The sequence below is a fragment of the Akkermansia muciniphila genome (genome assembly GCF_900184965.1).
GTDB lineage: Bacteria > Verrucomicrobiota > Verrucomicrobiia > Verrucomicrobiales > Akkermansiaceae > Akkermansia > Akkermansia muciniphila_A.
Genome location: NZ_FXYA01000215.1, coordinates 230686 through 288356, shown reverse-complemented (window position 1 = coordinate 288356; position 57671 = coordinate 230686). Strand labels below are relative to the sequence as shown.

General features: G+C 55.9%; 46 protein-coding genes and 2 tRNA genes (2 of these 48 only partly in view). 26 read left to right on the top strand and 22 right to left on the bottom strand.

Going from position 1 to position 57671, the window contains the following annotated elements:
• The 4 genes from CI070_RS12145 to CI070_RS12130 form a co-directional block, all read left to right on the top strand.
• A protein-coding gene (locus CI070_RS12145) for a M16 family metallopeptidase (protein ID WP_179218463.1) crosses the window boundary here: on the top strand, positions 1 to 3449 show its 3' portion. It extends 982 nt beyond the left edge of the window; 3449 of the gene's 4431 nt are visible here — the last part of the coding sequence; the start codon falls outside the window, past its left edge; it ends in the stop codon at positions 3447 to 3449.
• Between the two features lie 126 nt (positions 3450 to 3575).
• Positions 3576 to 4109, top strand: coding sequence for a hypothetical protein (locus tag CI070_RS12140; protein ID WP_094136854.1), 534 nt, complete (start codon positions 3576 to 3578; stop codon positions 4107 to 4109).
• 33 nt (positions 4110 to 4142) lie between these two features.
• A complete protein-coding gene (locus CI070_RS12135) occupies positions 4143 to 5645 on the top strand; it encodes a flotillin family protein (protein WP_065529744.1) in 1503 nt (500 codons plus the stop codon).
• Positions 5646 to 6177: 532 nt separating this feature from the next.
• Positions 6178 to 6324, top strand: coding sequence for a hypothetical protein (locus CI070_RS12130; protein ID WP_012419631.1), 147 nt, complete (start codon positions 6178 to 6180; stop codon positions 6322 to 6324).
• A gap of 270 nt (positions 6325 to 6594) precedes the next feature.
• On the opposite strand, the gene CI070_RS12125 is transcribed toward CI070_RS12130, so the two are convergent.
• Positions 6595 to 6738: a hypothetical protein gene (locus CI070_RS12125; protein ID WP_012419632.1), complete on the bottom strand. Its 144-nt coding sequence runs from the start codon at positions 6736 to 6738 to the stop codon at positions 6595 to 6597.
• A gap of 204 nt (positions 6739 to 6942) precedes the next feature.
• Here CI070_RS12125 and CI070_RS12120 point away from each other — a divergent pair, with 204 nt between their 5' ends.
• Positions 6943 to 7824, top strand: a complete 882-nt coding sequence (locus tag CI070_RS12120) for a diaminopimelate dehydrogenase (RefSeq protein WP_094136853.1) — start codon at positions 6943 to 6945, stop codon at positions 7822 to 7824.
• 93 nt (positions 7825 to 7917) lie between these two features.
• On the opposite strand, the gene CI070_RS12115 is transcribed toward CI070_RS12120, so the two are convergent.
• Positions 7918 to 8652, bottom strand: a complete 735-nt coding sequence (locus CI070_RS12115) for a L,D-transpeptidase family protein (RefSeq protein WP_256943579.1) — start codon at positions 8650 to 8652, stop codon at positions 7918 to 7920.
• Positions 8653 to 8920: 268 nt separating this feature from the next.
• On the opposite strand from CI070_RS12115, the gene CI070_RS12110 reads away from it, so the two are divergent.
• Positions 8921 to 9490 carry a YdeI/OmpD-associated family protein gene (locus CI070_RS12110; RefSeq protein WP_094136985.1) on the top strand — a complete coding sequence of 190 codons (570 nt, stop codon included), beginning with the start codon at positions 8921 to 8923 and terminating at the stop codon, positions 9488 to 9490.
• Positions 9491 to 9585: 95 nt separating this feature from the next.
• Here CI070_RS12110 and CI070_RS12105 read toward each other — a convergent pair whose 3' ends face one another.
• Positions 9586 to 16482 (bottom strand): autotransporter-associated beta strand repeat-containing protein, encoded by a 6897-nt coding sequence (locus CI070_RS12105; RefSeq protein ID WP_094136852.1) that lies wholly within the window; start codon positions 16480 to 16482, stop codon positions 9586 to 9588.
• A 375-nt stretch (positions 16483 to 16857) separates the two neighbouring features.
• On the opposite strand from CI070_RS12105, the gene CI070_RS12095 reads away from it, so the two are divergent.
• The 3 genes from CI070_RS12095 (at position 16858) to CI070_RS12085 (ending at position 19271) form a co-directional block, all read left to right on the top strand.
• Positions 16858 to 16935 (top strand) — tRNA-Asp (locus CI070_RS12095).
• Positions 16936 to 17076: 141 nt separating this feature from the next.
• Positions 17077 to 18636: a pyridoxal-phosphate dependent enzyme gene (locus CI070_RS12090; RefSeq protein ID WP_256943577.1), complete on the top strand. Its 1560-nt coding sequence runs from the start codon at positions 17077 to 17079 to the stop codon at positions 18634 to 18636.
• A gap of 65 nt (positions 18637 to 18701) precedes the next feature.
• Positions 18702 to 19271, top strand: a complete 570-nt coding sequence (locus CI070_RS12085) for a Maf family protein (RefSeq protein ID WP_094136851.1) — start codon at positions 18702 to 18704, stop codon at positions 19269 to 19271.
• Positions 19272 to 19305: 34 nt separating this feature from the next.
• Here the strand turns inward: CI070_RS12085 and hflX are convergent, their stop codons facing one another.
• The 4 genes from hflX to CI070_RS12070 form a co-directional block, all read right to left on the bottom strand.
• On the bottom strand, positions 19306 to 20619 hold the full coding sequence (hflX, locus tag CI070_RS12080) for a GTPase HflX (protein ID WP_094136850.1): 1314 nt from the start codon (positions 20617 to 20619) through the stop codon (positions 19306 to 19308).
• 9 nt (positions 20620 to 20628) lie between these two features.
• Positions 20629 to 20760 (bottom strand): hypothetical protein, encoded by a 132-nt coding sequence (locus tag CI070_RS14170; RefSeq protein ID WP_256943576.1) that lies wholly within the window; start codon positions 20758 to 20760, stop codon positions 20629 to 20631.
• Between the two features lie 208 nt (positions 20761 to 20968).
• The gene (locus tag CI070_RS12075) at positions 20969 to 23497 is read right to left on the bottom strand and encodes a serine/threonine-protein kinase (protein WP_179218462.1); all 2529 of its coding nucleotides are present in this window, start codon (positions 23495 to 23497) and stop codon (positions 20969 to 20971) included.
• 191 nt (positions 23498 to 23688) lie between these two features.
• Positions 23689 to 25071 (bottom strand): ROK family protein, encoded by a 1383-nt coding sequence (locus tag CI070_RS12070; protein ID WP_094136848.1) that lies wholly within the window; start codon positions 25069 to 25071, stop codon positions 23689 to 23691.
• Positions 25072 to 25271: 200 nt separating this feature from the next.
• Between CI070_RS12070 and CI070_RS12065 the strand changes: the two genes are divergently transcribed.
• Complete coding sequence (locus tag CI070_RS12065; RefSeq protein ID WP_179218461.1) at positions 25272 to 26135, top strand: CPBP family intramembrane glutamic endopeptidase; 864 nt, start codon at positions 25272 to 25274, stop codon at positions 26133 to 26135.
• Entirely contained in the window at positions 26125 to 27021 is an 897-nt protein-coding gene (thiL, locus tag CI070_RS12060) for a thiamine-phosphate kinase (protein WP_094136846.1), read from the top strand. The genes CI070_RS12065 and thiL overlap by 11 nt, the downstream gene beginning before the upstream one ends.
• A gap of 45 nt (positions 27022 to 27066) precedes the next feature.
• On the opposite strand, the gene CI070_RS12055 is transcribed toward thiL, so the two are convergent.
• Positions 27067 to 28908, bottom strand: coding sequence for a lysophospholipid acyltransferase family protein (locus tag CI070_RS12055; protein WP_094136845.1), 1842 nt, complete (start codon positions 28906 to 28908; stop codon positions 27067 to 27069).
• 138 nt (positions 28909 to 29046) lie between these two features.
• Here CI070_RS12055 and cmk point away from each other — a divergent pair, with 138 nt between their 5' ends.
• Genes cmk through recF form a run of 3 tightly spaced genes read left to right on the top strand, consistent with a single transcriptional unit; the run spans position 29047 to position 31368 of the window.
• Entirely contained in the window at positions 29047 to 29688 is a 642-nt protein-coding gene (gene cmk / locus CI070_RS12050; protein WP_094136844.1) for a (d)CMP kinase, read from the top strand.
• Positions 29685 to 30296 (top strand): lysophospholipid acyltransferase family protein, encoded by a 612-nt coding sequence (locus tag CI070_RS12045; RefSeq protein ID WP_094136843.1) that lies wholly within the window; start codon positions 29685 to 29687, stop codon positions 30294 to 30296. Before cmk ends, CI070_RS12045 begins: the two co-directional genes overlap by 4 nt.
• 16 nt (positions 30297 to 30312) lie before the next feature.
• Positions 30313 to 31368 carry a DNA replication/repair protein RecF gene (recF, locus tag CI070_RS12040; protein ID WP_094136842.1) on the top strand — a complete coding sequence of 352 codons (1056 nt, stop codon included), beginning with the start codon at positions 30313 to 30315 and terminating at the stop codon, positions 31366 to 31368.
• A 55-nt stretch (positions 31369 to 31423) separates the two neighbouring features.
• Here the strand turns inward: recF and CI070_RS12035 are convergent, their stop codons facing one another.
• A complete protein-coding gene (locus tag CI070_RS12035) occupies positions 31424 to 31927 on the bottom strand; it encodes a flavin reductase (RefSeq protein ID WP_179218500.1) in 504 nt (167 codons plus the stop codon).
• 162 nt (positions 31928 to 32089) lie between these two features.
• On the opposite strand from CI070_RS12035, the gene rnc reads away from it, so the two are divergent.
• Together rnc and CI070_RS12025 are read left to right on the top strand one after the other, a co-directional pair.
• Complete coding sequence (rnc, locus tag CI070_RS12030; RefSeq protein WP_143245678.1) at positions 32090 to 32785, top strand: ribonuclease III; 696 nt, start codon at positions 32090 to 32092, stop codon at positions 32783 to 32785.
• 143 nt (positions 32786 to 32928) lie between these two features.
• Positions 32929 to 34260, top strand: coding sequence for a porin (locus CI070_RS12025; protein ID WP_094136839.1), 1332 nt, complete (start codon positions 32929 to 32931; stop codon positions 34258 to 34260).
• Positions 34261 to 34352: 92 nt separating this feature from the next.
• Here the strand turns inward: CI070_RS12025 and CI070_RS12020 are convergent, their stop codons facing one another.
• On the bottom strand, positions 34353 to 34655 hold the full coding sequence (locus CI070_RS12020) for a hypothetical protein (protein WP_094136838.1): 303 nt from the start codon (positions 34653 to 34655) through the stop codon (positions 34353 to 34355).
• A gap of 353 nt (positions 34656 to 35008) precedes the next feature.
• On the opposite strand from CI070_RS12020, the gene CI070_RS12015 reads away from it, so the two are divergent.
• Positions 35009 to 35677, top strand: coding sequence for an endonuclease/exonuclease/phosphatase family protein (locus tag CI070_RS12015; protein ID WP_256943574.1), 669 nt, complete (start codon positions 35009 to 35011; stop codon positions 35675 to 35677).
• Between the two features lie 18 nt (positions 35678 to 35695).
• Here CI070_RS12015 and rsmI read toward each other — a convergent pair whose 3' ends face one another.
• The 4 genes from rsmI to hisI all read right to left on the bottom strand — a co-directional run bounded on the left by rsmI (position 35696) and on the right by hisI (position 38466).
• Complete coding sequence (rsmI, locus tag CI070_RS12010) at positions 35696 to 36397, bottom strand: 16S rRNA (cytidine(1402)-2'-O)-methyltransferase (protein ID WP_094136837.1); 702 nt, start codon at positions 36395 to 36397, stop codon at positions 35696 to 35698.
• A gap of 29 nt (positions 36398 to 36426) precedes the next feature.
• Positions 36427 to 36942, bottom strand: a complete 516-nt coding sequence (lptE, locus tag CI070_RS12005; protein WP_094136836.1) for an LPS assembly lipoprotein LptE — start codon at positions 36940 to 36942, stop codon at positions 36427 to 36429.
• Positions 36943 to 36960: 18 nt separating this feature from the next.
• On the bottom strand, positions 36961 to 37911 hold the full coding sequence (locus CI070_RS12000) for an outer membrane protein assembly factor BamD (protein ID WP_094136835.1): 951 nt from the start codon (positions 37909 to 37911) through the stop codon (positions 36961 to 36963).
• 63 nt (positions 37912 to 37974) lie between these two features.
• Positions 37975 to 38466 carry a phosphoribosyl-AMP cyclohydrolase gene (gene hisI / locus CI070_RS11995; protein ID WP_094136834.1) on the bottom strand — a complete coding sequence of 164 codons (492 nt, stop codon included), beginning with the start codon at positions 38464 to 38466 and terminating at the stop codon, positions 37975 to 37977.
• An 86-nt stretch (positions 38467 to 38552) separates the two neighbouring features.
• Here hisI and CI070_RS11990 point away from each other — a divergent pair, with 86 nt between their 5' ends.
• Positions 38553 to 39521, top strand: coding sequence for a DNA polymerase III subunit delta' (locus CI070_RS11990; RefSeq protein WP_094136833.1), 969 nt, complete (start codon positions 38553 to 38555; stop codon positions 39519 to 39521).
• A gap of 59 nt (positions 39522 to 39580) precedes the next feature.
• Here the strand turns inward: CI070_RS11990 and CI070_RS11985 are convergent, their stop codons facing one another.
• Both CI070_RS11985 and CI070_RS11980 read right to left on the bottom strand, forming a co-directional pair.
• Entirely contained in the window at positions 39581 to 40099 is a 519-nt protein-coding gene (locus CI070_RS11985; RefSeq protein ID WP_094136832.1) for a DNA-deoxyinosine glycosylase, read from the bottom strand.
• 12 nt (positions 40100 to 40111) lie between these two features.
• On the bottom strand, positions 40112 to 40957 hold the full coding sequence (locus CI070_RS11980; protein WP_218824901.1) for a hypothetical protein: 846 nt from the start codon (positions 40955 to 40957) through the stop codon (positions 40112 to 40114).
• 215 nt (positions 40958 to 41172) lie between these two features.
• On the opposite strand from CI070_RS11980, the gene carB reads away from it, so the two are divergent.
• Positions 41173 to 44367, top strand: coding sequence for a carbamoyl-phosphate synthase large subunit (gene carB, locus CI070_RS11975; RefSeq protein WP_094136830.1), 3195 nt, complete (start codon positions 41173 to 41175; stop codon positions 44365 to 44367).
• 129 nt (positions 44368 to 44496) lie between these two features.
• Here carB and CI070_RS11970 read toward each other — a convergent pair whose 3' ends face one another.
• Together CI070_RS11970 and CI070_RS11965 are read right to left on the bottom strand one after the other, a co-directional pair.
• Positions 44497 to 45276 carry a PP2C family protein-serine/threonine phosphatase gene (locus CI070_RS11970; RefSeq protein ID WP_094136829.1) on the bottom strand — a complete coding sequence of 260 codons (780 nt, stop codon included), beginning with the start codon at positions 45274 to 45276 and terminating at the stop codon, positions 44497 to 44499.
• 114 nt (positions 45277 to 45390) lie between these two features.
• The gene (locus CI070_RS11965; protein WP_094136828.1) at positions 45391 to 45909 is read right to left on the bottom strand and encodes a methyltransferase domain-containing protein; all 519 of its coding nucleotides are present in this window, start codon (positions 45907 to 45909) and stop codon (positions 45391 to 45393) included.
• 230 nt (positions 45910 to 46139) lie between these two features.
• Between CI070_RS11965 and CI070_RS11960 the strand changes: the two genes are divergently transcribed.
• Positions 46140 to 48074: an NAD(+) synthase gene (locus CI070_RS11960; protein ID WP_094136827.1), complete on the top strand. Its 1935-nt coding sequence runs from the start codon at positions 46140 to 46142 to the stop codon at positions 48072 to 48074.
• 66 nt (positions 48075 to 48140) lie between these two features.
• On the opposite strand, the gene CI070_RS11955 is transcribed toward CI070_RS11960, so the two are convergent.
• A complete protein-coding gene (locus CI070_RS11955; RefSeq protein WP_094136982.1) occupies positions 48141 to 48476 on the bottom strand; it encodes a DMT family transporter in 336 nt (111 codons plus the stop codon).
• A 418-nt stretch (positions 48477 to 48894) separates the two neighbouring features.
• Here CI070_RS11955 and CI070_RS11950 point away from each other — a divergent pair, with 418 nt between their 5' ends.
• Positions 48895 to 49122 carry a hypothetical protein gene (locus tag CI070_RS11950; RefSeq protein WP_143246917.1) on the top strand — a complete coding sequence of 76 codons (228 nt, stop codon included), beginning with the start codon at positions 48895 to 48897 and terminating at the stop codon, positions 49120 to 49122.
• A 105-nt stretch (positions 49123 to 49227) separates the two neighbouring features.
• On the opposite strand, the gene CI070_RS11945 is transcribed toward CI070_RS11950, so the two are convergent.
• Entirely contained in the window at positions 49228 to 50412 is a 1185-nt protein-coding gene (locus CI070_RS11945; RefSeq protein WP_218824900.1) for a sialidase family protein, read from the bottom strand.
• A 7-nt stretch (positions 50413 to 50419) separates the two neighbouring features.
• Here CI070_RS11945 and CI070_RS13700 point away from each other — a divergent pair, with 7 nt between their 5' ends.
• From CI070_RS13700 to CI070_RS11925, 4 genes are all read left to right on the top strand, one after another.
• A complete protein-coding gene (locus CI070_RS13700) occupies positions 50420 to 50788 on the top strand; it encodes a hypothetical protein (protein WP_179219380.1) in 369 nt (122 codons plus the stop codon).
• Between the two features lie 63 nt (positions 50789 to 50851).
• Positions 50852 to 52372, top strand: a complete 1521-nt coding sequence (locus tag CI070_RS11935) for a M60 family metallopeptidase (RefSeq protein WP_094136823.1) — start codon at positions 50852 to 50854, stop codon at positions 52370 to 52372.
• A gap of 211 nt (positions 52373 to 52583) precedes the next feature.
• A complete protein-coding gene (locus CI070_RS11930; protein ID WP_094136822.1) occupies positions 52584 to 52853 on the top strand; it encodes an autotransporter domain-containing protein in 270 nt (89 codons plus the stop codon).
• A gap of 1047 nt (positions 52854 to 53900) precedes the next feature.
• Entirely contained in the window at positions 53901 to 54971 is a 1071-nt protein-coding gene (locus CI070_RS11925; protein ID WP_094136981.1) for a DNA methyltransferase, read from the top strand.
• Here the strand turns inward: CI070_RS11925 and CI070_RS11920 are convergent.
• Positions 54963 to 55856, bottom strand: coding sequence for a hypothetical protein (locus CI070_RS11920; RefSeq protein ID WP_094136980.1), 894 nt, complete (start codon positions 55854 to 55856; stop codon positions 54963 to 54965). The two genes, CI070_RS11925 and CI070_RS11920, sit on opposite strands and share 9 nt — an antisense overlap.
• A 125-nt stretch (positions 55857 to 55981) precedes the next feature.
• A tRNA-Ser gene (locus CI070_RS11915) sits at positions 55982 to 56072 on the bottom strand.
• Between the two features lie 706 nt (positions 56073 to 56778).
• Here CI070_RS11915 and ruvB point away from each other — a divergent pair.
• A protein-coding gene (gene ruvB / locus CI070_RS11905) for a Holliday junction branch migration DNA helicase RuvB (RefSeq protein WP_094136979.1) crosses the window boundary here: on the top strand, positions 56779 to 57671 show its 5' portion. The gene runs 127 nt beyond the window's last position; 893 of the gene's 1020 nt are visible here — the first part of the coding sequence; it begins with the start codon at positions 56779 to 56781; its stop codon lies off the right edge, out of view.

Sequence of the window (57671 nt, the reverse complement as noted above, 5' to 3'; positions counted from 1 at the left end):
TGAACCGCCGTCTGGAAAAGATGGCGAAGAATGCGGACTGCCCCTTTATCTCCGCGGCAGGAGGCCGCACGGACATAGTGGAAGCGGCGGAAGTGGATTCCATTCAGACCCAGGCGGACTACAAGAATTGGAAAGCGGCTCTGGCCGCCATTGAACAGGAATTGCGCCGGGCCATCGAATTCGGCTTCAACAAGGAAGAACTGGCGGAAGCCCGCAGCAACATTACCGCCGCCGCGGAAAACGCCATCAAGTCCTGGTCCACCGCCAAGTCGGAAGACCTGGCTTCCGCCATCGCCCAGAGCGCCGCGCAGGACAAGGTCTTCACCACGCCGCAGGAAGACTGGGCCATTTCCAGGGAAGTCGTGGAAAACCTGACTCCCGAACAATGCCAGGCCGCCCTGAAGGAAGCCTGGACCGGAGCCTTTCCCCGCGTCATCGTCACTTCCAATAAGGAAAACGCCCAGGGAAGCGCCGAAATCATGAAGACGTACCGGGAATCCCAAACCGCCAAAGTACAGCCCTACCAGACGGACAGCCGGAAGGATTTCTCCTATAAATTCGGGGAACCCGGCAAGGTGACGGCCCGCGCGGAAGCTGCGGACCTGGGTGTCACCCAGCTCACCCTTTCCAACGGAGTTCGCGTCAACCTGAAACCCACGGAATTTGACAAGGATTCCATCAACATCACCTTTGCCGTGGACGGCGGAGGACTGAGCAGACCGGAAAAAGCCTCCGGGCTGGAACTCTTTGCGGGCGCCGTGATGAACGGCGGAGGCTTGAAGGACCATTCCAATGATGAACTGGCCGCTATCATGGCGGGCAAGAAGGTCGGTGTGGGCTTTTCCATGACGGACCGCTTCTTCCTGCTTTCCGGAAACACCAACAGGGAAAACCTGGAAACGCAACTCCAGCTCCAGACGGCCTACCTGATGCACCCCGGCTACCGCCAGGACGGCGTTACCCTGCTCCGTCGGACCATTCCCATGATTTATAACAAAATGGATCATGAAGTTCAGGGAGCCATGAAAAAGCAGGTACCGGCCATCCTTTACAAAAACAATCCCCGGTTCACCTTCCCCACTCAGGAACAGCTGAACTCCTACCAGATCAAGGACGTGCGGGACTGGGTGGACGCCCCGCTGAAAAACAATTACATGGAAGTGACCGTTACGGGAGACTTCAGGACGGAAGATATCATCCCCCTGTTGGAACGCACCGTAGGCGCGGTTCCCAAACGTGCGGAAGCTCCGGCCGCGCTGGATGAAAAACTTCGCCATCCGGCCATGGCGGACTTTAATTTCTCCAAGGATCTGACTTATGACTCCTCCATTGATAAAACGTTGGTCTGCCTCTTCTGGAAAACGCCCGGAGGAGAAGATAAAAAGCTGGCCCGCAGGCTGAATATGCTCAAGGCCGTCTTTTATGACCGCGTATTCAAGGGTCTGCGCGAAGACATGGGAGAAACCTACTCTCCTTCCACCGGCCTCAATATCAGTGAAACCTATCCGGACGGCGGCTATATCATCACGATGAGTTCCGGCGTCATGCGCAATAAGGAGGCTGTGCGCAACGCTATCGCCAAAATTGCGGACGATCTCGGCAAGGGAAATATCACCCAGGAGGAACTGGACCGTGCACGCAATCCCATTCTCAATTCCATGGACCGCGCCCAGCGCGACAACGGCTACTGGGCATCCCTGCTGAGAGACTCCCAGGCCAAGCCGGAACGGCTGAACCAGCAGAGGGAAGGCATTCCGGACGTAAAAGCCATCACCGTGGAAGAGGTCAACAAACTTGCCAGAGACATCTTCGGCAAGGGAGAGCACCTCAACCTGAACATTCTGCCGGATCATCCGGCTGTGGAAACTCCGCCTGCTGAAAAGCAGGCGGACAAAGCCGCTTCTCCCCAGGCCGCCGTCTCCCCGGCGGCTTTTTGCGTTCGCGTCACCGTCGTAAAGACTGTCAACAAAGACTCCGGCAAGAACGGATATGCCATCGTTATTTCCGAAAAAACAGCCGCTATGCCGGACTGGAAGGCCGTAGCGGACAAACTGGCCGAAAAACACGGAGGCACCATCGTCACCGTAAAGGATTCTGTATTCTCCAAGCTGGACACGCTTAAAAAAATGGCTCCCCGCTTCATGGCCGTCGTCGCGCGCCCGGAGGAAATAGACCGGGTGCTGGTGAATGACCTGCACCGCCTGAGCCGCCGGCTGGACGACGACCCTTACGGAGACTGTATCTGGGGCATTGTCACAGGATACACCCCCCAGGCAGCCATGAGAATAGCCTCTGCAACGAAGCCTCTCGTCATCAGCCGCGCCATGGGAACAACCAATGTGGATTCCTCCCGGTTCAAAGACAGCATGAGCATCACGGACTGGCAGCCCTTCCAATACCTGGAACAGCATGGTTCCAAGGGCAAGGTGACGCCGGCTTTCTACACGAAAGGCCTGAAAGAACAGGACAAGGGGGATGAAACCACGCTGGGCGTAACGCCCAAGCTTATGGAATACTGGAAACGTTACTCCCCGCAGCTCTTCGTAACGGCCTCCCACGCAACCCAGTTTAATCTGGAAATGCCTTTCGGCAAGGGACTCATCGTTTCCGGCAATAACCGGTTCTATGCGCTGGACAAAAAACAGTTCAGGGAATTCACCACTTTTTTGCGCGGCGTGCTCTTCAACGGGAAGGAAGACGACCTGCTCTCCTTCCTAAAGAGAATTAAAGCGCCGGTGATTGAAACCAGGCCGGTTCCGGCTGTCTGGGTCGCAGCGGGGAACTGCCTGATCGGAGACGCCAAGAAAACGAAAAACTCCATGGCCATCACCGCCCTGAGCCGCTACGGCTTCAACCAGCTGGTAGGCTACACCGTCCCTTCCTGGTATGGCAAGGGAGGCTGGGGAACGCTGGGCCTTCTGTTCAGCAATCATGACGCCTCCAGCCTGGCGGAAGCCTGGTATTTGAACAACCAGTTTATTCTGGACGAGACCATGACCCGCTTTCCCAAGCTCATGAACGTCCATTTTAACTCCCCGGATATCAATGGAATCAGGAACGATCCGGACTTTGCCAGGGGCATGAGTTCCGCCGGATACGGCATGGGCAAGGATCAGTTGGGCCTTATCCATGACCGGGACACCGTGGCCTTTTACGGAGACCCTGCCTGGACGGCGCGTCTTGACGAATCCCGCGCTCCGTCTCCGTGGCATATCGACTGGAATGACCCCGCAGACGCCTCCAAAGGCTTCACCGTTACAGCCAACAAAGACGCCAAAGGCCGCCTGGGGGTCTGGTTCCCCAACCGAATCAGCGCCGGCAAAGCCACCGTCACCATCGGCGGAACCGCTACACCCATTGAAAAGGCAGGCCTGCTGACCAACGACTTCCTTCTGCTCCGGGAACTGGAACTCAAAAAGGGAGAAAAAGCCGTCGTGGAAATGAAATAAGCGTGGGAGAAAAACAAGTCGCACGAAATTTTTCCCCTCCGTCGGCGGCCGGATATCCGGCCGCCGCTCTTTTTCCATAGACAAGCAACCTTCAAACATGGATACTGTCGGTAATCAATCCACCCTATGACTGATTACTCCATTTTCTTTATCATCGCCGTAGTAGCAACGGGCGTGGGAGCGCTCCTGTTTCTCCTGTCCCTGTTCGGGCTGGGGGAACATGATCTGGACTTTGATGCGGATTCCGGCGGAGCGGACGTAGGGTTGCTGTCCATTAAATCCGGCATCGGCTTTTTTCTGGGCTTCGGCTGGGGCGGCGTGCTCGCCCAGGGTCTGGACTGGGGGATGGCCGCCTCCCTGGCGGCGGCTTTCTTCACTGGCGTGCTGATGTTCCTGATTATCGGCATCTCCATGCGTTTCATTATGAGCCTTAAATCAGACGGCACCCTGAATTATGAAACCCTCAAGGGAATGACCGGCTCCGTTTACATCAGCATTCCCGGAAACCTCCAACGCGGCGGACAAGTTACAATCGCCCATCCCAGCCAGCTGCTGTACCTCCCTGCCGTCCAGGAAGGGGAACATCCCCTGCCCTCCGGAACCCCGGTGGAAGTGGTAGCCGTCACTGCGGGAGTCGTCACCGTCAAACCTCTTCATTAACAAACACCCCAATCATCATACCCCTAGCCGACTATGGACAAAATCATCCCCATCGCCATTCTGGTTCTCTTCATCATTCTGACCGCTTCCTGGCTGTTCAGCCGCTACCGCATGTGCCCTCCGGACAAAATCCTCATCGTCTTCGGGAAAGTAGGCACAGGCCAACCAGCCAAATGTTACCACGGCGGCTCCACCTTCGTGCTTCCGGTTCTCCAGTCCTATAGCTATCTGGATCTAAACCCTATCAATATTGACGTGCCCCTCCAGGGCGCCCTTTCCTCCCAAAACATACGCGTGGATGTGCCCTCCTCCTTCATCGTGGGCATCTCCACCCTGCCTGAAATCATGCAGAACGCCGCTGCGCGCCTGCTGGGCCGCTCCCGGGAGGAAATCCGCAATCTGGCTGCGGAAATCATCATGGGGCAGATGCGCGTGGTGATTGCCTCCATGACCATTGAGGAAATCAACTCCGACCGCGAAAAACTCATCAAGGGCATCACGGAAGGCGTGGACGTGGAACTGCACAAAGTGGGCCTCCATCTCATCAACGCCAATATCACGGACATCCAGGACGCTTCCGGCTACATCAACGCCCTGGGCAAAGAAGCCGCTGCGCGCGCCATCAATGACGCCACCATCAAGGTGGCGGAAGAAACGCGCCGCGGGGAAATTGGCAAAGCGGAAGCGGAAAAGGACCAGACCATCCAGGTGGCGAACGCCCGCGCCATCGCCATTGAGGGCCAGAACGAAGCCCAGATTAAAATTGCGGAATCCGCCGCCAAGTTGCAAGTGAAGCAGGCGGAGGCCAAAAAGCTGGCGGAAGTGGCCCAGAAGGTGCAGGAGGCTAAAACCCTGGAAGAAGCCTACCAGGCGGAAAAAGAAGCGGAATTGAAGCGCGCGGAACGCGAACGCGCCACGCAGGAAGCCAACATCCTGGTAACAGCCCGCATTGAAAAGAGCCAGCGCGAAGTGCAGGCCCAGGCCACGGCGGAAGTACTCAAACTGGAACAGGAAGGCAAGGCGCAGGCTCTGCTCATCCAGCGCAGAGCGGAAGCGGAAGCCATCCGCCAACTGGCGGAAGGCGAAGCCCAGGCTACCCTCCTGAAGAAAAAAGCGGAAGGGGAAGGCATGGAAATGGTGGGACGCGGTGAAGCGGCCGCGATTGAAGCCGTGCTGGAAGGCAAGGCCCGCGGTTTTCAGCAGATCGTCCAGGCGGCAGGTTCTTCCGAGGCCGCTTCCAACCTGCTGGTGACGGAACAGCTTACCAAGATTGTGGAGCTCCAGTCCGGCGCCATTAAGGGTTTGAAATTTGACAAAGTAGTCGTCATGGGCAACGGAGGGAACTCCTCTGTAGGAGGATTCGTCCAGAATCTGGTAAAGGATACGCTGCCCCTTCATGAACTCGGCAAAAGCGTAGGGCTGGAATTGCCCGCTTTTCTGGGCAAACCCATGGAAGGGAAAACCGCAGCTTCCTCCCCTGCTCCCGCAGCCGATGCCCCAGCGGCAGATACCGCAACTACCGTCAACCCGAGTTGACCCCTCCATCCCTGCGTTCCTGACGGCAACCGCCTCTCCCCCGAACAGACAAGGGTAGATATGGACAGCATTGTCCATATTGACGCAGGCGCACGCTGCAATGGCAAAATCCGTTCCCCGTCAACAGGGAAACGGGTCTTGAAATATAAAGGGAAAAGCAGAATGCCTGCCTTCAAGGCTAATAGGCAAAGGTCAGCAAGTACTGTGTCCCGCCACCTGCCCGGATGAACAGAAAAGCGTCGGCGCTTTCTGCTTTATTCCCGATAATATCGAAAGCGACAAAGCAGGCATGCCCTCTCCTGGAAAACGGTAAACGCCATGTTGATTTATTGTCCTGCAACTGATGTTTTCATGGTATTTTTCAATCTGTAACAAAATGCAGGATTCTTATGGGAAATAGCGTTATTATTCGATAATACAATTATTTTATAGCATAATATAACAAAAAACTACAACAAATTACTACTCGCCAGGTTCATTGACAAGAAACCGGAAGCAGGTTAGGATACGGCCTTCAACCTCTCTTCGACTAATGAATATCAAATCCGCCCTTTTGACGCTCGCCGCAGCCCTCGCTCTCTCCTCCTGCAATACGATCAGCGGAATAGGAAAAGACGTGGAAGCCATGGGAAGCAAGATTGACAGCGCCTCCCAGGCTACCAGCAAGTCCATGCAATAAGTCCCGGAACGTAGCCGGACGCCGTTTTGAGTCCTCTTTTAAGGGAAAAGAGGCGGTATTTTGTCGTCTCCCATTCTGTTTGAATGGCAGTCGGCCCCCATGGGATTCCCAACGAATTGACAAGGTTCGGCTACATCCTGCATGAAACAATCCAAACCTTTGCGGCAATCCGGAAACCAGGACAAGCGGGCGGCAGCAAATTTTTTACCTGAAAGCCGCTTCATCCAAATGGATGAAGCGGCTTTCGTTCAAGGTCTCCACACAACCTTCTTACATGGCCCGGCTGGTGGAACGGGCTGCGGAATTAATGTCGCTGCCGACGGCTTCCACATCCTTGCCAACCCCGCCGATCGTATTGCAGGAAACGCACCCAAGAAGGGTGGCGATACTCAGAATAATTAATTTGCTTTTCATCGTTTTATTGGAAGTGTTCCGAATAATCAGACTCCATTCCTTCATTCCCCGTTCAAAGAACCGGCAATCATGCCACAAAGCCTCCTGTCATTCTCCGTTCTTGCCATGCGTGCCTGAAACACTTAAAAAACATGCGCCAACGGAAAAAATGCCGGGCGGATATTCCGCTCCCATTACCCGGAACCATTACTATTTACTACCAAAATGATTAAAGTAGCCATCGTAGGATACGGCAACATCGGGAAATACGCTGTGGACGCCTTGCGCGCCGCTCCCGATATGGAACTGGCAGGCATCGTGCGCCGCCCCGGCAGCGAACCTGTGCACGGCATCAGAACCGCAAGCAATGTGGAGGAACTGGGCCATGTGGACGCGGCCCTGCTCTGCACCCCCACCCGCAGCGTGGAAGAAACGGCCCTGCCCCTGCTCGCCCGCGGCATCAACACGGTAGACAGCTTCGATATTCACGGGGATATCGTGGCCCTGCGCCGTTCCCTGGGAGCCCAGGCAATCAAGCACGACGCCGTCTCCATTATCTCCGCCGGCTGGGATCCCGGCACGGACTCCGTCATCCGCACCCTGATGCTGGCCATGGCTCCCAAGGGCATTACGTACACCAACTTCGGTCCCGGCATGAGCATGGGCCACAGCGTCGTGGCACGTTCCAAGGAAGGAGTGGCGGATGCGCTCTCCCTCACCATTCCTACGGGTTCCGGCGTACACCGCCGCATGGTTTATGTGGTGCTGAAGGAAGGCGCCAAATTCTCCGACGTGGAATTCGCCATTAAATCCGATTCCTACTTCAGCCATGACGACACCCGTGTGCTGCAGGTGCCCGACATCGACGTGCTGAAAGACATGGGCCACGGTGTGCTGATGGAACGCAAGGGCGTTTCCGGCTCCACGCAGAACCAGATGTTCACGTTTGAAATGCGCATCAATAATCCGGCTTTGACCGCCCAGGTCATGGTGGCTTCCGCCCGCGCCAGCATGAAACTGGCTGCAGGCTGCTACACGCTGCCGGAAATAGCCCCGATGGATTTTCTGCCGGGCGACCGCGAAGAACTGATTGCCCAGCTGGTCTAATCCGGAGCATTCCGGACACACGCATCCGGGGCGGTTCTGCCGCCCCTGTTCCGCAAGTCTCCCTTTATCCTCCGGCCCACAGCCGGAGGATTTTTATTGCTCCACCACAACAAGCCTTCCATTGACGGCATTCACCCGGGCCGGAGTACGGGTCCGTTCCGTCCAGTCCCATGCGCGGGCCATGTCCGCCCAAAAGGCGGCGTAAGGAGAATCCTTTTCCTCTGACAAACGCGCCGGAGTAGGCACGAAGGGATAAATCTGCACGGGAACGTTTTTTTGCCCATGAACCAGGGCCTGTTCCACCATAGTATAAATCTCCTCAATTCCGGAATCGGTCATCGCCAGACAACCGATGGAAACATCCCGGCCATGCACCATGATGAAGCTCCCCGTCCGGTTCAGGGAGCGGTCATAGGCATTCGGATACCCGATGTTGAAAGACAGATGGTAATTGCTCCGGGGATTGAGTCCGGACGGTTCCACTTCATAAAAACCTTCCGGCGTTTGCCTGTCCCCCTCCCTCTCCTTGGGGCCCAGCTTCCCGGACCATGCGGCGATCGGATAACGCTTGGCAAGCACGTAACATTCCGCCTTGTCCGGTTTCACCCACAGTTCCAGGACGGAGTCTTCCTTGACGGCCCGTAAAAACACAGGATTCCCCACTCTGGCGCCGCACGGCTCCAGAAAGGAATTCAGCACGGGCGTTACCCGTTTCCGCGCGATATCCGCACGGTTGGAGGATTTTTCTGCACATGCCATATTGAAAGCCGCTACGGAGGAAACCAGCAGAACCAGCCCCAGCAAGGACAGGGCTACACTCTTCTTCATAAATCATCTATAATGGCGGCTTTTGTTTTGACAAGCAGAAAACCAGCCGATTCTCTCCGAAGAAGGAAAAGGAAGACGGAAAGGAGGGCGGTTCCAGAGAAAAGTTCCCTGTCCGAAGCTGTTCCCCCGGATAGAAAACATGTCTGTGCTGGAAATGCAGGCTCCGGAGAAGTATCATCAGCCCTTAGAACATCAGCGGAAGACCCGCTATCAACGGACTCATCCTCTTTGCACCGCCGCAGGAAAAAGCGGCATTCACGAAAACGCCATGGAAATAAACAACCTTCTTCCCATCACTACACGGAAGGAATTAAGAATATGGCTGGAAAACAACCACCTCTCTTCCTCCTGCTGCTGGGTTCTCACAACGAGGAAACCTTCCCCACATGCCCTCCTTTACCTGGATGCCGTGGAGGAAGCCCTGTGCTTCGGCTGGATTGACAGCACCCGCAAGAAGACGCCCTCCGGTTTCCTGGCCCAGCGTCTCACTCCGCGATCCAGAAAGAGTAAATGGTCCGAACTGAACAAGGAACGTTGCCGCCGCCTGGCCAGGCTGGGACTAATGACGCCCCACGGCGAACAATGTCTGCCGGAAATGAACCCGGAAGCATTCCGTATTGACCCGTATATTTTACAGCTCCTTCAACAGGATCCGCTTATTTACGCCAATTTCCTGGCATTTCCCCGTCTATACCGTCACGTGCGCCTGGATACCATTCAAATTAAAAAAAACCAGCCGGAACTGTTTCGCAAACGTCTGGAAAAATTTCTGAAGAATACCCGTGAAAACAGGATGTACGGAGAATGGCACGACGGAGGCCGGCTGCTGGAAGAATAGACGCCCCCATTTTCCTGCCGGACGTACCCGGACGCTACCAGGCCGTTCCGGAGCTATTCCGGAACGGCCTGGTCATCATATTATGTTACTTTCTGTTAGAAGTCGTAACGGTAGCCGACGCTTCCGTTCACCGAGCTGGACCCGTCACGGATGTCCGCGTTGCCGTTGACGAAGATGGTTCCTTTCGTCCCCACCGGCACGCTCAGCCCCGCTCCGAGCTGCAACGCCGTCGTTCCCGCTTTCGCCCCTCTCACGCTTTGCGCGAAGCCGGGGTTGCCCAGCAGGGAGACGTTTGTTTCTCCCCTCCGGTCTCCCAGGTCCTGCGCCGCGTTGACCCGGATTTCCCCCAGCGCTTCTCGTCCGAAGATGTTGCTGCCTATCAGCCCCATCCAACGGCCGCCCAGCGCCACTGTTCCCGTCGTCCAGTCCTGCCGGCCGACGTTCAGGCCCGCGTTGCCCGCTCCCGTTTCTTCATAGCCGTCCATCCGCGTCGTCACCACCGAGGCGTTGAACAGCGGCTGCAGCACGCTGCTGCGGTTTTCGTCAAGGTAGATGTCGTAGGTGAGTTCGTACATGGCTCCAAGGCCCCACCCGCTGGTGCTGCCCTGCGTGCTGTAGCTTCCTTCCCCGTAGTTGACCGTACGGTTGAGTTTCGCGTCGTTCCATCCTCCCGTCAGGATGAGCGTGTGCGCCCAGCGTTTGTTCTGGTAGCGCCCGAAGAGGCTGGCGTAGTAGCTGTCCAGATGCCCGTCGGCGCTGTCCGCCGCGCTGGCCGTCAGGTCGCCGTAGCTGGCCGTGAAGGCCGCTCCCACGGTGACGCGGTCGCTGAGGTCCGCGTCCATGCCCACAGTACCTCCCCAGGTGGTGAGCCGGTAGCCGCTTTCATCCCCCCGGGTGTCGAGCTGGGCGTAGGAGCCCGTGCCTTCCATCCACATGTGGAAGCGGGGGAGGTCGTCGTTGACGTAGGCGGGGTTGACGCCCATGAGGGTGGTCCGGTTGCGGATCCAGCCCATCTGGTCGCGCAGGGCATCCCGCTGCGCCGTACCCAGCGCGTTGACTGTGCTTCCTGCCATTGCTGCCAGGGAATGTCTGGCTGCGGAAGGATTATTGAGCATGTCCTTATTGAGGGCTCCCAGGAAATCCGTGACAGTCTGGTCTACGGAACCATTCCTGGCAGCATCCCAAAGCAGATTGGCTCCCGCCATGGAGTTGGCCGTGTCCGCTACGCCGGCATAGATATTGTCCGTCTGTTCTTCCGCCTTCAGAACCACCTTATCTCCTTCCTGCACCAGATGGGCATTCTTGTAATAGGTGAGGAAAAGGCCTCCGACCGTCAGCGTATTTTCTCCCAGGTCAATCGTTCCGTTGCCGGTGAGCTCCATCAGCGTGAGTTCCATCGGATTGCCCGATTTCCAGGTGATATTGACGTCCGGGATGGAGGTGACATGGAAAGAGGCGCCATCTTCAATGACAACGTCTCCGGAAGCCTCTATGAAGCTGGCGGTCATATCGGCATCAGTATTTAAGGTGAAAGTAGTAGTGGACCCGCTGCTGAAAGAAGCGTTCTCCACGCTCAGAGTGGTATTGACCGCCGTCAGGGAATTGTCGCTGGCCTGAATGGTCAGGTTGCCGTTGTTAACCAGATTGCCGTAACTGAGACGGCTTCCATCCACATCCGCGTTGCCCTGGAGAACCAGATTCCCTCCGCTGACCGTAAGACCGGTATCCGCGCCGGAGCTGCGCAGAACCTGCGTTCCCGCTCCGGAAACATCCAGCGTTCCTTCTCCCAGCGTTCCATCATATGTGTGAGTTTGGCCGGAAGCCGCCTGAATTTGCAAAGTCTGTCCATTCAGTTCCAGAGAGCCGGAGCCGTTCAGTCCGCCGGCAGAACCGTCTGCCTCCAGGCTCAGGGAACCGCCCAGGTCCAGTACCACGCCGGAAAGCGTACTGTCCGCAGCCAGCCCCAAAGAAGCGCCTTCCGCAATAGCCAGCGTACCGGGACCGGAAATTTCCGTATGGGAAAGGCCGTCGGTAGCGCCTGTCAGCGTCAATGTTCCGGAAGGAGCGATATCCAGCTTTCCGCCGTTATCGCCGCCTGCCAGCGTCCGGGCCGTCGCGCGGCCTCCTATTCCAATCACCGCAGGGGAGCCCGCATCCGCGGAATTCAGATGCAGAGCTTCCACGTCAGCCGTGCCGTTGAGCTGAAGCGTTCCTTCTTCCGCAATGATATCCCCGGCCAGCGACACATTCCCGGAGAGGGTGAGTTTGTTCGCTCCCGTTTTGACGAGGTCCGTGTTGGCCGCAGCCCCGTTCAGGCCGCTGATGTCCCCGGCAAAAGAAGTATCCACTCCCGCGCCGTCATGGAAGAGGTTGTTTTGCAGTTCAATGCTTCCCTTGTCCTCCGCCGTATTGGTGACAATCAGGCTGCCCGTGCCCGTCTGGCCCGGCTCAGTTCCCGGTGCGGTCAGGTTTTTGATTACCATGGAGCCGTCCGACTGGACATAAAGGTCCCGGTCCACAATGACGGCCTGGTAGAAGTTGAGGGACTGGTCCGTGACCGGATTGTCCGCGCTGCCCGCGCCATCCACGGAAGACACGTAAACCAGGTCCGTATCACCGGAGAGAACAATGCCGCCTCCGTTGACGCCCACGATGCCGAAGCCCAAAGCGGCGAAAAGCGGGTTAGCCGTTATGTGGCTCTTAAGCGTTTCAAGGTCCTGCGCAAAACTGCCGTTGGTCAGAAGTATCTCCAGATTTCCGGCCGCCGTTTTCATGGCATTCATGACGCTGGTGAGGTCCAGCGTCAGCGTGGAACCGTCTTCAAAGGAGATGCTGCCCAGATTGTCCCCCGTGCCCTCAAACTGAACCAGAAAATCCTCTCCCGAGAAGGGATCTCCGGAAATATTGCCCGCTCCCACCGCAAGGTTGCTGTCTGAGCCGTTCACCGTCCAGGTGGAACCCTGCTTGAGTCCGGTGAGCTGCGTTCCGGCAGCAGTGGTGACAACTGACCCCAGTCCGGCGGCATCCAGACCTCCCAGGGCAATATTGCCGGAATCGGCAATCGCATGGACATGAACCTTGTTTGCGTCCGTTCCTGCGTAACTTCCGGCGTTCGCCAGCGCTCCGGATTGAATAAGGATATTAGTGGTGGTGGCCGCACCGGAAAGGTCCAGCGTGCCCTTGGCCAGCGTCAGCGTCCCCGTCAGGCCGTTGGCGCGGTCCCCCACGGCAAAAGCGCCGGAGGTGCTGACCGTAAGACTGCCCGCTCCGGCAATGGTTCCGGCCCAGGCGGCGTTGTCCCCGGTTCCGTCGCCCAGCTGGACAGAAGAATTCTGGGAAATATTCAACTCTCCCGTGGTCGTATTCGCCCCGGTAAGAATCAGCTTGTCGCTTCCCTGAATGCTCAGGGAGGCCGTATCAATCACATTCCCGGCATAAAGCAGGTTCCCTGCCGTACCCGTGTAGTTGACGCGGTAGGTTCCGGTTCCTCCCAGGGAAACGGCCTTGATGAATTCGCCCGTATCCAGCGTGGACGCCGCACCGCCGTTGCCAAAGGAAAAGATGGCATTCCCACGGCCGGAATGCACCGTTCCCATAAAACCGGTGAGATCTCCCGTAAAAATGGCCGTCAGAGTCGGGTCTCCGGCCGCCGTTATTCCGAGGTTGGCCCCCGCTTCGCTCGTCAGGCTTCCCGCCAGAACCAGCGTCTGGTTGGAATTGCCGTTCAGCCAGCCCCCAGCAGCCATCACATGGATATCGGCATTAATGGGATCGGCAGCGGAATTGACAAAAAAGCCGCGCCCATCCAGTTCCAGCGTGGCACCCCCGATTGCCGCGGCATTGGCGAAGCCGACTTCATTCCACGCAGCGTTGACGCCGTTGCCAGCCAGCCTCATGGTACCGGTAAAGCCGCTGTTGTCTCCGGTGACGGAATAGCGGCCGCCTCCGGGGAAGGCGCCTCCTTCCTTCTTACCGAGGACCAGTGTTCCGGCTCCGGTAATGCGGCCTGACAGAGTATCCGTATTTACGGAGTTATGGGCACGGTTGTCCTGTATCTGGAGAGTCGCGTTTTCAGCGATGGAAACATTGCCGCTCCAGGTTCGCGTAACGCTATTATCCCCAATGCTATAAAACAGGGTTCCTTCGTTTACGGTGATGGCGCCGGCAAAGGTTCCCCCTTGCACCATATTGATGGTCAGCAGACCATTCCCGAGCTTGACGATATCCTTGTTTCCCAGCTCTTGGGTGTACGTAGCCCAGGATATATTATTCCCGTTCGTATTCACCCGGATGGCCGCCGTACTGGCGGCAGCGTCGATGAGGCCGGAAATATCCTGCGCAGCTCCCGTGCCATACGTGAAAGTGCCTCCACCAAAAATAATATTGTTGGTCGCTACCAGCCCCGTCGTGCCTTCCGTATTCAGCACCAGTTCCCCTCCGTTCAACGTTACCGTGCCGGTGCCCAGGCCCTGAACAACGTTGAGATTAAGGGTACCGGCCATAATGGTCGTGCCGCCGGAGAACGTATTTGCGCCGGTATTTTCAATGGTCAACACCCCTTCTCCACGTTTAATGAGGGACATCGGTCCCGTCCCGTCCACAAGGGTCCCTGTTCCCGTGAACGTGTAGGCCGTTTCTCCATTGCTGACCGTAAGACGCGCGGAAGAAACATTCCCGTCTATAGTGACGGCGGAGGCGGATATGCCAGCCAGATCTTCAAAATTGGCGGATTTGGAAGCGTCATAGACGATTGCCGTTCCGTCCTTGTCCAGCCAGACGGCTGAACCTCCTGTCGCCGTCCAGGTGCCCGCACTTCCCCCGTTCCAGTTGAGGGCTTCGCCCAACGCCTTGACACGCAGGTAAAGAGTGTTTCCGGACAGTTCCAGGGCATAGGTATAATCTTCGGAAAGACTGCTGGAATCAAAAGAAAAATTGCTGGCCGTCAACGTACCGAAACTGTCTGCCGCAATCAGTCTGTAGTCATTTTCCATCGTCTGGTCCACTCCGCTGATCGTCAGGGTCAGCGTTCCTTCCGTACTAAAGGAGAGCGTGCCGCCCGACTGGATGACAGCGGCGCTGGAGGAATTCAGGCCCGTCAAATCCAGTGTCAGAACGGAAGCCGGGGAAAGAGTCATGTTGCCCGCAGAGGTAAGGCGGGCTCCGGCGCCCATCGTGATGGAGTTGCCGAAGGCCACTCCGCCGGCAAGCCCGAAACTGAGCTCCCCTGCGGAAACCGTCAGCGCATTGGCAAATCCGGCAGAGGAACCGAGCGTAAGTTTGCCCGCTCCGCTCTTGGTAAAAGCGCTGCGGCCATCCAGCACCGTCGCGTTGGCAATAAGGGCGTCCGTCCCTTCCCCCGCGGAAATCTCGTCAAATCCGGAAATCACGGCATTCTCAAACATGTCTTCGCGAGTCACGCCGTTCAGGTTCAACACGCTCCTGGTGACCGTATCTCCCCGGCCCTGACCGGATATGGTTGTCGTTCCGGAGAAAACGGCATCATTGCCCGTCAGGGTCACGCTGGCCAAGGCCGTAGTCAGGGAAGTTCCGTTGACCTTTTGGCCACCCGCATAAATGGAGGCATTATTGAACGTCCCGCCGCTGATGGAAAGATTGGCTTCTCCAATAGTCAATGCGGAATTGGCATTGTTGCGTTCCACGTAAGTGCCCAGGGATATTTGAGCTCCATCGAACGTGCCGCCCGTAATCGTTATATTGGTGGAACCGATATTTCCGGTAAGGGCGGCGGTAGCGGTTCCATTAATGTAGGAGCCGCCCCAGATTTGTCCCGTATACGTCCCGGACTTGAAGGTCAAATTGGTGGAACCTGTAATATTTAATGTGCTCTCTCCCGTTTCCACCCAGCTTCCCCCCGCAATCATGGCCGCTACCGTGTTGCCGCCCAAATCCAGCGTCATATTGGTATCCGCCAGGTTCCAGGCAGATGTGCTTAAACGGGCGCCTGCAAAAATTTTCCTGGTCCCGTCTCCGGAAAAAGCAGCGCCTGTGATCGTTGTCGCCACACCCTGCGAAAACAAACTCTGAGCAAAAGTCCCCCCCGTGATTTCTATGGAAGCGGACGAATGCTCTGCAATATTTGCGGCAGAACCTGAAGATGTCGCATCAGACAGGCCATACACATTCGCGTTGTACTGGCCTCCCGTAATGCGCAACCTGGCCGTATAGGCGTTCGTCCCGTCTCCCAACTGAACCTGGCCTCTCCCCAGAAGGGCAACGGAACCATTAAAAGTTCCTCCGTCCAGATTCAGAGAGACATTGCCGATAATGGTCGATTTCTGCCCTGCCCCGCGTGTCGTTCCAGCCGTTACCAGCTGGGCGAAAGTCCCGCCGTCTATGGTGAACGTCACGTCCCCCGTATGGCGGAAGGATTCCTGCCCCAGCCCTATGCACCAGCTGCTACTGGGATTGGAAACCGAAATTCCGGCCCATTCCCCGCCATGAATGTTGACGGTATATGTCCCCGTCGTCTGGTAGGCATCATTTTTATTTCCATCCCCCACCAGGGAAAAACCATTAATCGTGCCGGCATTCCGGTCCACATTGAGAGTAATGTCGGCGGACACAATCCGGTCCTGGTTGCTCCATCCCATCAACTGGGCATTGGTATTCAGCAGGGATGTTCCTTCCCCGATATTGATTACAAAGGAATTGTTCCCTCCGATGGTGACGCCTCCGGCAGTGCCTGCAACATTCCATAATTGCAGTCCTGTATAGGTTCCCCCCTCCAGATTGAGAACCCTGTTATAGCCGTCTTGATAGGTTCCGCTTGCCGTAATATCCGTTAAATAAATACCTCCGGGGGAATCCGCCTGGGTCAAGGGCTCCCCTTGCGGCGGCGTAATCGTATATTGGTCGTCAACAAAAGAAATTGTCGTTTCTCCATTGCCCGTCAACGTATAGTCAGACCATGCCGGAGAAATGAAACAGGACAGAAGAGCGGATAAAAGAACCAGAGGCAAGTGCGGGCGCATAATGCTGTAACGTATTGATAATGAATAAAACTATTTGCAAGACTATATTCGTAGTAATAATTAACGGATTTGAAATCCGGAGTCAATGACAATTTTTGGAGCCAAGCCCCTTAGAAACATTGAACGACCTGAGAGGAAAAGAGGGAAAAACGGGGCCGTCCGTTTCAAAAACCTGCATCATTAATATTTTAATCATTATTTGGGCTTATTTACATCATCTGCGGATTTCAAATCCGGCCACTTATTTAACCTTTTTCCCCCAGCCTACGAAATATGCATGCAGGAAAAAATGATTTCTTTTCTTGCATTCCTGAAGAAGTGCCTGTATAAGCCTCCACGTCCCCGCCGCCAGGCAGGGACGGCATCCAAGGTTATGGAGCGGTAGCTCAGTTCGGTTAGAGCGCCAGCCTGTCACGCTGGAGGTCGCGGGTTCGAGCCCCGTCCGCTTCGCCACCTTGTTCAGAAGAAACAGCCGCCTCCGGGCGGCTTTTTTGCGTTCCAAAAACCTGAATCCCGGAAAACAGCCCGTCTTTCGGGAATGTTTTACTGGAAAAAGGGGCCGGACCCGTTAAAATGAGGGCCAGCATTACCATCATGAGCATACTTTCGGACCGTCTTTCCGAGGAAATACTGCAAGCCCGCCAGCGCGTCTATACCGTTGGCGAACCGACTCCTCTCCAGCGATTGAATCTGCCGGGCATCGAAGCCCCGGTATATGCCAAGAGGGAGGATCTGGGCCCCATCCGGGCTTATAAGTGGCGCGGAGCGTTCAATTGCATGGCCGCATTGAGCCAGGAGGCCCGAGACAAAGGCATTGTGGCGGCCTCCGCCGGCAATCATGCCCAGGGCGTCGCGCTGGCGGCCAGAGTCCTGAACTGCCATGCCACCATTTTCATGCCGCGCTCCACGCCGGAAGTGAAACAGACGGAAGTACGCCGCCACGGCGGCAGACATGTGAAGATTATGCTCCACGGGGACTGCTATGACGAGACGGCCGCTGCCGCCCATGAATATGCGGAAACCCACGGCAGCACGTTTGTGCACCCCTATGACGACCTGGTGACCATGGCCGGACAGGGAACGCTGGCGGACGAAGTGGTGATGAGCGGAGAAGGCCCTTTTGACCGCGCGTATGTCGCTATCGGCGGCGGCGGCCTGGCCGCATCCGTAGCGTGCTGGCTGAAAAAGTTCTGGCCCCGCATCAAGGTCATCGGCGTGGAAGGCGTTGACCAGGCTTCCATGAAAACCTCCATTGAACAGGGACGCCGGGTGAACTTGGATTACGTGGACGTTTTCTGCGACGGCACGGCCGTCCACATTCCCGGAGAATTAACCTATCCCCTTTGCCGGGAACTGGTTGACGAGTTCGTGACCGTTACCAATAATGAGGTCTGCCAGGCCATCCGGGCTATGTGGGAATCCTCCCGCGTCGTGCCCGAACCCTCCGGAGCCATGAGCCTGGCAGGATTCCTGAAACAGTGGAACCGGGGCGAAGTACAGCCGGAGGAAAAGAGCTTCGTGGTCATTTCCGGAGCCAATATGGATTTCACCCACCTCACCCAGATTGCCCGGCAGGCGGGCATCGGCAACCACGAAACGCGCTATCTGCGCATTTCCATGGATTCCAAGCGCGGCCAGGTGCTTAAGTACTTGCGCCACATGCCTCAGGATACGACGCTGGTGGATGTGCAGTACGGCAAAACGGAAGGAGACACCCAATACCCCGTGTTCGGCATTGCCGCTTCTGATGAAGACCTGGACACCATCCGCACAACACTGAAGAAGAAGGGAATCGAATTCGAAGATATCAGCGAGGACGACGACGTGCGCTTCCGCATGATCCACTACCAGCCGGAGCTGTGTCAGCACCCCCTGTTCGTCCACATTGAATTTCCGGAACGCGCAGGAGCTTTCCTTGACTTCATGGAACGTATCGCGGATCTGGCTTCCCTCTGTTATTTCAACTACACCTATACCGGAGAACGTGTAGGCCGCGCCCTGGTGGGCATGGAATTTGATACAGCGCAAGACCGGGAAACCATTCGGGAACGCATGAGCGCCTTTTCCAAAAACATCATCAGGTCCATTCGGGAAATTTCCCCCGAGGCCTTCCAGCGGATCATGGGGGGCAGACAGTTGACAGGCAATCATTGACAGTCCACCCATCCAGGGAGCTTGAGAAAGATCGGCTCCCTTGCTCATCACGGCCTTTTTCTCCCATGCTTCCCCCCGTTATCCTGGCCTCCCAATCACCCCGGCGGCGTGAATTGCTGGAAAAGGCCGGCATTCCTTTTTCCGTTATTGTCCGGGACACGGAAGAACTGAAAGAGGCTTCCATGCCCCCGCAGGAGCTCTGTCTGCACAATGCCGCCGCCAAGGCGGAAGCCGTGTTCCGGGAACATCCGGATTCCACCGTCATCGGCGCGGATACGCTCGTTTTTCTGGAAGGCTTGCCTCTTGGCAAACCGGGAAATGAAGAAGAAGCCCGGACTACGCTCCGGAAGCTCTCCGGACACACGCACCATGTATGCACGGCAGTCGCCATCCGTTCCCCGCTGGGCATGAAAGACCTGGCCGTGCTGACGGAAGTGACGTTCCGGAAGCTGACGGAAAGAGACATCCGCCGTTACATGGAACTGGTAAACGTGATGGACAAGGCCGGCTCTTACGCGTTCCAGGAATACGGGGAGATGATTATCTCTTCCGTGCGCGGGGATACGGACAACGTCATCGGACTGCCTGTCAGGGATGTGGTGACATGCCTGAACGGCCTGGGATACCGGTTTTGACCCGGCCACGCACCCGGGATTCAGGAACAGGGGGTTACCTGTCTGCCAGGAATGATCCCAGTTTATTATAAAAGGCCACAGGAAGCACGGCTTCCAGCAAGGTCCCTTCCTCCACATATTCCGTAGAGAAAACCTTGCCTTCACTATGCATGGCGGCCACCAGGTCGCTGCGGGTATAAGGAATCAGGAATCGGGCGCGCCGGACACGGCTTTCCAGCATTTCCACGCAGGCATTCAACAGGTCTCCCGCACCGTTCCCTTCTTTCACGGACATGGCAACCACCCTGCCGCTGAAATGGGGAGCCAGCAGCGTTTCCAGAGCTCCGCGCCGTTCTTCCGGGACCAGGTCCACCTTGTTTAAAACCACGACCATGGGCTTGTCACCCGCACCCAGTTCATCAAGAACCTCCAGAGTCGTTTCATAATGGCGCACGGCTTCCGGGTCGGAAGCGTCCACCACCTGAATCAGGAAATCCGCCAGAACGGCTTCCTCCAGCGTGGACTTGAAAGCCTCCACCAGGCGGTGCGGAAGGTTGCGGATGAAGCCTACGGTATCCGTCAGCAGCAGCGGCTGCCCGTGGGGAAGCTCTATTTTCCGCGTTGTGGTGTCCAGCGTAGCAAAAAGCATGTCCCGGGCCATGACTTCAGACCCGGACACCAGGGACAGGAGGGAGGATTTCCCGGCATTGGTATAACCTACAATAGCAGCCGTGGCGACGGCCTGGCGCTCCCGTTCCTTGCGCTGCGTAGCACGCTGCCGGGTCACCAGAACCAGTTCCCTTTGGATAGCCTCAATTCTGGCGCGCGCCAGGCGACGGTCCACTTCAATCTGCTTTTCACCTTCCCCCCTGGCTGCTCCGCCGCCGCCCTTACCACCGCCGGAGCCTCCGCCCTGGCGGTCCAGATGGTTCCACATACGGGCCATGCGCGGCAGAGAATACTGCATGCGGGCCAGTTCCACCTGCAGGGTAGCTTCCCGCGTCCGGGCGCGCCGGGCAAAGATGTCCAGAATGACCTCTTCACGGTCAATGACGCATTCGTCAACAAGCCGCTCCCATTCCCTCTGCTGGGAAGGGGAAAGCATATTGTCAAAAACCACACAGTCCGCCCGGCAATCCAGCGCCAGCTGCTTCACCTCCTGCGCCTTTCCGGTACCGCACAGGAATTTGGCGTGCATGTCCCTGGATTTGATGAGGTGCTTTCCTGCAATGCCGATGCCGAGGTTGGAGACAAGGTCTTCCAGCTCATCCAGCATGGCCTGTTTTTCCCCGGCCTCGGAGGGATCGAAGTAAATGGAAACGAGCATGGCCCGTTCCACCATTTCCGGTTTTTCGCGGATTTCAAACATATAGGGAATTTAACGGAATTGCTTGCTGGAGGTAGGCTGGTAATCCTTCAGCGCGAAGTCCGCGGGCTTATGACAGTCACAACCGCATGAAGAGAGGAAGCCGGCCATGCATGCCAGCGTCAAAAAGCTGATCAGTCTCATGCGGCTATGAGACCCGTACGACGTACCCTAGGCAAGCAAATTTTACTTCATCGCCATTACTTTTCTCCAAATCCGGGACACAGGCATTTGACCGAGCCTTTTCCCCTCTCTTCCGGCCGGGGCCAGCCGGAAAAGCACGCGGCAGGGACAAAAACCTCCCGGCGGCAGCCATCCGCCGCCTTTCAAGGGACCTTATCCCCTGCCGGAATCAACTTGATTTTGCATCGCCTTCCGGCAACCCTTCCCCCTCCTCCAGACTGCTCATCCATAAATTCCATTTTTCAATGAAAGCGCGGTCCATCTGAAGCAATGCTTTTTCCTGCTGTGCGGCGGAAATGGTTCCCGTCAGTCTGCCAAAAATAAGCAAAGGCTTGGCATACGTATCCGCCAGGGGAGAGAATTCCGCAGGCTGCTTCTGGCGGCATTCCCGCGCCAGAGCATGCAGGGAGTTGAACGGAAGCGCGTTCCAACTGACCTGGTACGCGCCGCTTCCTTCCCTGCTGTCCTGAGGTTCCACGGTCAGCAGATGCCCCTTCATCCCTTTCAGGCGCACCCTGGAGCCATCTTTGAGCGCCAGGGGTTTCCCCAGCCTCTTTTCCAGCAGTGCGGGCAAAAGTTTCTCCATGCGGGAGAACAGCGGCAGCATCCGGTCCGTCATTTCCCGCCGCATGGCCAGACGGGCCTTCACCTCAGGAGAGGAAATGATTTTTTCCGCCTCTCCATAAACAGCGGAAACTTTCTCATAATCACCGCTTTTCTTCATCACATCCTCCGCTTCCCGGCAGATGTCCTCATAGCTTCTGGATTGGGCGGCCAGCAGGATTTCCCTTCTCTTTTCCTCCTCCAGTTCTTTTTGCCTTTCCTCCTCCTTTTGCCTTTCAGCCGCCTTCACGGCTTCCGCAGCCTCCCAGTCCCGGGCAGCCTGGTACCGCATCCTCAAATGATCCAGTATTCCTTCCAGCGCGGCATAAGCCGGAGACATGGAAGGGACGTCTCCAATCATCATCTGTTCCCGCAAAAAGTCCGCCGCGGACCGCTTGGCCTTCACTTCCGCCACTGTTTTTTCCGGCATGTCCTGAAGACGTTTCAAGCGCGCGTACTGATCCGTATACATTTCAAGATTGCTGAGCCACGCAGAAGCCAGCTCACGCACGTTCCTGTCCCGGTCGTCCGCCGCATCAGCAGCCACCCGGTCCAGAAATTCGCCGTATTCCGGCCATCTCCCGGCAAAGTACCAGGATTTCAACGCCATGCCCACATAGTAATGCACGGCCAGATCGGAATTGGAGCGCAGTCCCGGCATCCGGGAAGACCAGTCCGCGGAACTCAGGTACATGATCAGGTTGCCGATGTCCCCAGAGCGTTCCAGTTCTTCAGGGTCCTCGCAGGCTTCCATCTTTCCGCCCAGTTCCTCCAGACGCTCCACCCCTTCCGGGAACTGGCCGCGCACCCACATGCACAGCACCTGGTTTAACCCGGCCCACAAAGATGTGGAAAGGGGGCAGTCCGGCTGGGCCGCCAAATCGCCGAACATGGCGGCGGCTTTCACCAGATCCCCACGGTTCAGGGATTCCTGGGCTTCGTTAAACAGTTTGCCAAAGCGTATGCTGCGCTCCAGCCGCGATTCCTCCCCCCTGCCTTCCGGGACCGTTCCAGCCGCAGGAGAAATGGATGGAGACGGAGTATCGGGAGAAGAGGCTACGCCCTCCCTCCACTCCGCCCATCCCCAAACGCCCCATGCCAAAGCCGCTACGGAAGCAATGGAAGAGGCTACGACCATGCGGCATTTCCTGCGCCGTGCGCGCCGCGCCTCCACCGAACGCCGTTCCGCCCAGGTGAGACCGGATTCCTGCATGACCCGGGCATATTCCTCCAGGGCCTGCTCCACGGCATCCATCAATTCGGGATAGGAAGAAAACCTGTCTTCCCTGTCAAAAGCCATCAGCCTGTCCACAATGAAACAGGTCATGGGAGAAACGTCGTTCACCACCTGCTCCAGGCGAGGGAGATTTTTTTTGTTCTCCAGAAGAATATCGGAAGACTGGGAGGCGTCCACACGGGGAGGCAAGCCTACGAGCAAATGGTACATGGTAGCTCCCAGAGCGTACATGTCCGTACGGAAGTCCTCCTCTCCGCGCAACAGCGTTTCCGGCGCGGCGTAATAAGGGGTGACCCATATTTCCCGCTCCATATCGGATTCACTGTGAAGCAGGGACAGGCCGAAGTCCACAATCTTGGCGTCCCCGTCGGGGGACAAAAGAACGTTGGCGGGCTTGATATCCCTGTGCATGAGACCCGCATTCCACGCGGCGTCCAGCCCGCGCACGATATCCTGCGTCAGGCGCAGCACCCTGTCTTCCGGCACACGTTCCTCCGCAGCGATCAAGGCGTCCAGTCCATTGCCTTCCACCAGTTCCATGGCAATGTAAAAAAGGCCCTGGTCACGTCCCACGGCATAAATTTTCACCAGGTTTTCATGGGAAACCCGCGCCATGATCCGGGCTTCCCGTTCAAAACGTTCACAGCGCAGGGCATCTCCGGCATAGGTATCGTTCAACACTTTCAGGGCCACTTCCCGCCCCAGAACGGCATCCTCCGCACGGAACACCACGCTCATGCCGCCTTTTCCCAGCTTTCCGGTAATATGGTAGGGCCCCATGTGCGTTTTTACGCGCGTCAGCGCCTGGCAGCCCGGGCAAATGGCGTTGGCGTACAGCGGTAGCAGGGAAATATCCATGGGCTGTCCGCACGCCGGGCAATTGACGATGTTTTCTTGCTGGGGAACCATGAACGCAGGGCGGCGGAACGGGAATCAAAAAAGGAAGGGGGAAAAGCGGCGCAGATTATCCGAATCATCCGGCTCCCTTCCGAATATGAGCAGGGAGGGACCCCGGACAAGGCCCCTCCCGCAAATTTGATTTACTTCCGTCAGGCGAGAGCCGGAAGAGAAGCGGCGGCTACGGCCTGGCCGTGGCGCTTGGTCTTTTCATCCGGCACGCGGAGCTGGATCTTCAACTCGGGGAATTCGGTGCTCAGCACTTCTTCCGCCTTGTCAATGATGATCTGGCCGCCGTCTCCGGAAGCCACACGCCCCAGGAAGAGCAGATTGCGGATGTCATAGAATCTGGCGTAGTGGGCAATGGCATAGCCGAAGTGCACGCCGATGGTTTCATAAATCTTGCGTGCGCGTTCGTCGCCTTCCGCCATCGCGGCCTGAACCTTTTTAAGCTGTTCCGGGAAGGGCATTCCTTCAAACTGGAAGCCGGCGCGGGGGGCCAGGCGGGCCACAGCCTGCTGGGAGAAATAAAGGGCGCCTACGCCCATATCCTTGGACCATTCGTCCACGCCGCCTTCTTCCGAGTAGTCCACGGGGGCGAAAGCCAGTTCATTCAGCCAGGGCTTGATGTGGCCTTCCGGGTCCACATAGCCGGCAGCCTCGGAGGTGCCCATGGCTACGCCGAGCACGGCGTTGTCGTTCATGCCCATGGCGCCGGCGAGAGCGGTAACTTCACCGTCATTCACCACTTCAAAGGGAATGTTGTTCCATTTTTCTTTCTGGAGGGTGCGGAATACCTTGCCGAGGGTCTTTTCAATGTCTTCCTGGCTGACGCCGCGGAACAGGGAGGAAGTGCGCACTTCACTGTTGATGATTACGCCTGCGGAGGATCCGCCGATGGCGTCCACCCGGGGGAGATGAGCGGCGGCGCGTTCCAAGGAGTCCTGAATTCCGTCAATATGATACTGGGGATCCTTCTGGAAGTAAGGGTCCCAGACCACTTCCTCGGAATAAACCACTTCCCCATTCACCACGGCGGCGCATTTGCGGTCGGAACCGCCCAGGTCAAAACCGATGCGGCATCCGTCCAGGTTGCGGCCCAGCGTCATGGAGCCGGAGTATTCCTCGGGAAGCTCTTCCAGGGAAACCTTTTTCACTTCAATCGGGGAGCCGTAAATCTTCTTGCCGATGAAATCCCAGTCGAATTCGCGGATACCGCCCTTGCAGTAGCGGGAGGCCAGCATGTCCGCAATAGCGTCATCCCCGGCAACGAGGATGATATTGCCGCCCTTCTGCCACAGCAGGAATTTCACAATGCGCTCCACATAAGTCTCATTCAGGGCAATGTTTTCTCCGGTATGGGGAAGAAGCTTGCCGGACCAGCGGAAGCAGGTCCCGTCATTGCGGGTCAGAGCGATATCCACTTGATGAGAAGCGGGATCGGCGGCGGCTTTGGCTTCAAAAGCTTGATTCCAAAGAACGGCCGGCACGAAGCCGGGATCCAGCACAGGCGTGATTTTGGGTTGAATATTCATGGCGATAATCCGTTGGAAACGTAGCATACCCGCTTTTCCTTGAAAAGTATTCATTCCCTTTCCTCATGATTTTTTTTGCGGGACGCGGGGCGATAGCTCACTTTCTGCTGGAAAATCACCGTGTTTCCACTAAAGAAACAGGAGCTTTTCTTCCGGCCCGGCCCTCTGGAAGGGGAACCTATTCCACACATGCCTATTCCATGAATGAATTAACGGACCAGCTTATTACCCTGTTTTCCTCCATCCTGATTACCGTCATGTCCCTCGCCGTGGCGGTAAATATCTTCCGCCGGAGCCACTCCCCCAATACCCGGCATCCTCTGCAATGGAGCATTCCCGTAGGCCACCTGGACATGCTGGACATCGCCATGTGCGGCATCATCGTGCTTTACTTCAGTCTGGGGGCTCTGCTGGCGGCCGCCACGCCTCCGGGGGCTTCCGCTCCGCCCAGCACGACCAACATGGAGCTGGACGGCTACAAGGTCTTCAACGGAACCTGCCTGAATCTCATTCTGGCCTTCGTCCTGCTGGTTCGCATGTTCCACACGGGCAGGATGGAGGCGCTTGGATTGAAAAAACATTCCCTGAAGGCCCTTCTCTACGCTCCGGCTGCAGGCTATCTGCTGGTGCTGGTCATCCATTTCCTGCTGGACAAGGCGGGCCTGTTCCAGTGGATTGAACAGGTCACCAACGCACCGGCCGAACAATCCATTGTTTCCGTGCTGAGGCACTCCAGCGACATCCCCCTGATCACGGTCATCTGCTTCAGCGCCGCCATCGCCGCTCCTCTGGTGGAGGAACTTATTTTCCGCGGCTATCTGTACCCGATCATGAAGAAGTACACGGGCGTCTGGTTCGCCCTGATCACCACCTCCTTCCTCTTCGGCATCATCCACGTCAGCCTGGTGCCGTTCATCCCTCTGGCAATCTTCGGAGCCGTACTGGTGCTGCTGTACGAATACACGGGCAGCATCTGGACGCCCATCATCGCCCATTGCATTTTCAACACCGCCACTCTCATCAACATCCTGTACCCCGGCATCCTTCTTCCGTATGGAACCTGAGCCCAGCATCCGGCAGACGGGGGAAGACGCGCTGGTAGCCCGTCTCCTGCCCCTGATGCCTTCCAATTCCGCCCTGGTGACGGGGCCTGGAGATGACTGCGCCATAGTCCGGGGAGCAGGGAACCGCCAGCTGCTCCTGAAAACGGACTGCGTGGTGGAAGGCATGCATTTCCTGCCCGGAACGGATCCGGAACTGATCGGGAGGAAAGCGCTGGCACGGGCCGTCTCAGACATAGGAGCCATGGGCGGAACGCCCCTGCACGCTCTGATAACCCTGTTCGTGCACGCAGACCGCCCCACCTCCCAGGTGGAAGGAATTTACCGGGGCATGGGGCGGCTGGCACGGCAGTTCGGCATCAGCATCGCCGGGGGGGAAAGCTCCGGCCTGCCTAGGGACGGGCTTATCATCAACGTGGCCCTGACCGGGGAAGTGGAGGAAGGCAAAGCCGTACTGCGCAGTACGGCGCGGGCGGGGGATCTGATTGCCGTTACGGGAGCGCTTGGCGGCAGCTTCCCCACCGGGCACCATCTTTCCTTCATGCCGCGTGTCAGGGAAGGAGGCATCCTGGCCTCTTTCGGCGTAGCCACCTCCATGATGGACCTTTCCGACGGGCTGGGGACCGACCTTCCCCGGCTGGCGTCCGCCTCCGGGCTGGGGTTCCGTATTTATGAAGAACTCCTTCCCGTACGCCCGGGGTTCACGACGGCACAGGCTGTGGGGGATGGGGAGGATTACGAATTACTGGTAACCTTCCGTCCCGGCGACCGCGAACGGGTGGCACGGCTGGCCGCGGAGCATTTTCCGGAAACGCCTCTCACCGTCATTGGGGAAATGACTGCGGAGAAGGCCTCCGTCCTTCCCGCGGGTTACAGGCACTTCAACTAGCCCGGAGAAAAACCGGAGAAGGAACCAAGCAAAATGCCCGCGAAATTATTCCGCCGTTTTTTCTTCCTCCTTCTCCTGCTGCATGTAAGGCAGAAGCTGCTCATAAGCAGCCCTGCCCAGATAGCGCTTGATGGAACGCTCCGGCGTTTTGAAAATGTCCACCAGAATCAGGCAGTCCAGCACGTCGCCAAAATGCTTATCCACGCTGAAGGAAAGAATTTTGCCGTTCAATTTCAAATATTGGCGGAGCAATACGGGAATGCCCCTGCCGTCTTCCTCTATATCAGCCACCAACTGGGACAGGCCCTGGGCATCTGCCAGACCCAGAGGGAGGATGCATGATTCCGACCTCTTCAGGTCCGCTTTGCGGGGCGGATTGTAGGCTTTTACCTCATGCACCAGCACGGGCTCCATTTCATGCGCCTTCAGATAGGAGACGATAAGGGCCCGGGAAAGGTTGGTGTAATCACGGGAAATGCTGACCGTGCCGAACAGGTAGCGGTAATGGTGGTTGCGGGCCATGAACTGGCCGATTCCCTCCCAAATAAAACCAAGAGCCAGAGGCCTTTTCTGGTATTCCGGGACAATGAAGGCGCGCCCCATCTCCAGAGAACGGCCCAAGACCCGCAAGGCTGCGGGGGAAAAGGAAAAGTATTCCCCGTTGTACAACCCTTTCACACCGTAGCGGGCGAGGATTTTGTCCGTTTCCCCCATACGGTAGGCGCCTACGATTTTCCGGTGCGTTCTGTCCCACAGGAACAGGTGCTTGTAATGGTTGTCGTACGTATCCAGGTCGCACGCCTTGCCGGAACCTTCCCCTACCTGGCGGAAGGTATATTCCCGCAAACGCCCTATTTCAATAAGGATATTGGGGATTTGCAGGGCATCCGCCACGTACACGTCCCAATCTCCATTTTCCTGACGGGCATGCAGGCACTCCGGGGGCAGCGCGTCAATTTCCGCCTGCATGTCCTGCACGGAAACGGGGGAGATCAGCGCGGCCATCTTTGCCTTCCGGTCTTTTTTGTGCACATGGGGGCGGCGGCTCTTTTCATAACTCTTGCCCAGCAGGTAAGTGCGCAGGCGGAGATGGGAGACCATAGCTTCATCGGAATCATACTGCCCAAGCTGGCTGAATGGAATGGGCTTGCCCACCACGATGCGGTGCGTCCGGCGGCCGTCGCGTCCCACTTCCCGGGGAAGGAACGCCACGCGCGCCTTGCGGTTAATCAGGGAAATTCCCTGGAACAAAAGACTGTTGCGGCCCGGAAAATATACGGGCACCACCGTCGCCTTCGTCATCCGGATAATGGCGCCGATATTCGCGTTCCAAGGATCGTCCGTCACCCTCTTGTGGGTCAGGGAAAAACTGGAAGCCGTGCCGGCGGGGAAAATGCCCAGAACGCCGCCCTTACGCAGCCAGGAAATCATCTTGCGCATGCCGGAAAGGTTCTTGCGCTTGGCGTTCTCATCCTCATACACATCCACTTTGATGAGCCAGGGATCCAGTTCCCGGCACAGGGAAAGCTGCTCATTGGCCAAAATACGGACGTCTTCCCTCACGCGGGTCAGCAGCTCCCCGAACATGATGCCGTCCGACAAGCCGTGCGGATGATTGGCGACGACGACGACAGGCCCTTTCTTAGGGATATTTTCCAGATCCCCCGGACGCAGCTGCAACTTCAGATTCAAGTACCTGGAAGCAAGCTGAAAGAAATTTTCCTGAGAACCGGATTCCTTGTCGCGCACGATCTTGTCGTACGCCTTGTTCAGGCGTTCCAGGCCCAGCAGCTTTTCGGCGGACGCGGCCACCAGGGCAGGCAGACGCGTATTCTCGTCCAAAATGTCTCTGATATCCACCATTTTCGGGTGTTTGAGCTGGGCCATGCCCCGCTGTATAACGGATTTACAGGAAAAAGTGAAACTCTTTTTGCAACGCCCTCCGGAACGCAGTCTTGATTTCCAAGGGACGCAAAGCTATAATCCAAGCGGCTTTAGCCCCCATTTCCAACTCAGAAGACACTCATGCATCCAGCCATCGCCATTGACGGTCCCGCCGCCTCCGGAAAATCTACCGTCGCTAAGCTCATCGCGGACCGCCTCGGTTATACGTTCATCAACACCGGGGCCATGTACCGGGCCGTCACCTGGTACATGCTGGAACAGGGCATCAACCCCGCGGATACGGCGGCCGTGCAGGAATCCCTGCCGTCCGTGCCCCTCTCTTTCGGCAAGGACGGCAGCCGGTCCGTAGTTCTGTGCGGGCAGCGCGTGCTGGGAGAAGAACTCACAAAACAGCAGGTCAACGACCACGTTTCCACCATCGCGGCCATTCCGGAAGTGCGCGCCCTGCTGGTGGAACGGCAGCGGGAATACAACCGCCGGGAACCTGTCGTGATGGAAGGCAGGGACATAGGCACCGTGGTTTTTCCGGATACGCCGTTCAAGTACTTCGTCACCGCCTCCGAGGAAGTGAGGGCCGCGCGCCGCGCCGCAGAAGGCCTGACGGACTCCATCGCGGAACGGGACCGCAAGGACTCCTCCCGCGCTACCGCCCCGCTGGCGCAGGCGCCGGACGCTCTGCTGGTGGATACGTCAGACATGACGATTGACCAGGTCGTCCGTTTCATCACCGACAACATCCAACAAAAACTCTCCTCCAGATGAACTCTTTCTACTGGGTTTTCTACACGCTCTTCAAAAGCATTTCCAAAGCTTTCTTCTCCTGGAAAGTCGTCAACCGGGAAAAACTTATCGAAGACGGCCCCGTGCTCATCGTCAGCAATCACCAGAGCTTTCTGGACCCGCCCATGCTGGGCATTTCTTATGAGGACGGCATCTATTTTTTCGCACGCAAGACGCTGTTCCAGGGTATTTTCAAATGGGCCCTCCCCCTCTGCCAGGCTATCCCCATTGACCAGGAAAACCCGGATGCCGCCAGCCTCAAGCACGTGATACGCCTGCTGAAATCCGGCAAGCGCGTACTTGTGTTTCCGGAAGGCTCCCGCACGCCGGATGGTGAAATCCATGACGGCATGGGGGGAATCGGCCTCATCCTGAGCAAAACGAAAGTTCCCGTGCAGCCCCTGCGCATCAGCGGCGCGTATGAAGCATTTCCCATCGGCGCCCGGTTTCCCAAACTCCGTCCCGTCACGGTCACGGTGGGAGACCCCATCCCTTTCACGCCGGCGGAACTCAACGCCAGAGGAAAAGATGCGTACCAGCACCTGACGGACAGAATCATGGACGCCATCCGCTCCCTTCCTGCGGAATAACCCCTTTCCCAGCCCCATGATCTCCAGGCTGAAATTAATGGACTTCCGTTGCTACGGAAGCTTCTCCTGGCAGATCCCGCAGCAGGGGGCTATCATCCTGGGAGACAACGCCCGGGGAAAAACCAGCCTGCTGGAAGCCGTTTGCTTCCTGCTGCGCCTGCAATCCCCGCGCACGGCCCGGACCGGGCCGCTGGCCTCCCACGGAAAACAATCCTTCGGCATCCGCGGAGAGCTTCCGGGACAAATCCGGCGCATCCTGTGGGCGCCGAACGCCCCGGACCTCCGCGTCAACGGAGAGCCCCGCAAAGACCAGCGCAGCTACCTGGCGGACAGCTATCCCGTGGTATGGATGGGGAATGACGACCTTTCCCTGGTGCAGGCCGGCGCGGATGCCCGCCGGAAATACATGGACTTTCTGGGCAGCCAGTGGCACCCAGGCTACAGACTGGCCCTGTTCAGCTACCGCCGGGCGCTGAAAACGCGCAATTACCTGCTCAAGCACAGGCACCGGGACAAACTCCAGCTGGACGCCTACACGCGCCAGCTGGCCTTGCACGGCACGGAACTGAGAAACCTGCGCGCCCATCTGCTGGCGCTCCTGGCGCCCCATATCGCCCTGGCCTACCGCAATATCGGTGGAAGGCAGGAACAGGTCTCCATCGCTTACCGCGCCTCGGAGGAAGGAGACCTGTATGAACGGCTGTGCGCCTCCATGGACCGGGACATCCGGTACGGGCAAACCCAGAACGGCCCCCACCGGGATGACCTGGACATCACGCTGAACGGAAGAAACGCCGCTCAATTCGCCTCCGAAGGGCAGCAGCGCACCACCGCCATCTCCATGAAGCTGGCGCAGTCTTCCCTCCTGACGGAAGAAACGGGACATACGCCCATCCATCTGATTGACGATGTCTTTGGGGAGCTTGACCCCACGCGCCGGATAGCCTTTCTGCAGTCGCTTCCAGAGGACGCGCAGAGCCTCATCACCACCACCCATCTGGACTGGCTACACGATGCTCCTTGCCCCCTGCCTGCCTTCCGGCTGGAGAATGGAACACTTGCCCCCCTCTGAAAAAGCGCGGACAGGAACAATGAACAGGCGTCCGCCTGCGGCCATTTCCAGAGCGCTATTCCTTCACCCATACATTCAGGATTTCCACAATATACATCTTATGGAAATCCCCGGCGGCATACCACTCCGGCACAATGGTTTTATCCAGAAAAGCTTCCGGTTTGAGAGGCTCCGCGTACAGCTTGCGGCACTCCAGCACCAGGCGCGCTTCCGTAAAACTTACATTGCCGTTCTCCGTTACATATGGCGTCAGGCCGGAGGCGGCCACCTTGTCCGTATCCCGTCCGCTCGTTGTTCCGCACACGGTCAAAGCCTTATGGTACTCATGGCTGAAAAAGGAAAGCGTCAGCTCGTCCCCGGCCTCAATAAAACGGAAAGTATGGCGCTGGGGACGGATAACTACAAACGCCACGGGCTTCTTCCACATGAACCCCAACCCGCCCCAGCTGGCCGTCATCATGTTGAAATGCTCCGGGGAACCCGCCGTCACCAGCATCCAGTCGTCCCCAATCAATTGCACGGCATTATCCTGAATCTCTTTTGGTTCAATCTTCTTCATCATCGTCTCCAACGTTCGTTCACAACCTATCCTACACCCCTCCGTCCATATGTCAAAGCTGTGGAGCGGCAGGGATGACGCGGGAAGGCAATCTCCCGCCCCGCCGGGAGCGCCCTCCGTTTGGAGTTGCATTTCCTCAACGGCGGCCCTAGCATTTCCGGGATGAATCATACCGCGCTGGAAGACAAGCTGGGTTACCGTTTCAACAATCCGGATCTGCTCGTTCAGGCCCTTACCCATCCCAGCACGGACAGCAAGCCGGAAACGCGCCGGGCGTATGAACGGCTGGAATTCCTGGGAGACGCCATCCTGCAACTGGCCGTCACGCAATATCTTTACCACCACATGCCCCAATCCCCGGAAGGGGAACTGACCCAGCTGCGCGCCCGAACCGTCAGCCGCGCCAATCTGGGTAAATACGGCTTTATCCTGGGGCTGGACAAGTACATTGCTCTGGGGAAGGGGGAGGAACGGGCCGGCGGACGAGGCAAAAATTCCATCATCGCCAACACATTTGAATCCGTCTTCGGAGCCATGTCCCTGGATTCCGACTATGAAACGGCCAAGGCCGTGGCCCTGCGCGTCCTCCATGAAGCTCTGGATTCCGCAGCCAGCCATCCCAAGGAAATCAACCCCAAAGGGGAACTCCAAGCCATTCTTCAGGACATCCTGCCCGAAACTCCTTCCTATAAGACGGAAGAAAAAGGGCCGAGAGACGCTGAAAACCGTTTTGAATCCCGCGTTTTCTGGCATGGTCACGCCATTGGCGCCGGTTCCGGGGCCAGCAAGAGAAAGGCGGAGGTAGCCGCCGCCGCAGACGCCCTGGCCGCCAGGGCATGGCTCCGCATGACCTTGTAACCGCCAAAGGAGGACGGGTGTCTATTTTGTCACCCTTAAGCCTTAGACACTCCTGCGGCTGGTTTGATAGACAGAAGCCGTCTCCGCAAGAAAGAACCTTCCCCGGAAGACCTTCCCACAGACAAACCAGCCATGGAAAACCAATGAAGACCTATACTCTCCCCGTCATCGGCATCATGACTTTCGGAGCCTCCGCCTTTGCCGCGGCCGCGTCCTCTACAGGAAACGCTCTGCCGACCCACGGCAGCTTTTCCGCCTGCAAATGGCTCAGCGACCGTTTCAAGTGGTTCAACGCGGAACGGGATCATAAAAATCCTTACATCCAGGAATTCAACGTTTCCCTCCGCATGCAGTACAGCCTGGACTGGATTGACCCGAACGGCGAAAACCGCGTGATGGGCGAAAAGGAAGGCAACGGCCGCCGCTTCAACGATGAATGGCGCCGCTTCCGCGCCGGGTTCAACATGAAGTTCCTGAATAACTTCAAACTCAACAACGTCTGGAACATCGGCGACATGGACGGCCTGGAAAGCTACAATGCGAAAGCCAACACATGGAACGCCTCCGACCAGACCTGCTCCCTTTACGAATTGAATCTGGAATACAACGGAGGCCCCGTCACCTATGCCATCGGCAAAATAAAGCCGCGCATCACCGGGGAATACCGAACGTCCTCCTCCGCCATTCTGACCATGGAACGTTCCATGCTGGTCAACCAGCTCCGCCCGGAAACCAATTACGGACTCCAGGTGAACAATTCCGACAAAAAGGACAAACTCGGCTGGGCCGCAGGCGTCTGGCTGAACGGCAACGGAAGCGCCGGGACCGGCACGTCCAACAACCGCATTGAACCCGCTTTCAACTCCCAGGACAACTGCTTCATCACCGGCACGCTGAGCTATGACACGTCCAACAACGTTTTCCTGAAGAAAAGCCGTCTGTGGCTGGATTACGCCCACAATTTCACCAAGTGGAGGAACGACGCCCAAAACAAGGCGTATAAAAAACTGACCGGCTACGGCTTCAAATCCAAATACCAGGGCACCGGAGCCAGGGACGTGGTAGCCCTGACATGGGAAGGCTCCCAGGGGAATTTCTCCCTGATGACCGAAGTCATGGCCGGCTTCAACGTCATCGGCATGAAGGCGGGGGCTGAAAACGTCTTCGGCGTGACCGTCATGCCGTCCTACAAGTTCACCCCCCACTGGGAAGGAGTGGTCCGCTACCAGATGGCGGCAGGCAGCAACGCCGTAAAATGGGAAAAACGCTATACGCAGAACTCCACTTATTCCGGCACCTCCGACTGCATGCAGGCCCTGTACCTGGGCGTCAACTACTACATTTTCGAATGCAGCCCGAACATGGCCAAGATCATGGCGGGCATCGAATACGCCCATTCCAACGGCACGGACGCCAGCCGGCAGAAAGGCTTTACCGGATGGAGCTACAATATCGCTTTCCGCACCAACTTCTAAGAAAGTGAGGCACGAGACCGCATATTAGGTTTCACGGGCAGGATAAACGACATGGAGTAAAATCCGCTTCATCCTGCCTTTTTTCCTGAAAATCACAACCGGATATCCGGTAACGCTTTCGATTTCAAAGAAATCAGCTTGGGCAGGGCCGTGTATTCGCGGCCTTTTTTCATCAGGCCGCCGGTGCTCACCAGATTCTGGAGTTTTTCGTAAATCCTCAGCCTCAGGATTTCCTCCCCGCCCAAGGACATGTGCTTTTCCTTCATCACGACAACGGCACGCTGAAAAATGTCATTGAATTCCAGCATGCCCGCTTCATGAAGAATGAGAATAAGCTCATCAGTCACCAAATCCGGTGTCTTGCGCGAGGAATGTGATTTCCTATCCTCCAGCATGATGATAGGACATTATCATGACACACTTCCAGCCGTCAAGTTGATAAAATCTGCGTCATTTCCCGCCGGCATATGGCTCCAAGAGCATCCAAGGCGGCTGGCCCGATCAGAGATGAGGCTCTGCTCTGGAAACCGGAAACGAGCTGCCGACTCTCCTCACAGGAGGATTGCTTATCCGGAGGGGGAAATTTTTCTGCAAGAAAAGGGAGAAGGGAGCTCGTATTATCTGCAGTCCGGGCAATACGGAGCCTGTTGCAGATATGAAAGGAAATAAATGGTCCATTTTCAGGTTAGGTGCAGCCGTAGCTGTTTTTTTCAGCCCTTTTCCCCTGCAGGCCGGAGAATTCACATTGATGAGCTATAACGTAAAGAACGGCACCGGCATGGACGGCAGGAGGGATTATGACCGCACGGCCCGGGTAATCGCAGCGGAAAAACCGGATGTCGCTGCCCTCCAGGAGCTGGACCAGGGAACCATAAGGAGCGGAGGCAGGGATACCCTGCAGGAATTGGCCGCAAGGACAACGTTGACGGGTACCTATGCCAAGGCCATTGATTATTCAGGCGGTTCCTATGGAGTAGGCATTTTATCCAGGGAAAAGCCTCTGAGCGTCAGACGGATTCCTTTGCCCGGCAGGGAGGAGGCCCGTGTGCTGTTGATGGCCGAGTTCAGGGATTACTGGTTTTGCGTCACGCATTTGTCCCTGACCAAGGAAGACAGCAGCGCTTCCATTGATATAATTGCCGCCCTGGCCGCAAAATGCAGCAAGCCCTTTTTTATTGCAGGGGATTTCAATTTAACGCCGGATTCGGAGCCGATAACCCGGATGAAGAAATATTTCATCCTGCTGAGCGATCCGGCCCAAAAAACGTTTCCCGCCGGGCATCCGAAGGAATGCATTGATTACATCTGGATGTACAGGGGAAAAAAGACGGAGGCGTTCCATGTGAAGGAACGCAGGGTGATTGAAGCCCCCGCCGCCTCCGACCACCGCCCGGTTAAAGTGACGGTCAGCTATTGACATGATGTTTCCGGCCCGTCAACGGGTAGCCCGCGGGGCATTGACGCCGCCCACCAGCAGCACGATTTCCCCCCTGGGGGCGCGTTCCGCAAATTCCGCCGCCAGCCGGGAAGCCGAACCGCGATGATAAGTTTCAAAGGTTTTTGTCAGTTCCCTGGCTACGCAGACGGGAATATCCGGATCCAGCGCCGCCAGAGCCTGCACGGTTTTGACGATGCGATGGGGGGATTCATAAAAAATACTGGTATGGGAAGCTTCCGCCGCCGTTTGGAGCACGGCGTTTTTTTTCCCGGATTTGACGGGCAGAAAGCCGCCGAAGAAGAAGGCGTCCGTAGGCAGTCCGGATCCCACCAGAGCCGTCACCACGGCGGATGGTCCGGGAAGGACGGTGAAGCTTATTCCCTTTTCCTTGAGCGTCTGAATGAGACGGTAGCCCGGATCGCTCACGCCAGGCATGCCCGCATCACTGATCACGGCAAAGCTTTCCCCGCCGGCCGCGCGCGCCGCAATTTCCCCGGCGCGCGGCTGCTCATTGTGGTCATGCATGCTTATCAGCGGTTTGCGGATTTCATAATGGGAAAGCAGAAGGCCGGAATGGCGGGTGTCTTCACACGCAATGACATCCACCTTGCGCAGCACGTCCAGCGCCCGCAGAGTGATGTCCGCCCGGTTGCCGATAGGCACCGGAACAAAATAAACGCTGTATTCCACTTCCTCCATAAGCACAAATTTTCCTGAACCGGGCGGGGTTAGCCATTGGTAAGGGTTTCCGCAATGGAAGTAGCCACCAGACGGGCCGCATAGGAAAGGGCATTCGTGCGGGCCGACTGAATGTTGCCCTGGTCAAAGAATTGACCTACTTCCTCCGCAGAGCCGGCATACAGGATTTCCTGCGTTTTGGCGTCCACCACACGGTATTTGACAGCCAGGCGCAACCCAAGTTCCGTACTCTTGTAGGTGTCTTCCCGGCTGGAGCGCAACTGGTCGAAGGTGATGGAGTACACTTCCCCCTCCACCCGGATATCCGCATCCGTTCCGGAGCTCAACCGGTAGGTGCCGTCCCGTTGCAGTTCATCCGCCAGCGCGCCGGTCACCAGCGTGGCGGCGCGGGGTTCCAAAGAGTTGTTGGCAAAGAGGCATACCTTGACGGTCCGGGCCAGTTCCAGCCTGGGCGGCTTGGTGCCGCCGAGCTGGTAGCCGCAAGAGCCGACCAACAGGCAAAAAACGGGCAGAAAGAGTTTGAAAACGTTCCGGATACGGTTCATGAGGACGGAGAATTCCTGTTATCTGCTGGTCACGCGCAGTTCTTTCAGGCGGGCCTTCGCCCTGGCGGCGGCGGCGGGATTGATGCTGCCCCTGGAGACTACTTCCTGGTAGCAGAAGATGGCCGCATCCGTATCTTTCATCTTGGTCAGGTAGTATTCCGCCACTTCCAGCTGCTGGGCCACCAGCTCACGCTTCATGGCCGCCAGATCGGCGCGGGCCGCTCCTGCCCGGGCGCTGTTGGGATAACGCTGAAGGTAATCTTCATAAGCTTCCTGGGCGCGGGCCACATTGACGTGGTTGCGGTCACCGTCCGCAGCGGCCTGGCGATACAGGGTGGCAATCTGGAGCTGGGCCGTGGGGGCCAGCGGAGAGTTGGGGTAATTGTCCACCAGGTTCTGGTATGCTTCAATGGCCTCCTTCATCCGGCCGCGGGCGGCCAGATAATTGCCCAGCACGTTCATGGCCTGCGGGGCGGTAGGGGCGTACGGAGCATTGTCCCGCACATGCTTCAGCCATTCCGTGACGTTCGTGGGATCCATCCTGACGTCAAACATCCACAGCACGCGGTTGGTCAGCGCGCCGCTCGCAGCGCCGAAGGCCATTTCCTTCTGCCGGGCCATGGCCTGCCTGTACAGGGGGCTGTCCGGATGACGGTCTATGAGCTTCTGGTACTGGTCAAACGCATCCGCGGGTTCCTTGCGGGCCTCATGAAGCTCCGCCATTCTGAACCGGGCCTGGGGAGCTTCCCTGGAAAGGGGGTGCTTTTCCACCACGCGCCTGTATTTCTTAATGGCCCCGGAGAGATCATTCTTCGCTTCCTTTGCCCTGGCTTCCTGCATCAGGACAATCGCCTGCTGATCCACCATGCGGACGGTTCCGGGGGGGGGAGGCGCCTCCGAAGAGCATTGGCACAAAGCCAGCGTCCCGGAAACGGCAGCCATCATGAGAAGCAGTTTTTTCACATTCATGATTTTACAGCAGAAAAAGAGGGCGCGTCAATCCGGCGAACGCAGATTGACGCGCAAAAGGAGTTAATGGCCCTTGCCGTACACGGCCTCGGCATCAAAAACGACGCCTCCGTCCGCTTCACGCAGCGTGACGGGTGCCCCCTGGGGCTGGGCTTTCAGTTCATCTCCGAACGGAACGGAACGGTAAAAGCAGGAGTGGTGCCCTGTGTGGCAAGCGCCGGCGCCGCACTGATCCACCAGCACAATCAGGGCATCCTGGTCGCAGTCCACCAGAATTTGCTTCACTTTTTGCACGTGGCCGCTGGTCGCGCCCTTATGCCAGATTTCCTGGCGGCTGCGGGAATAGTAAACGGCTTCCCCCAGTTCCATGGTCATGCGCAGGGATTCCGCATTCATATAGGCCAGCATCAGCGGTTCATGGGTAACATGGTCCATGGCGAGGGCCGGGATCAGGCCGTTCTGGTCAAATTTGGGGGCGAATTCCACGCCTTTTTCCACATTCACCTTGCCGCGGTCGGCAAAGACAATCCGGGATGAGATGTCGTTTTGTTCCATAACCGGCCCCCTTAGTACATGAAATATCCGACATATACCAATCTTTTCTGTTGCCCTGACGCAACGAAATGTTTTCATAGGAGCATATGGCATTTACGGCATCCCAAGCGTTCGACCTGCTGCGCACCGCCTTCTCCCGCAACCGGCTTCCCCATGCCCTGCTCATTGTGGGAGACGAACACCAGGGAGCCTCCCGCCTGATCCTGCAATTGCTGGAGCTGATGAACGGCATCCGGGCAGACCACCTGGACAGTGTGAGGGACGAGTATTGCCGGCTGGTGCGCCCCAAGTCCAAGTCGCGCCGCATCCTGCGGGATGATATCCGGGCCGTGGAACCCTTTTTGCAACAGCGCGCGGCGGAGGGGAAATGGAAGATAGCCGTGTTCATGGATGCGGAGCGGATGAATGACGAGGCCGCCAACGCTTTCCTGAAAACCCTGGAGGAACCGCCCGGACAGTGTCTGCTCATTTTGTCCACCTCCCAGCCGGACCAGCTCCTTCAGACGATTATTTCCCGCTGCGTGCGCGTCAATCTGCTGCAATCCGGGGAATTCAGGCTCACCCCCATTCAGGAGGCCCTGCTCCCGCACTGGCTGGAGACCTGCCGCAATCTGAATAATGACCTGGCAGCACTGGCCTTCCGCAGCAGGTTCATGGACGTCATGGCGGAAGCCAAGGCCGCCATCACCAAAAACCTGAACCAGGCTCTGAAAGATGAAGCCAGGGAAGCGGCCCAGGGTACGGACGCCTCCGACTGGGAGGCCCGCAATAAGGACGCGAACGCCGCCCAGATAGAGACGGAATACCTGGAACAGCGCAATCAGGCCCTGGAATTGCTCATCAGCTGGTTCGGACAGGCAGCCCTGATTGCCTCCGGAGCCCCGGGAGTCACTCCGATTCATCCGGAGGTGCGCACGCTGGCCGCCCAGATGCCCGTGAACGAATTGCTGAAGCGCATGGAGGCCCTCAACAGGCTCCGTGATGATTTGAATTTCAATATTCACGAAGCCCTGGCCCTGGATGTCCACCTGCTGGCGGCCGTCGGGTCCTGCTGACCGAACAACCCCGCCTGCCACCGTTGGGCCGCGCCCCGCACCGGAAAAGGCGCAGAAGGTCAGTATTCTTGCTTTTCCTTCCGGAGCAGGGGCGCCATGATTTCCTCATAGGCTCGGAATTTCTGCTCATACGTCAGCCGCGCCGCCGCCGGACTGGTGGAAGGCATTTGAATGACGGAAAGCGTTTCCCGAAGGAACAACTCGGGAAAATACCGTTTAAGGTATTTATGGGAAGCGGTGCCGTTGCAGCAGACCACGCCGATGCCCGGGAAGCGATCCAGCAGGGCCGCAATATCGTTGGGCCGTTCCTGGGAGATGTGCTGGTCCAGGCTGCCGGGCCTGACGCCGGAGGCCACTACGTCCCACAGCCCCACCCCGCCCCGGTTGAGCAGGGACAGGCGTTCCTCATATGGCAGGGAGGGATCAAAGCCCAGAAGGGCACCCATGATTTTCCAGAACGCGTTGCGGGGATGAGCGTAATACTGGGCCTGACGCAGGGATTCGTCCCCCGGCAGGGAACCGAGCACCAGCACGGAACAGTCCGGGGAGACGGAAGGAGGGAAGGAGCATTTTTTCACGGCTGGAAACGGTCAGGGGTTCTGCATGCCGGAATGCCGGCGCACTTCCTTCATACTCACTTCCTGCCGGAGCAGGGAGGACAGCCACGGGTGGCTTCCCACGGAGGGGGCCAGGTTGAACCGCTCCGGTCTGGTGATGCGCGTGAAAATGACGCGCCTGATTCGGGATTTGGGCACCGTCCTGACTCCGTAACCGTCCGGAATGTTGGAGGACCAGAACGTTACCTGCTCCCCTCCGTCCTTCACCAGGACGGTCAGATGGCCGGATTCCCGGCGCCCGATGCGGTCCGTCCAGAAAATTTTCATAAAGTCTCCGGGGCGGGCCTTTCTCCAGTCCTCAAAGTTGATGCCGGCCCCCAGTCTGTGCACCAGGACGGCCATGCCGGGGCCATTGGCGTTCGCCCATCCCCACGGCCCTTCCCCGTCATGCTGGCCGAGGCGGGGGATGAGGGCCAGCCACGCGCGTTCGGAGATAACGGGCCGCGGCTGTGCAGAGTCCCATATCTCCAAAGATTTCAAAAGGAGCAGGTAGCAGGCGGAGGAACAGAAGGAGGGCGCGGCGTTACGGAGAAGAAAAACGGGACGACGCGCGCGGGGGTCCCAGCGGCAGGTTTTCTCCACCAAGGCCTGCATGGCTTCCCTGCTTGTCTGGTAGCCGCCGCCGTTCCGGAATTGAGAAAGCCCGGTCCGCAGGGCCCGGTACCAGGAAGCCGCCCCCGAAGACGCGGCGCTCCCCCGCCCCGTGGAAGACAGGTCCGCAGCCGCGGCTGCGGAACACAGCAATCCGAGACAACAAATCAATGTCAGGGCATTCCTCATCCTTGCCCCGCAGGGTATATGGACAGCGGAAAATATCAAGGGCGGATTGCGTACGGAGCTGTACGAAAAGGAAAGAAGGCCATAGCCTTTTCCCCGGAATTCCTGTTGTTTTGTCTGGACTTATCTTCCGGCGTCCCGTACTGTGCGTCAGGTCACGCGCCGGGTATGCGGAGCGGAGAGGCAACGCACCTTGGGCGGACCTTGTTTCCGGCATTTATTTTTAACCACCACGGACCACATAGAGGCATCATACCATGGCAAAACGCGAAGATATCCGCAAAATCCTCATTATCGGCTCAGGCCCCATCATCATCGGCCAGGCCTGCGAGTTCGACTACTCCGGCACCCAGGCCTGCAAGGCCCTCCGCGCCGAAGGTTACGACGTCGTTCTGGTGAATTCCAACCCCGCCACCATTATGACGGACCCCGGCATGGCGGACCACACCTACATTGAGCCTCTGACCGTGGACCGCATCACGGCCGTGATTGAGAAGGAACGCCCGGATGCCCTGCTGCCCAACCTGGGCGGCCAGACGGCCCTGAACCTGGCTTCCAAGCTGCATGAGGAAGGCATCCTGAAACAGTATGGCGTGGAAGTCATCGGCGTGGACCTGGAAGCCATCGCCCGCGGCGAAGACCGCATCATTTTCAAGGAAACCATGGACAGGATCGGCGTGCCGGTCGCCAAGTCCGAACCCGTCTATTCCGTGGAGGAAGCTGAAAAGGTGGCCGCTGAACTGGGCTACCCCGTCGTGCTGCGCCCCGCCTACACCATGGGCGGCACGGGCGGCGGCATCGTTTATAACGTGGAGGAACTGCGCCAGGTGGTCCCCCGCGGCCTGGCCGCCTCCCTCATCAACCAGGTGCTGGTGGAAGAATGCGTGCTGGGATGGGAGGAACTGGAACTGGAAGTCGTCCGCGACGCCAAGGGACAGAAGATTACCGTTTGCTTTATTGAGAACGTGGATCCCATGGGCGTGCACACCGGAGACAGCTTCTGCGTGGCGCCCATGCTGACCGTTCCGCAGGAAGTGCAGGACAAGCTTCAGGATTATTCCTACCGCATTCTGGACGCCATCGGCGTCACGGGAGGGACAAACGTGCAGTTCGCCCACAACCGGGAAGACAACCGCATCATCGTTATTGAAATCAACCCCCGTACGTCCCGTTCCTCCGCCCTGGCTTCCAAGGCCACCGGCTTCCCTATCGCCTCCGTCTCCACCAAGCTGGCTTCCGGCGTCACGATGGACGAACTTCCCTACTGGCGCAAAGGCTCTCTGGAAAAATACGAACCTTACGGCGACTATGTAGTCGTGAAGTTCGCACGCTGGGCCTTTGAAAAATTCCCCAAGGCGGCCGACAAGCTGGGCACCCAGATGAAAGCCGTGGGCGAAGTAATGAGCATCGGGCAGAACTTCAAGGAAGCTTTTCAGAAGGCTGTACGCTCTCTGGAAATCGGGCGCGCCGGCCTGGGCCGCGTGAAAAAGCTGGAAGCCCTCTCCACCCCGGAATTGCGAGAAAAAATCACCTACGGCAACAGCGAACGCTTTTTCCAGATTTATGAACTCCTGCGCCGCGGCGTGACCGTGGGGGAAATAGTTAAGCTGACCCGCATCACTCCGTACTTCATTGAACAGATGAAGGAACTGGCGGACTTTGACTTTTCCCTGGACGGGCAGGACTGGGATTCCCTTTCCGCGGAAACCCTGCGCCAGGCCAAGGAAATGGGCTTTTCCGACAAATACCTGGCCCAGATTTTCGGAGTGCCTGAAAAGGCCGTCCGTGGCCGCCGGCAAAAAGACGGCATCACGGCCACCTTCCGCATCGTGCCTGTCAGCGGCGTGGAACACGCGGAATACTACTACTCCACTTACAGCGGCGCGGCGGACGAAGTTCCCGTGAACGACAAAAAGAAAATCATGATTCTGGGCGGCGGTCCCAACCGCATCGGCCAGGGCATCGAATTCGACTACACCTGCGTGCATGCCGCCTTCACCCTGCGCGACCACGGATATGAATCCATCATGGTGAACTGCAACCCGGAAACGGTTTCTACGGACTTTGACACGGCCAACAAGCTGTACTTTGAACCCGTGACCGTGGAAGACGTGCTGGCTATTTACGAGAAGGAAAAGCCGGAAGGCGTCATCGTCCAGTTTGGCGGCCAGACCCCGCTTAACATCGCCCAGGCCCTCAAGGACGCCGGCGTGAAAATCATGGGAACCCAGCCAGAAGGCATCCGCCTGGCGGAAGACCGCGAATATTTCCGTGAACGCATGATTGCCCTGAATATCCGCCAGCCGGAAAGCGGCACAGCCCGTTCCCTGGAGGAAGCCGTGGAACTGGGGCGCCGCATCGGCTACCCGGTCATGGTGCGCCCCTCCTTCGTGCTGGGCGGTCGCGGCATGGAAGTCATTTACGATGAAGAAAACCTGAAGCGCTACGGCGTGGAGGCCATCCAGGTCAGCCCGGAATATCCCATGCTGATTGACCGTTTTCTGGACAATGCCATTGAAGCGGAAGTGGATGCGCTGGCCGACGGCACGGACACTTTTGTAGCCACGGTCATGGAACATATTGAGCTGGCCGGCATCCATTCCGGAGACTCCGCCTGCGCCATCCCTCCCGTGACAATCGCGCCCAAGCACATCCGCACCATTGAGGAACATGCCGCCAAAATCGCCCAGGACTTCCAGGTAAAGGGTATTCTGAACGTGCAGTTCGCCATCTGCAATGATGAGGTTTACATCATTGAGGCCAACCCCCGCGCCTCCCGCACGGTGCCTATCGTCTCCAAGGTAACGGGAATCTCCCTGGCGCGCTACGCCACGGAAATCATGCTGGGCAGGAAACTCAAGGAGCTGGGCCTGAAGCCGCGCGCCTGCCGTTTCATCGGCGTGAAGGAAGCCGTTTTCCCCTTCAACATGTTCCCGGAAGTGGACCCCGTACTGGGGCCGGAAATGCGCGCCACGGGCGAAGTCATGGGCATTGCGGACAACTTCGGCATGGCCTACTACAAGGCCCAGGAAGCTGCGGGCTGCATTCTGCCTACCGCCGGCAAGGTGCTCGTCACGGTTTCCGACCGGGATAAGAAGTTCATCGAACCCATTGCCCGGGATCTGATTTCCCTGGGCTTTACGATCGTCTCCACCGGCGGCACCGCAGAATACCTGCGCGGCCAGGGCGTGGAAACGGAAGTGGTCAACAAGCTGCATGAAGGACGCCCGAATCTGGGCGACATGATCACCAACAAGCAGATCGACCTGATTATCAACACTCCGGTGGACCGCACCAGTATGATTGACGATTCTTTCATCCGCATGCAGTCCATTCAGAAGAAGATTCCGTACATGACCACCATCGCCGCAGCCAGGGCTACGGTGGAGGGCATCCGTTCCGCCCAACACGTGAAGGTATCACCCCGTTCCCTCCAGGAATACCATTCCTGAACGGGAAATATCCATTCTATTTGAACAATGCCCCGCATGGACCCTGCGGGGCATTGTTCATCATCAGGCTAACGTAAAAACGAGAAATTGGAGAAACTCCTCTCTTCTTCCCCGCGCCGCAGGCATAAATCACATTCCCGCTATTTCCGCACAAATCAGCGTGGCGTTATCCTGGTCAGCGGAGTTTTCGCGGCTAATACCGCCCAGGATGGAACATACCAGTTCCGCTGCGGGAAGCATGGATAAATAAAGTATTCGCGCCGGCTCCAGGGATTGCAGATAAGACTCTACCCCGTCACTGGCGACCAGAAGACGGTCTCCGGGAACCAGCGGGAAGCAATCCTCCCGCAAATCCACCAAAGGAATTTCCTCCCCCATCAGGGCAGAGGTCAAAAAATTCCGGGAAGGATGGTTCAAAGCTTCCTCCCGGCTGATAATCCCTTCATCCGCCATTTGGTCCAGTTCAGAGGAATACTGATGCAGCTCATTAAGCAGCAATATCTTTTCTTTCCGGATGAGTAGAAGAAGGGAATCCCCCACGCTGGCCCAACGTAGCCCATCCTTCCCTATCCAGGCCGCTACCAGCGTCGTTCCCATTTCTTCATCCTTTCCTCCTTTTTTCCGGACAGCGCATACCTGTTCATTCGCGGCGTCCACCGCGGACTTCATTCTTTCTCCGGGAGTGGGGAATTCCCGTTTAAACGCCTTGGAAAATCCTTCCACGGCCGCACGGCTGGCCAGTTCTCCGCCAGTATACCCTCCCATGCCGTCCGCCAATACCAGCAACAGGGAATCATCCCCGGTCAGAATGGAAAAGGAATCCTGCTGGTTTTCGCGGGCGCCCAGAATTTGGTCTCCACACAATCCGGAAACTTGAAAAGACCCTTGATAAAAAGACTGCTGCATCATGATAATGAAATACTATACTACAGCACAGCCGCCGGAATAAAGAAAGAATGTCAAAAAAACCTGACTGGATTTCTGGAATGCTTTTTCCAGAAGCCATGAATGAACGCCGCATCCTCAGCAGCTCCCCAGATACACCACAGTTTCATTCGGAACCGTAACGCGTCCCTCCGTTTCAAACCGGTCAAACAACCTTTCCAGGGCGTCCAGCCAGGAGGACCGCTCTTCCCCTCCCTCCGTCAGGGCATAGGAGGCGGACATCATGCGGCGGAGATACTGCTCCCGCGTGTAGGACAAATCATTTGGGAAGCGGAATACCCGGAAACGGTGGTTGAAAAACGCTCCAATGCTGTCCGTCAACGTCGCCAGGCCGCCACTGAATCCATCAAAGCGCGGACAGTAAAGACGGTGGATATCCCCTTCCTCCCGGACAACGGGACTGTCTTCCACCCTGGAGTTCCAAATCAGGGCGACCCTGCCGCCTCCGGATAAAATACGGCGGCATTCCCTCTTGAACGCGGCGGCGTCAAACCAGTGGAATGACTGCGCCGCCGTCACCAGATCCACCGAAGCTCCGGGGAGCCCGGTGCGCTCCGCCGTTCCCTTCACGGAATGAAAACGGGGAAAAGCGGCCAGCCGTCTCTCCGCTTCCTCCTTGCCCGGTGACCGTCATGCAGAAAGGCAGGCGGGAAAGATTGCGTTCCCTGCTCATTCCCCGGTGACATGGGCGGAGCAGCCCCTACAGATGGCTTTACAAGTCCTTCATGAACTTTTAGTATCCGGCTCAGGCCCGCCTTTCCCGGATTGCGTCCTGACTACGGGAAAAACGAACATCTGCGGGTTTCATTTTTCAGACAGCGCCGCCCATGTTCGGATATTACAGACTTGCCTCCGCCGTCCCCCAGCTCCGCGTGGCTGATGTGGACTACAATGTCAACCAACTTACGGAGGGATTCCGGAAAGCCGCGGAACAGCAGGCGGCGGCCGTCGTTTTCCCGGAACTGTGCATTACGGGCTATTCCTGTGGAGACCTTTTTTTCCAGCCGAACCTGAGGAAAGCGGCCCTGGACGGTCTGCTCCGCTTTGCGGAAGCCACGGAAGGCTCCGGCACGATTGCCGTGGTGGGCCTGCCTTTCCTTCATGAAGACGCCCTGTACAATACGGCGGCGATAGTTCAGTCCGGCCGCATTCTGGCGCTGGTGCCCAAAACCGTGCTCCCCAACTACCGGGAATTCTACGAAAAGCGTCAATTCACCTCCGGCAAGGAATTGGGTACAGGGGTGAAGGACGTCACAGTCAATGGGATGCGTATCCCGTTCGGGACGGGAATCGTTTTTCATGAAGAATCCTCTCCCTTCAATTTTGGCGTGGAAATATGCGAAGACCTGTGGAGCGTCATTCCTCCCAGTTCCCAACTGGCTCTTCTGGGGGCCAGAGCCATTCTCAACCCTTCCGCAGGAACGGAACTCACCGGTAAGGCAGCATACAGGAGGGAACTGGTCAGACAGCAGAGCGGCAGATGCCTCTGCGCCTATGTCCTTTCCTCCGCAGGTGTGCATGAATCCACCACGGACACCGTATTCGGCGGCCATTCCCTCATTGCGGACAACGGCAGGCCAGCAGCGGAGGGGGAACGGTTCTGCAGGGAAAGTACCCTCATCTTTGCGGACGTGGATTTTGAACGGCTGGAGGCGGCGCGCCTCTCTGAAAGCTCCTTCAATGACAGCAAATCCCTTTTCCCCGCCGGGAACGCCCTGCATCTGGTCCTGCCGGAACAGGTTCCCGGAGCGCCCGGCCTGGAATACGCTTTCAACCCGGCGCGGCCCTTCCTGCCTTCTCCGTCCCGCCGACGGGAACGGTGTGAGGAAATCATCTCCATCCAAACGGCAGGTCTGGCCAAAAGAATGGAACATACCTGCGCGCAACGGCTCGTCATCGGCATCTCCGGCGGGCTGGACTCCACACTGGCCCTGCTCATCAGCGCCCGCGCCTGCCGGGCGCTGAAGCGGCCGGCCTCGGACATTCTGGCCGTGACGATGCCCGGCTTCGGCACCACGGACAGAACCCATGACAATGCCGTGACCATGTGCCGCCTTCTGGGCGTGGAACTCCGGGAAATCCCCATCTCGGAATGCTGCCTCCGGCACTTCGCCGACATCGGGCACGACCCCGCCGAACGCACCACCACTTATGAAAACGTCCAGGCCCGCGAACGCACGCAAATTCTGATGGATCTGGCCAATAAAATCGGGGGGCTGGTCGTGGGAACAGGGGACCTGTCGGAAATTGCTCTGGGATGGAGCACCTACAATGGGGACCACATGTCCATGTACGCGGTCAACTGCTCCATTCCGAAGACGCTGATACGCTGCCTCATTGAACACATCGCGGAAGGATCATCCCCGGAACTGGCCGCAACCCTTGCGGACATCAACAGCACCCCTGTCAGCCCGGAACTCCTGCCGCCGTCGGACGACGGCACCATTGAACAGAAAACGGAAGACGTGCTTGGGCCTTACGACCTGCACGACTTTTTCCTCTTCCACTTCATCAAATACGGGGCGGAACCGGATAAAATCCTGTACCTGGCGGAACATGCCTTCCGCGGCGAATTTCAGCCGGACTTCATCCGCCGCTGCCTCGGCATCTTCATCTGCCGTTTCTTCCGCCAGCAATTCAAGCGCAGCTGCATGCCGGACGGCCCCAAGGTGGGCACTATTTCCCTTTCCCCGCGCGGGGACTGGCGCATGCCTTCCGACGCCTGCGGGACCGTGTGGGAAAAAGCCATCCCCTGCCGCTAAACCCTCCTCCCGGAAAGCTGCGGAACCGGCTTTTCCCGGAACCCGGCAAGGATGCCAAAGGCTGCATCAATGCCCGGGGGCCAGCTTCAACCCGATAATGCCTATCAGAAGGAAGGAGGCCGCCAGCATGCGCCAGATATTGGTGGAATCCCCGAACCACAGAATGCCAATCAGGAACGTTCCCAGCGCGCCAATGCCGGTCCACACCGCATAAGCAGTGCCGATGGGGATGCTCCGCTGGGCAAGCCACAAAAGAAAACCGCTCAGAACCATGCTGAAAACGGAGCAGGCGATGCAGGCGGCGAATTTGCCGGGCCCTGTGCCGGGCGTTTGAGAAAGTTTGAAACCCAGAGGCCACCCGATCTCGCAGAGACCGGCCAACACCAGATAAATCCAGGACATATATTGAAACGGGAAATCACCTTCCGTTCGCCGGCCTTCCCGAACGGAAAAAGCTCCAAGGGCAACGGATGCCTTGCAGAATATCTGCCCGGCGTTTCCGATCAAGGCAATAATTTTTTATGACCCCGTATGAAATACGGACGCACACTGTTTCACCGGCTTTAGGAAAATGGTTCTTCTTCTTTCAAACCGTCTCAAACATTTTTGAGACGGAAACCGCAGCCCTGTGATACTGGCGCCGTTATGGCTATTCATTATTCACTTGCCGCCATCATTCTGACCGGAACATGGCTTCCACGGGAATCGCGGCCACTACATGGACAAGCGCCACCGCCACGCTCTCCCCACATCCCGGTACCTGTGCGCCGGATGGTCTTTCTGCCTGGGAGAAGCAGAGTCAAGGCTTGTCACGACCAGCATGCCGCATTCTCAACCAATGGATACGGAAGCACAGCTAACGTCCATTGATTTCAATTTAAGAGAGGTTGGAAAAGACGAGGCGGTATCCAAAACATTATCGGCAAACCGGACAACACCACTTTTACTGGGATTCATCCTTTCCAAAAATATCATCTTCAAAGAGTTACTTCAAAATCCATTCCACCTGTACGCTGCTCCTCCCGCCTTTGAGGCTATCAGGCAATAAAGTCCGACCTTCTTTCTTCCATAACGCTCCGCTACGGAAAGAAGCAATTCAATTCCCCCCCCGGAAACACCTCCGGGAGGGAAAAACGTATTGGCCGGCTTTCCTCTATTTGAGGACAGGAGCTTTTTTGCCGGGAGCCAGCCCCGCATCCTTCCCGTCCGTCAGCCATTCAATGGTAATGGGAACAAACTTCAGCTTTTTAATATGCTCCTGGTTCTCCTCATAAAGCACCCCGACGACGCCGGGTTCCACCATGGCGAGGCTGGAATAGGCAAAACCTCCCTCGCCCAGCAGTTTTTTCACCGGCCAGGTCTTGCCGTTGTCATAGCTCATGGCCACCTGTCCCTTAATGCGCCGACCCGCGCTGGGGCCGGAAAACAGGATGCGGCTTTTGCCGCCGTAAACAGGCTGGTTGCTCAGGGAATACGTCATCAGGGAATTCTGGGTACTGTCGCAGAACAGCTCCGGAGCGTCCTCCACCTGCCCCCAGGTCTCCCCGCCATCCTGGGACCACGCGATGCGGCGGCATTTGCCGGCGCCCCAATGGCGCGCAACCATCACCACGCCGCCGTTATCCGTTTCCGCAATGGACGTCTCATTCACCATGCCTTTCATATTGGCAGTCGGCTGGCTCAGCTTCCAGCTCTTGCCGCCGTCATCGCTGTAAATGCAGGAAATCACCCATTTGCCGAACGGCCCTTCATTCATCGGAATCACCAGACGCCCCCTGTGGGCGCCGCTCTTCAGCTGGGTGCCCGCATTGGGGCCGGACGCCATAATATCCACTCCGGAAGGCCGCTTGGTCGTCTTCGTAATCTCCTGCGGATTCGTCCAGGAGGAACCTCCGTTCCTGCTCTGGATCATGAAATTGCGAATGCACTTTTCATCATCCCATCCGTCCGGGATATTGGGCTGCCGTTCCTTGACGCCGGCAGGATAACGCTGGAACACGACAGTCACGGTTTTGGTTTTGGCGTCATAAACAGGGCACGGATTATTAAACGTGGCTCCATGAGCCTTGGCAATCGCCCGGGGCCGGGACCAGGTCTTCCCGCCATTCTTGCTGACGCTCATGATAATATCATTCTCCCCCTGGTCGGTATTCTTGTACCGCCCTTCGGCGAATGCCAGAAGCTGGCCCTTGCCGATACTGAGCAGAGCGGGAATGCGGATGGAGGCATAGGGATTGCCCTCCCCGGTGCTGAATACGGTCACAGCCCTGTCCGTAGGGAAATCGCTTTTCTTTTCCTGCCCGAACGCCGGCAATGCCACGGCGCATACGGCACTCATCAAACACTTGAATACGGAATTCATCATCTCTTCCACCCTATTCCATTTTCCCCTTCCGCACAACAACCATGTCATGCATGTGCGCAAAAACCAGAGAAAAAGGAGTACGGAAGAGGAACGCGCGGCAGAAACGCGATACCGCCGCCGGGAAACGCCGGAAGACTTCGGCTCAAAGCTCAAACGCGACGGCAGAGAACGTCCTCATCCGGATACGGCAACCCGGAAAAGCGTCCGCCGGAACCGGGAAATATCCGGGAACGTGAAATCGGCTGAAAAAAATCCCTGCCGCAACGCCAAAACCATTCCACACATCAACCGCCCAGCCTTTTTCCTGACGGACTGTCTGCCTATTTACTCATCAAGAGAAAAATGGTGAAAGAAGAAGAAAACGAAACCTGTATCTTGTAACATCACAGAATCACCTGCTTCCCGCACTGTCATGAACCGAATCCTTCCATTATTATCCCTGCCCCTGCTGTCGCTCGCAGCGGCCTTTGCCGCCAACACACCGGAACACATCGGCAACGACCTCAAACTATTCAAAGACTCCTCCTGCACCTCCCTGAAGCCGGATGTCAAAGACACCTCCGCTTTTCAGTCGGACGCGATGAAGGAACTCGCAGACAAAATTCTGGCAGGCCATTACAAGCCGGACTACCTGTATGCCGAATACCGGGCTCTTCCCTCACCGCGCCAGACGGGGAAAAATCTCAGAATCGGCGACGGATTCAGCAAATACGACAACATGACGGGCGTCTATCTGGAAAAGGGGAAACATATCGTCCTGGTCGGCAAGACAGAGGGGCAGGAAATCAGCCTCCTGCTGCCGAACCTGATGCGCAAGCCGGCCGAAGGAGTGCAGCCCACAAAAGACCCCAATGGCTGGGGATTGCACAAAAAGCAAATTCCGCTCAAGGAAGGAATCAACATCATTGACGTGGAAACGCCCGCCAACGCCTATATCAGCTACTTCTCCGAAAACGCCGGCAAAGCCCCGAAAATCCCCGTCCACTTCGTGACCGGCAAAGCCAACGGCTACTTTGACACCACCCGGGGCGACACCAACAAAGATTGGGTTCGCCTGCTTGACCAGGCCGTCTCTCCGATCATGGATGCCCGGGGAAAATACATCCAGGTTGCCTACCCCGTAGAATTCCTGAAAAAATTTACCAAAGACCGCGGAACCGAACTCATCAACGCCTACGACAAGCTCATCGGCATCCAATACCAGCTGATGGGCCTGGATAAATACGGCAAAATCCCGAAAAACCGCGTCCTGGCCCGCGTGAACTTCAACTACTACATGTTCCGCGACGGAGACGGAGTCGCCTACCTCGGAAACGACGGGACAATGCGCATGGTCACCGACCCTGAAAACGTTCTCAAGGGAGACGCCTGCTGGGGACTCTCCCACGAAGTAGGGCACGTCATGCAAATGCGCCCGATGACCTGGGGCGGCATGACGGAAGTCAGCAACAACATCTTTTCCCTGCAAGCCGCAGCCAAAACAGGCAATGAAAGCCGCCTGAAGCGCCAGGGCAGCTACAACAAGGCGCGTAAGGAAATCATCGAAGGGGAAATCGCCTACCTGCAATCCAAGGACGTTTTCAACAAGCTGGTTCCCCTGTGGCAACTCCATCTTTACTTTACCAAAAACGGACACCCCGACTTCTATCCTGACGTCATGGAGTACCTGCGCAACAACGCGGGGAACTACGGAGGAAACGACACCGTCAAATACCAGTTCGAATTCGTCAAGGCATGCTGTGACGTCACAAAAACCGACCTGACGGACTTCTTTGAGAAATGGGGATTCTTCAAGCCCGGAAAATTCCACATTGGCGACTATGCCCAATACGACTTTAACGTCACCCCCGAAATGGCGGCGGAAACGAAAAAATGGATTGCCGGCAAAGGCTACCCGAAACCTGAAACCGACATCACCGAATTAAGCGAGTAACGAGATTCGGCAATCCCGACAATTCCTTTTAATCATCAAATATGCTGCGAACGGGTAAGAAAAACAGGAACCCAAGTTTAATTCTTTTGAAAGTATTTTTGATGATGGAAGCTTATTAAGAGCTTAAACTCCCTCACCAAGGGTGGAATCATTGCTGATTCCACCCTTTTTCTAGAATTTAGGTGTAAATGGATAATTCGCCTATAGTTCCGTGGGAAACAGAGCCAATACTCTCATCGGTAACTCCTCATACCTTCCCGATCATGCAAAATGGAATGACGACGTATTCACATTTGGCCTTAAAGCCGATTGGAACATCAAAGTCACCGACAAGACCACATTGACGCTGTTCATTGGGATTGATTACATCCATAGAGCGCAAAGAAGCTTCACCGAAACATATTCCAACGGCAACCGCCAATACAAGGATGAAAACATGCAGACATGGAGCGTTCCGGTAGGTATTACAGTCAAAAAGTAAGTATCAATCGAAGAAGGACAGCTTCTTCTTCCTGAATTGACAGTCTCTATGTCAGCGATGTATCCAAAAAAAATCCTTCGGTCAAATCCACTATCTACGGTATCGACAACAAACATGAAGGAAGCAATCTTGACAGAAGCACTTTATAGTTAAAGCTGTAACCAACTTAATATCAATTAGAACTAGAGCATAAAAGCATTCTACACTCTGAAAATCAGAAGCAGCCGGTGAATCAATCTGCCTCACTTTCGGCAAGGTACAGCTTCTCATTGCATCCAATAATAGTCATAAAGAAATGGAACTGGCAATGGTTCCATCCTTTTTCATTTCTACGCCCCCATTACAAATCATACAGGGTACGGCAAACGACACTGTACCCCCACCAAACCAAACACACTCCCCTCCATCGGCAGCCTATCCCTATTTGATCTCAACATATACAGAGAGTCCTCCGCATAAAGAAGGTACTTTCTCAAACACTCCAAAATTGTTTTTCCGAAAAATGGGGAAAAATTCTCTATTAGGAAATGTATCAGATGAGAAAATAGGAAAGTCTATTTGCTCCAATGTAAGGAAAAATAATTTTTGACGGCGATTTTTCAGAATTGCGTAGGTTAATAACTGTTCTTCCTCCGAAATCCTTACAACTGATCCTAGAGGCATTCAAAATAAATTACCCACCAACAACAAGGAAAACAATGTACGATTAACCAGAAACACGGTATTATTCATCCATGAAGATCTTGTACGAAGTCATTTTAATTAAAATAATTCCTGAAGATTAGATCACCGACAAATGACAATAGAGAGAACTAAAATCAATTTGGAATAATCTAGAGCGATAGGATCAACAAAACAGCCAAATATGAACAACCATTCAAGAGAAAAGAACCTTTGATTATAACGTGTTTAAGATCAAAAATCCCATTGCAAAAAAACTATATCAATGAAGAGAAGTATATGTCCAATGGTGAGATGAAAAATTAGAGCCTCCTCATGAAAAGTATTGCAAGGTTCGTCTAAGGTTGTATAATCTTGTATAAGGTTATGGATGATTATCTAACAATCGGACAAGCAGCAAATATTCTTGGAGTCAATCAAGAGACACTCAGGAGATGGGATAATACGGGGAAATTTACCTCTTTGAGACATCCAATTAATAATTATAGAGTGTACTCACAAGCTCAAGTATTCCGCTTGGCCGAAACGTTACAATTGGAATATGGCAGCTCTTTCTCCAAAAAAAAATTCGATATGAAATTTTCCCCATGCTTCGAAACAAAATACGGGGAACTTTATAATGAGGATGCTAATAATATTTTGGCTTCGATAGAATCAAATTCCATTGATTTAATATTTGCAGATCCTCCCTATAATATTAAAAAAGCAAAATGGGATTATTTTTCTTCTCAAAATGACTATTTGAATTGGTGTTTAATCTGGATAAAAGAATCTCAAAGAATTTTGACAGAGACTGGGTCTCTATATATTTGTGGTTTCTCTGAGATATTAGCAGAAATCAAACATGTAGCAGCACCTTACTTTAAAAGTTGCAAATGGCTTATTTGGTTTTATCGAAATAAAGCCAATTTGGGTAACGATTGGGGAAGATCGCATGAAAGCATTTTACATCTTCGAAAATCAAATAATATAATTTTTAATATTGATGAAGTAAGAATACCTTACAATGAACATACTGTAAAATATCCAAGAAGAACACAAGCGCTTTCATCGAATTTTTCAGGTTCAAATAAAAAAAATTATCAATGGGAACCTAATCCTTTAGGAGCTAAACCTAAAGATGTTTTTGAAATACCGACCATATCCAATGGATCATGGGAAAAATATCAACATGAAACTCAAAAACCTGTAGAATTATTGAGAAAAATCATACTATCATCTTCCAATATACAAAGCCGTATACTAGATCCGTTCGGAGGCTCGGGAACAACATATGCAGTTGCAGAAGCTTATGGCAGAAAATGGATAGGTATTGAAAAAGATTTGAACTATTGTGAAATAATTAAGAGTAGATTATCAGACAATCTTCATCTTAAGAGGATAGCTTCATGTCGTGACGAAGAAGCCTCAAGAGGTAGACGTAAAAAATTAAGATAATTCTAACAAATAAAATATATCATTTGTTAATAGTTGCGAAAACTTTTTTATATGCTGATTGTAAGGAATAGTTTTGGCTATCGGAGGTAAATCTAAATAATAAATTCCCTCTAATTTCGTGAGAAATTCAGTATAAACCATAAATAATCCAGATACTAGTGTATAACTAATATTATTGGAATCTTTTCTTTGGACATCATTATTGAAAATACCAATAACTTTTTGTGGATGTTTTACAAAATTGTTAAGAAGAATTTTATCTATAAATATTTTACCCATTCTATCTTTTGATGATGTTTTTACACTGACAACAACTTCTTTTTCATTTAAAGAATCATTTGTAGAAAGAACTCTTTTCTGGGCAGAAATGACAAGATCATTCTCACATTTATATTCTTTTTTCCCGTCGTCACTATCGTAAGGAATACAAAGAGTAATATGATTATTTGATATACTACATTCATTAAATACTGATTTGATAAGCTCTTCAAAACGGTTCCCGACATGTTTACGTGCACTATTCTGATCTGCTAAGACATCGAAACCTGCTCCTATAGTTTGTTGAATTGTATAGAGAAATGAATTAATATTATTTTGTTCCTTTAAAGAATAAGTTCTGCATCGATTTGAAATTTTCTTTGTCGTATTCAAAAAAGTATCATATGCTTCTTGAAATTGTTTTTTGTCTGTTACATATAAAGATTTATTAATAGGTCTAGTATACTTTTTTTGACCAGCACTTTCAGCTGCTTGAATAATATAATTTTTCCTTTCAATTGAAACGTTCACGACATTAGCCAAATGCGCCATAGTACGTTGAGCTAAATTAAAAAAATCTTGAATGTTTCCTTTAGGCGTTTGTAAATCCTCTAACAATGGCATCATGATTCTAGAAGAATTGCATGAACCTAAAATGTAGTCAAGAATCTCTTTTCCCCATTTCTTCCCCATATTCCTACAAACAAAAACCGCAATATAGTCATTACGAATATATTGCGGAGAAAAATTGATGGCGGACAGGGAGGGATTCGAACCCTCGGTACCGGTTTGCGGTACACACACTTTCCAGGCGTGCTCATTCGACCACTCTGACACCTGCCCGTTGGAGATTGTGCTAGATAGGAAAGCAAGGACAGAATAATGGCAGAAGAGAGGTTTGGCAATCTTTTTTTCATCCGGAAGGAATTTTCCCGTCTTCCTCGAGTTTTTCACGTTTCCGGTTGTTGCTCGAAAAGGATGAAAAGCGCCCCGACAGCGCCCCGACAACACGAGGAAGTCTTCAACAGGCATAAGCAAAAACAAAGCGTATTTTGAGAAGTTTGGAAAGGGACAGGTTTCCGTGGTTCACAAAAATCCTCCAGAGAGTATGGCAGATTTCCTCCCGTCCTGCCCTGTTTTTCCCGCGGAGCAAACAAGAATTTTTCTCTTTCTCCACCTTTACGGCTTCCGGGCAATCGGGCAAGGTTCAGGCAAGAACCTCTATTGATAAACTTGCTTCCGTCCAGACTCAAGAATTGACCAGCAGACGTTTGAGGAATTTCAGGAGCGAGACGGGAAGAGAAGATTGAAGGATTCCAGAAGCCCAGGGTTCCGGGAGTTCCGGGAAAACGCGACAGACATGGGAACCCACGCTGTAAGGAGAGAAGGCGGGGCATGCCGTTTCACCGCGTATCATCATTTCCACGGCTCCGCATTCCTCCCGTCCTCAAAAAAGGCCAAAGGCTTCCGGCATGTGCCGGAAAAGGCGTTTCCCGACCGCACTTCCCCCTTGACGGATGCCCCAAAGACAGGTTTGCTAGTCCTGCGCATGGGAGAGTCCTTTTACACACGCACCACGGAGGCCCCCTCCTCCGCTTTTGATTTGTCCCTCAGACCGCCCGCTTTCAGCGAGTTCTGCGGGCAGGAGAAGATTAAGGACCGCCTGATGCTGATGGTGGAAGCCGCCAGACAGCGTGACGACGTGCTGGATCACATCCTGTTGAGCGGCCCCCCGGGCCTGGGGAAGACGACGCTTGCCAATATTATCGCGAATGCCGTCGGCTGCCGCATTCATACGACTTCCGGCCCCCAGATTGAAAAGGCGGGAGACCTGGCCGGCGTGCTGACCAATCTGGAAAAGGGGGATATCCTGTTTATTGACGAGATCCACCGCCTGCACCCGGCCATTGAGGAGTATCTGTACCCGGCCATGGAGGATTTCCGGCTGGATATTATCATCGACCAGGGGCCGAATGCCCGTTCCATCCAGCTCAACCTGCCCAAGTTTACCCTGGTGGGGGCCACCACCCGCGCCGGGATGCTGACCAGCCCTCTGCGTTCCCGCTTCGGCCTGGTGAACCGGCTGGATTATTATACGCGGGAGGAGCTGTGCGCCATTATCGAACGGTCCGCGGGGCTGCTGAACGTGCCCGTGGACCCGGAGGGATCCCTGCAGATTGCGCTGCGCTCCCGCGGTACGCCCCGCGTGGCCAATTCCCTGCTGCGCTGGGTGCGGGATTACGCCCAGGTGCGCGGCGACGGCGTGATTACGGAGCAGTTGGCGCACGACGCCCTGACCATGATTGAAATTGACGACGATGGACTGGACGAGATGGACAAGCGACTGCTGGAAGCAATGATTTACAAGTTCAACGGCGGCCCGGTGGGCCTTTCCTCCCTGGCGGTGGCCGTAGGGGAGGACGCTTCCACGCTGGAGGACGT

Coding starts and splice junctions, on each gene's coding strand:
- CI070_RS11970 (WP_094136829.1), bottom strand. CDS start 45,276: ATGATGCAGCAGTCTTTTTATCAAGGGTCTTTTCAAGTTTCCGGATTG.
- CI070_RS12105 (WP_094136852.1), bottom strand. CDS start 16,482: ATGCGCCCGCACTTGCCTCTGGTTCTTTTATCCGCTCTTCTGTCCTGT.
- CI070_RS12015 (WP_256943574.1), top strand. CDS start 35,009: ATGAGCTATAACGTAAAGAACGGCACCGGCATGGACGGCAGGAGGGAT.
- thiL (WP_094136846.1), top strand. CDS start 26,125: ATGGAACCTGAGCCCAGCATCCGGCAGACGGGGGAAGACGCGCTGGTA.
- CI070_RS11955 (WP_094136982.1), bottom strand. CDS start 48,476: ATGTCCTGGATTTATCTGGTGTTGGCCGGTCTCTGCGAGATCGGGTGG.
- CI070_RS12075 (WP_179218462.1), bottom strand. CDS start 23,497: ATGGATATTTCCCTGCTACCGCTGTACGCCAACGCCATTTGCCCGGGC.
- CI070_RS12045 (WP_094136843.1), top strand. CDS start 29,685: ATGAACTCTTTCTACTGGGTTTTCTACACGCTCTTCAAAAGCATTTCC.
- rnc (WP_143245678.1), top strand. CDS start 32,090: ATGAATCATACCGCGCTGGAAGACAAGCTGGGTTACCGTTTCAACAAT.
- lptE (WP_094136836.1), bottom strand. CDS start 36,942: ATGAACCGTATCCGGAACGTTTTCAAACTCTTTCTGCCCGTTTTTTGC.
- CI070_RS12135 (WP_065529744.1), top strand. CDS start 4,143: ATGGACAAAATCATCCCCATCGCCATTCTGGTTCTCTTCATCATTCTG.
- CI070_RS11945 (WP_218824900.1), bottom strand. CDS start 50,412: ATGAGTGCCGTATGCGCCGTGGCATTGCCGGCGTTCGGGCAGGAAAAG.
- recF (WP_094136842.1), top strand. CDS start 30,313: ATGATCTCCAGGCTGAAATTAATGGACTTCCGTTGCTACGGAAGCTTC.
- CI070_RS12055 (WP_094136845.1), bottom strand. CDS start 28,908: ATGGCCCAGCTCAAACACCCGAAAATGGTGGATATCAGAGACATTTTG.
- CI070_RS14170 (WP_256943576.1), bottom strand. CDS start 20,760: ATGAGACTGATCAGCTTTTTGACGCTGGCATGCATGGCCGGCTTCCTC.
- CI070_RS12000 (WP_094136835.1), bottom strand. CDS start 37,911: ATGAATGTGAAAAAACTGCTTCTCATGATGGCTGCCGTTTCCGGGACG.
- CI070_RS12125 (WP_012419632.1), bottom strand. CDS start 6,738: ATGAAAAGCAAATTAATTATTCTGAGTATCGCCACCCTTCTTGGGTGC.
- CI070_RS12115 (WP_256943579.1), bottom strand. CDS start 8,652: ATGAAGAAGAGTGTAGCCCTGTCCTTGCTGGGGCTGGTTCTGCTGGTT.
- CI070_RS12070 (WP_094136848.1), bottom strand. CDS start 25,071: ATGAATATTCAACCCAAAATCACGCCTGTGCTGGATCCCGGCTTCGTG.
- CI070_RS12140 (WP_094136854.1), top strand. CDS start 3,576: ATGACTGATTACTCCATTTTCTTTATCATCGCCGTAGTAGCAACGGGC.
- CI070_RS12130 (WP_012419631.1), top strand. CDS start 6,178: ATGAATATCAAATCCGCCCTTTTGACGCTCGCCGCAGCCCTCGCTCTC.
- cmk (WP_094136844.1), top strand. CDS start 29,047: ATGCATCCAGCCATCGCCATTGACGGTCCCGCCGCCTCCGGAAAATCT.
- CI070_RS12065 (WP_179218461.1), top strand. CDS start 25,272: ATGAATGAATTAACGGACCAGCTTATTACCCTGTTTTCCTCCATCCTG.
- CI070_RS12020 (WP_094136838.1), bottom strand. CDS start 34,655: ATGCTGGAGGATAGGAAATCACATTCCTCGCGCAAGACACCGGATTTG.
- CI070_RS12110 (WP_094136985.1), top strand. CDS start 8,921: ATGGAAATAAACAACCTTCTTCCCATCACTACACGGAAGGAATTAAGA.
- CI070_RS12025 (WP_094136839.1), top strand. CDS start 32,929: ATGAAGACCTATACTCTCCCCGTCATCGGCATCATGACTTTCGGAGCC.
- CI070_RS11925 (WP_094136981.1), top strand. CDS start 53,901: ATGGATGATTATCTAACAATCGGACAAGCAGCAAATATTCTTGGAGTC.
- CI070_RS12035 (WP_179218500.1), bottom strand. CDS start 31,927: ATGAAGAAGATTGAACCAAAAGAGATTCAGGATAATGCCGTGCAATTG.
- CI070_RS11920 (WP_094136980.1), bottom strand. CDS start 55,856: ATGATGCCATTGTTAGAGGATTTACAAACGCCTAAAGGAAACATTCAA.
- CI070_RS11935 (WP_094136823.1), top strand. CDS start 50,852: ATGAACCGAATCCTTCCATTATTATCCCTGCCCCTGCTGTCGCTCGCA.
- CI070_RS11960 (WP_094136827.1), top strand. CDS start 46,140: ATGTTCGGATATTACAGACTTGCCTCCGCCGTCCCCCAGCTCCGCGTG.
- rsmI (WP_094136837.1), bottom strand. CDS start 36,397: ATGGAGGAAGTGGAATACAGCGTTTATTTTGTTCCGGTGCCTATCGGC.
- CI070_RS12090 (WP_256943577.1), top strand. CDS start 17,077: ATGAGCATACTTTCGGACCGTCTTTCCGAGGAAATACTGCAAGCCCGC.
- hflX (WP_094136850.1), bottom strand. CDS start 20,619: ATGTTTGAAATCCGCGAAAAACCGGAAATGGTGGAACGGGCCATGCTC.
- CI070_RS12085 (WP_094136851.1), top strand. CDS start 18,702: ATGCTTCCCCCCGTTATCCTGGCCTCCCAATCACCCCGGCGGCGTGAA.
- CI070_RS12120 (WP_094136853.1), top strand. CDS start 6,943: ATGATTAAAGTAGCCATCGTAGGATACGGCAACATCGGGAAATACGCT.
- carB (WP_094136830.1), top strand. CDS start 41,173: ATGGCAAAACGCGAAGATATCCGCAAAATCCTCATTATCGGCTCAGGC.
- hisI (WP_094136834.1), bottom strand. CDS start 38,466: ATGGAACAAAACGACATCTCATCCCGGATTGTCTTTGCCGACCGCGGC.
- CI070_RS11950 (WP_143246917.1), top strand. CDS start 48,895: ATGCCGCATTCTCAACCAATGGATACGGAAGCACAGCTAACGTCCATT.
- CI070_RS11990 (WP_094136833.1), top strand. CDS start 38,553: ATGGCATTTACGGCATCCCAAGCGTTCGACCTGCTGCGCACCGCCTTC.